This is a genomic window from uncultured Bradyrhizobium sp. (assembly GCF_936943645.1).
Taxonomy (GTDB): domain Bacteria; phylum Pseudomonadota; class Alphaproteobacteria; order Rhizobiales; family Xanthobacteraceae; genus Bradyrhizobium.
Genome location: NZ_CAKZJO010000102.1, coordinates 56,169 through 111,632 on the forward strand (window position 1 = coordinate 56,169; position 55,464 = coordinate 111,632).

Genomic DNA, 55,464 nt, shown 5'->3' on the forward strand with positions numbered 1-55,464 from the left:
TCGTCGGCATCAGGCCGGTGATCTTCTGCTGCACGAGGTCGCGATTCATCTCGGCGCCGGCGTCGAGATTGCGGATGATCTCGGCGAAGCCGAACACACCCATCGCCACGGTCGCAAAGCCGAGACCGTCGGCAAGCTCCGGAATGTTGAACGCCATGCGCGAGGCGCCGGTCTCGATGTCCGAGCCGACCATGGAGAGCAACAGGCCCAACACGATCATTGCGATCGCCTTCAGCACCGAGCCCTTGGCCAGCACGACCGCGAAGATCAGGCCGAGCACCATCAGCGAGAAATACTCGGCCGGGCCGAACGCCAGCGCCAGCTTGGTCAGCGGGGCGCCGAGGATGGCGATCAGGACGGTAGCGACGCAGCCGGCGAAGAACGAGCCGATCGCCGCAATCGCCAGCGCCGGGCCGGCGCGGCCCTGCTTGGCCATCTGGTGACCGTCGATGGCGGTGACGACCGATGTCGCCTCACCTGGAATATTGACCAGGATCGAGGTGGTCGAGCCGCCATACTGGGCGCCGTAATAGATTCCGGCGAGCATGATCAGCGCGCCGACCGGCGGCAGTCCGAAGGTGATCGGAAGCAGCATCGCGACGGTAGCGATGGTGCCGATGCCCGGGAGCACGCCGACCAGCGTGCCGACCAGCGCGCCGATCAGGCACATCAAGAGGTTGATCGGCGAAAGCGCGACGACGAAACCGTGAGCGAGGTTGGCAAAGATATCCATCACACCCTCACTGGACCAGGAAACGCGGGAACATCGGCATCGGCAACCCGAGCACGTAGGGGAACAGGATGGCACAGCCGATCGTCAGGCAGGCCCCGACGATGGCAGCCTCCAGCCAGCGCGTCTCGTGCGACCCTGTCGCCGCGATCATGAAGCTCACAAAGGCTGTGACCACGAGGCCGAGGGAGCGGATCGACAGCGCGAAGAACAGGATCGCAGCCATCACGAACAGCGGCCCGCGCCAGGCATAATGGGACATCCCCGGCCCGTCGGTCAGAAGACCGGTCAGGGCGATGCCGGCGGACAAGGCGACCAGCAGTCCACCGAACATCCGCGGCGCGGTGCCGGCGCCGAACGAGAAGCCGCGCATGCCCTGCAGATCGCTCGAGGCCCACAGCGCGAACAGGGCCAGCGCCATCAGGATCACGCCGCCGACATAGTCCTGGGCCGACCTGATGGTCATGAACAGCGTGACGATCGCCACCGCAAAGAGCGGATAGGAGTAGATCAGCGCGAGCAGGACCTCGGATGACGCCTTCTTGGCGTCACCGCTGGCCGCTCCGATCAGCGCGCCGGGCGCACCGGCGAACAACGCCGTGGCATGGGCAACCACCACCGCGGCCGGCCCGCGGCCCGCGCCCCAGCCGAAAATCGTCCCGATCGACCAGATGAATTCGAAAATCTGCGGCGCTATCGCCAGCAGACAGAAGCCGAGCGCCACCGAGGTGTTTCGGGTGGCAGTCGCCGAGTGGCCCATCGTATCGGCCATGCATGTCTCCTCCGCGACCTGTAAGTCACGAGCACTGTTGTTCTAAATCGGCTGGAAATGGATCCCCCGCCCGATCACTGCCTAGCCATTTTCATCAGACAATGCCAGCAAAACCAAACAGCCCCCCGGCGAGCAGGAGCCAGAGTGGATTGATGCGCGAGACCGACGCGATCACCGCAACCATTGCGGTCAGAAGCAGTGCAGCAATCGTGCGATCGGTCGACTGGGCCAGGATCAGGGCGCTCGCGGCCATCAATCCGATCGAGAGCGGAACCAGTGCAGCCTGAATCAGGCCGGGCCAGCGCGATTGGCTGGGCCTGTTCAGCAATCGGCTGACATAATAGGCAAGCAGCGCCGTCGGCAGGCACATCGCCAGCGTTGCCGCCAGCGCGCCGGGAATGCCGGCGACCGCATAGCCGATTAACGTCACGATAAGCACGTTTGGACCTGGCGAGAGCTGCGCGATCGCATAGGCATCGGTGAACTGCTTGTCGGTCATCCAGTGATGGACCTCGACCGCGATGCGGTGCATCTCGGGCACCGCCGCCGCGGCGCCGCCGACCGCGAACAGCGACATCAGTCCAAAGGTGGAGATCAGCGCCCAGATCGGGCTCTCGGCATTCATGCTGCTACTTTCCGCCGCAGGAAAAAGGTGGCGCCGATACTGACGGGAATCGCGACCAGCAGCACCGCCGGAAGCGGCAGGCGAAGCACGCCGATGGCGAGGAACACGCCGAGCATCAGGATCAGTGCGAGCGGATCCGCCCGCTTCAGCAGCGGCGTCATCATGCGAAAGACCACCGCGATCAACAGCCCCACCGCCGCGCAGGAGATGCCGGCGAGGCTGCGGCGCAGCACGTCGAGATCGCCGAAACGGGCGTAGGCGATCGCGAGCACCGTCATGATCAGCGTCGGCGGCAGCAGCAGGCCGGCAAAGGCGGCAACCCCGCCGGCAATGCCGCGCAGCCTCGACCCGAACACCATCGACAGGTTGACGATGTTGGGCCCGGGCAGGAAATGACAGAGCGCGAAGGTCTCGTTGAACTCGTCCGCCGTCATCCAGCGGTGCTGCTCGACGATGGCCCGCCGGGCAAACACCAAAACTCCGCCGAAACCCGCCAGCGACATCCGGGCAAAGGCCAGGAACAGCGCGGCCAGGCTCGGCGGTGCGGGGACGGGATCCGGCTCTTGGACGGCCGGTGCTGAATCCGGGGACATGTCAGGAGCTTAGAACGAGGGTCGCGCTGCGGCCAAGGTCAGGCTCGTCTCGGTCCGGAACCTATCCAAAGGGAACCGCGCCCAGCCCGTTCGAAACCTCTGTTTTTCGAAACCTTTGCCCCCTATATTGGGGGTGCCGGTTCGCCGGCTATGGAAATAAACGGTCGTCGCAATAAACCATTCGGACCCGGGGGCGGTACCCGGCGCCTCCACCAAAGCCCACCAGCGGGCTCATCCAAAGCGGGCTTTGGCGGGGGCGAAATAGGATCGACGAGGGCGTAAAGGGCGTGCTTTTTCCCGGTATTGTTCCGCCGTTATCGGGCTACTGCAATAGTTGCCAACGACAACTTTGCTCCGGTTGCTCAGGCTGCGTAACGCAGTTTGAAAGACCACTTTAAAGTCCTAACGGGTTAAGCTCCGTTAGGCGGGGTTCGGAGGCACCTGGCAACAGAAGCCTCCACTTACCTTTATTTCTTCCCCGGCGGGGACTCCTGCTCGCCCGTCAGGCGCGATATTATTGCGGTTTGGCGAGTCGAGCCGGCTGGTTCGGCTTCGGGGATGCAACAGGACCACCATGGCGACCGATCATATCCGATACGATGTGCTGGCCCGCGACGCGCTGCGCGGCGTACTGCGGAAGGTGCTGACCGATGCCGCGGCCCATGGCCTGCCGGGCGAGCACCATTTCTTCATCACCTTCGTGTCGAAGGCCGAGGGCGTGAAGCTGTCGTCGCGGCTGCTGGCGCAATATCCGGAAGAGATGACCATCATCCTGCAGCACCAGTTCTGGGACCTGACCGTGCTCGAAGACCGCTTCGAGGTCGGCCTGTCCTTCGGCGGCATTCCGGAACGGCTGGTGGTGCCGTTCAGCGCCATCAAGAGCTTCCTCGATCCGTCCGTGAAGTTCGGCCTCCAGTTCGACACGTCCGATGTCGCCGAGGTCGCGCCGGAGAATTTGCCGGCGGCTCCCGCGCCGTCGGCCGTCGCCGTGCAGACGCCCGGCACGGAATCGGCTGAAAGCACCGAGGAGCCCGAGACCCCGACCAAGGGCGGCGCCGAAGTGGTGCGGCTCGATCGTTTCCGCAAGAAATGATCTAGGTTGGCCGCGAAGCCGTCGCGCCCGGCCCAACTGCCTATATAGAAGAGCACATGAAAAGGCCGCGCGGCACCTCGCGCGGCAGAATGGATGTGCTCATGGCCAAAGCTTCCCGATCGAAGACCGCCCGTCCCGCGACCCGCACCGAGACCGACAGTTTCGGTCCCATCGAGGTCCCCGCCGACCGCTATTGGGGTGCGCAGACCGAACGCTCGCGCCAGAATTTTCGCATCGGCACCGACCGCATGCCGATCTCGCTCGTGCATGCGCTCGGCATCGTCAAGCTCGCCGCCGCACAGTCCAACCTCGAGCTCGGCCTGCTCGACCAGCGCCGTGCGGGTGCCATCATCCGCGCCGCGCGCGAGGTGATCGAGGGCAAGCTCGACGATCATTTCCCGCTCGTGGTGTGGCAGACCGGCTCCGGCACGCAGAGCAACATGAACCTCAACGAGGTGATCGCCAATCGCGCCAACGAACTCCTGGGCGGCGAGCTCGGCACCAAGAAGCCGGTGCATCCCAACGACCACGTCAACATGAGCCAGTCGTCGAACGACTCCTTCCCGACCGCAATGCATATCGCGGCCGCAAGCCGCATCACTGCCGATCTCGTCCCTGCCCTCGGCGAGCTGCTGCGCGCGCTGCGCAAGAAGGAGAAGGCGTTCGCAAAAATCGTCAAGATCGGCCGCACCCATACCCAGGATGCGACGCCGCTGACGCTCGGCCAGGAATTTTCCGGCTATGCGGCGCAGGTCGAGAGCGGCATCGCCCGGCTCAAGATCGCGGTGAAGGACCTCCATCCGCTGGCGCAGGGCGGCACCGCCGTCGGCACCGGCCTCAACTCGAAGCCGCGCTTTGCCAAGCTGTTCGCCAAGCACGTCGCCTCCATCACGAAGCTGCCCTTCACCAGCGCCGCCAACAAATTCGAGGCGCTGGCCTCGAACGATGCCTATGTGCTGGCGCACGGCGCCATCAATTCGGTCGCGACAGGCCTGTTCAAGATCGCCAACGACATCCGCCTCTTGGGATCGGGCCCGCGCTCGGGACTGGGCGAGCTGATCCTCCCCGAGAACGAGCCGGGCTCCTCGATCATGCCGGGGAAGGTCAATCCGACGCAGTGCGAGGCGATGACCATGGTTTGCTGCCAGGTGTTCGGCAATCACACCGCGATCACGGTCGCCGGCAGCCAGGGCCATTTCGAGCTCAACGTCTACAAGCCCGTGCTGGCCTACAACATGCTGCACTCGATCCGCCTGCTGGCGGATGCCGCGCGATCCTTCACCGAGCATTGCGTCAGCGGCATCCGTGCCGACGAAAAGCGCATAAACGAGCTGATGCAGCGCTCGCTGATGCTGGTGACGGCGCTCGCCCCGAAGATCGGCTACGACAACGCCGCCAAGGTGGCCAAGACGGCCCATGCCAACGGCACCACGCTGAAGGAGGAGGCGCTGCGGCTCGGCTTCGTCTCGGCGGACGAGTTCGATCGCTTGGTGCGCCCCGAGAAGATGACCAGCCCGGGATAAAATTCCGAATTCCGATTGCCATCCGTAATGATACGGACGCTCTCTGCCCAGAAATGTGCGGCTTTGGGTGCGGGATTTGATTACCGTCAATGTTCCGGCGGGACGGCGTGCTACGCAGCCATTCCGCCCCTCGACGGGGGCCAAATTCATCGTTTGATGGCCCGAGGGGCCGATTGACGAGGACGAGCGAATGGCGATCAAGTCTTGTGGGGCGCAACGCGGCACCCTGTTTCTGAATGTTTCATCCAACCTGAAGAGGATCGGATGATGGAGACGCGGCATGGGGAACGTCATCAACCTGAATCGTTTCAGGAAGCGCGCCGAGCGGGAAGCCTCGGCGAAACAGGCGGACGTCAACCGAACGAAGTTCGGTCGCACGAAGGCGGAACGGTCGGCGGAGGAGACGCGCGCGGACAAGGCGAAGGCGCACCTGGATCAGCATCAGATCGATCGCGAGGAGCAGCCATGAAGTCGCCCGTCGTGAAACGGTCGATCGTCGTCGCCGGGCACAAGACCAGCGTCAGCCTGGAAGAGGCGTTCTGGAACGGCATGAAGGAGATTTCCGGCCTGCGCAACATGACGTTGTCCGAGCTGGTCGGCGAGATCGACAACAACCGCCAGCAGGGCAATCTGTCGTCGGCGATCCGCCTGTTCGTCCTGGACTACTTCAAGAGCCGGGCCATGGCGGCCCAGCCGGACAAGGTCCCGGCCCAGTAGCCAACCCAACCCGGAGGGGCGCCTTTGACGGGCGCTCCGCCATCCGCACTTTAAAATCACTCTAAGGTGCGGTTTCAGCAAGCGCGCGCGCTTGACCTCACTGCCTTGCGTTGAAAATACAGGGCATGACCGACACCAAAGATACGCGCCCGCACATGCCGCTGGGTCTGGCCCAGCGCGGCTATACCGGCGTCATCCAGCAACTTTCGGCTCGCCAGGCGGGCTCGGCGCTCTCGGACATCGAACTCGAGAGCCGCCTGATCGAGCTCGGCTTCGTCGAGGGCGCGCGGGTCGAGGTCCTGCATGAGGGGCTGGTCGGGCGCGACCCGATCGCCGTGCGGGTCGACAGCATCACGATCGCGGTCCGCCGCCGCGAAGCCATGGCCATCATCGTCGCTTGAGACCGCGACCGGATATCTGCCCCAGGCCCTTGATCCCATGGAATTACCCCTGCTGCATCTCGCCCTGGTCGGCACGCCCAACAGCGGCAAGACCTCGCTGTTCAACGCCCTGACCGGCAGCCGGCAGAAGGTCGCGAACTATCCCGGCGTCACCGTCGAGCGCAAGGAAGGCTTCTTCGTCACACCCCTGGGACGCCAGGTCTCGGTGGTCGACCTGCCCGGCACCTATTCGTTGCGCGGCCGCAGCCCGGACGAGGAGATCACCCGCGACTTCGTGCTCGGCAAGGCCTCCGGCGAGACCGTGCCCGATCTGGTGCTGTGCGTGGCCGATTCCACCAATCTGCGGCTGACCATCCGCCTGCTGCTCGAGCTCAAGCGCACCGGACGGCCGATGGTCCTCGTGCTCAACATGTTCGACATCGCGGCCCGCCGCGGCATCACGGTCGACGTCGAGCGGCTCGCCAAGGAGCTCGGCCTGCCCGTGGTCACCTCGATCGCGGTGCGCAAGGGCGGCACCGCCGACCTCCTGAAGCTGACCGACGAGATCTCGGCCAAGCTCGCCGCCGAGGCCGAGGACAATAGCTGGCGCGCGCTCAGCGTCGCCGAGCTCCGCGCGACCCAGCGCGAGGCCGACCGCATCATCGCCGACTGCGTCAGCCTGCCTGCCAGGCCCGACACCTGGACCGCGCGGATCGACGCGGTGGTGCTGCATCCGGTCGGCGGCCTCGTCGTGCTGGCGCTGATCCTGTTCGTGATGTTTCAGGCCGTGTTCGCCTGGGCGCAGCCGGCGATGGACCTGCTCAAGTCCGGCTTCGACATGCTGGGAGAGTTCGTGCAGGCCACCCTGCCCGACGGCCTGTTGCAGAGCTTCCTGCAGAACGGCGTGATCGCGGGCGTCGGCAGCGTGATCGTGTTCCTGCCGCAGATCATCCTCATCTTCCTGTTCATCCTGCTCTTGGAAGATTTCGGCTACATGGCGCGCGCCGCCTTCCTGATGGACCGCATCATGGGCGGCGCCGGCTTGCACGGCCGTGCCTTCATTCCGCTGCTGTCGAGCTTTGCCTGCGCGATTCCCGGCATCATGGCGACGCGCGTCATCGACAACAAGCGCGACCGGCTGACCACGATCCTGATCGCGCCGCTGATGACCTGCTCGGCGCGCATTCCGGTCTACACGTTGATCATCTCCGCCTTCATTCCGGCCAGGGACGTCTGGGGCTTCATCAACCTGCAGGGCCTCGTGATGTTCGGCCTCTACGCCGCCGGCATCGTCAGCGCGCTCGCCGTCTCGTTCCTGATCAAGTTCTTCATGCTGCGCGACTATGCGCCGGCGCCGTTCATGCTGGAGCTGCCGGACTACAAGATGCCCAGGCTGAAATCGATCGTGATCGGCATCTACACCCGCGCCAAGATGTTTTTGGTACGCGCCGGCACCACGATCTTCTCGATGATGGTGCTGATCTGGTTCCTGGCCTCGTTCCCGCAGCCGCCTGCAGGCGCGACCGAGCCCGCCATCGACTTCAGCCTCGCCGCGATCATCGGCAAGGCGCTCGAACCGCTGCTCGCACCCGTCGGCTTCAACTGGCAGATCGCGGTCGCACTGATCCCGGGCATGGCGGCGCGCGAGGTCGCGGTCGCAGCGCTCGGCACCGTCTATGCGATCGAAGGCGGCAAGGAAGCGGCCGAGCAGATCGGCCAGGTGCTGGCGACGAAATGGTCGCTCGCCACCGCCCTGTCGATGCTGGCCTGGTACATCTTCGCCCCGCAATGCGCATCCACGCTGGCCGTGATCCGGCGCGAGACCGGCAGCTGGGCCTGGATGGCCGTGACCTTCACCTACATGCTGGTGCTGGCCTATGCGGCGAGCCTCGTGACGTACAACGTCGCGGTGGCGCTCGGGGCTGGCTGAGGCCCCTTCAAACCAAAATTGCGAAAACAACCCCATGCACAGTAGACGGGGCTTGTGAAATCAATGGCTTACGCGCAGGCCAAAATCGTCCGCGCAACACATTCCGCCCTGTTGACCCGTCGGACAAAACAGGGGCCGCGGGCAGCGTCAGCAGCGTGAACGGCGACACGCCAGGGAAGCGCCGCCGGCACGCGAGGACACTCAGCGCATGCGAAGCCGAACGATCGTTTGCGGCAATGAGGCGAGCAGAAGCACGACGCAAACACCCAGCAGGACGATATCCTTGAACAGGAACTCGCCGGTGAGATTCCACGCCATCGGATCAGAGGACAGGCTCCATTTCACGACGCCGGGCGTCGTAAAAAAGAACGACCACGTGATCGCGAAGGTGACAACGCCCATCAGGGAACCGAGCGCGGACAAGACCGGGTTGAACGCACCGGCCGCGAGCAGCGCCGCAATCACGAATTCGGCGACCCCGAGAACATACGCCTCTCCTCGCAGGCCGAATACCGACAGCCAGGAGATGAATGGACTATTGCTGATGAACTGAGCGATGCCTTGTGCGGATTGCGGCGTGAATTTCTGCATGCCGAACGACACGAAGATGATGACCATGACCCAGCGGAGGATGGCGAGCAGACGATAAGATCCGTCGCCACTCTCGGCCACGTTGAACCCCTTCATGAGACAATTTCTCCCGGCTTGCGCGTGCGTCCACGTGCGAACGAAACGTTCGCTGCGAGGCATTACGGGGGGAAAGCTCGCCTCGTTACCTGCACCCGCGGCTGCGCCGATCACAGCTGCGTGCACGCCGCCTCACCGCGACAAAAACCGGCCCGTCAGCGCGAGCGGGCTTGCCCGTCGTCCTGATCGCGCTCCGGCTCCTCGATCAGCACGGCAGGCTCGTCATAGCCTTTGCGGCTGCTGTAGAACACCAGCGCCATCAGGCCGACGCCGACCACCAGCGAGAACACGACGCCCAGCACCAGCGCGACATAGCCCGACGCAGGAACGCTGGTGTTGGTGCTGGTCCAGCCGAGATAGCCGAGGACGCTCGCGGCGACGAGCATCGCGCACAACACCGCGATGACCAGCCATCTGGCGAGGTTGCCCCCATACGAGGCGGATGGCGCCGGTTGTTGGTCAGTGGCGTTCATGGAGCTTCTCCTCGATAGGACGTCGTGACCTAAGGTGCAGTAGCCTTGGTCGCGATCGCATGCAGAGCGCCCGTCATCGCCGTGACGGCGGCCTTCGCCGGCTCGCCGACGCCATGACGCCCGGCGAGATAGGCGGGATCGTTGTAGCTCAGCCATGTCGCGCCCTGCTCGTCCTGCCAGACCAGCGCCTTCAGCGGCAGGTCGATGCCGACCGTCTGCACCTGCTGCATCAACGGGGTCCCGCCCTTGGCGTTACCGAAGATGAGGAGATCGGTCGGCCGCAGCGGCAAGCCGACTGCGGTGGCGCCGGCGGCGTGATCGACATGGGCGAACACGGTGAGGCCCTTGGCTTTCACCTCGGCCTCCAGCCGCTTCATGGTGTCGTCGGGTCCGAAACTGCTCTTGATGGTGATGAGTCCGTCTGCGGCCATTGCCTGGGTCTCCCATGAACATGTCGCTGCGATCAGAACGAGGATCCTGAACAGTGCCGAAAGCCTCATCGCCCGCTCACTTCCTGCGGAACAGTTTGGCGGGATCGAACTCCGGCTGTGGAATGAAGCCGTCGCGATTGGGCATCCTGATCCTCGGCAGACTGTCCTTGTCGACCTTGCCGTCGGCGGGAATGATGCCGTTGAGGCTCAGGATGTAGGCGGTGACGGCATAGGTCTCGTCGGTGCTGAGCGAACCCGGCGTCGGATAGGGCATCGCGCGATGGATGTAGTCGTACAAGGTCGTCGCATAGGGCCAGAAGCTGCCGACGGTCTTGACGGGCGTGTTGGATGCGAGTGTGCCCTGCCCTCCGGCGAGACGATCCTTGATGCCGCCCTGGCCGTTGTCGCCATGACAAGCCGCGCAATTGTCAGCGAAGACTTGCTTGCCCAGCACCGCCGTTCCGCTGCCGTCGGGCAGGCCTTTCCCGTCCGGGCCGACGTCGATGTCCCACAGCTTGATCTCGGCCGGCGTCGCTGGCCGGCCGAAGTCGAATGCCAACGCGGGGGCGGCGAGCAGGCCGACCGTGAGGATGCCGGCGAGAAGCAGCTTGTCATGCGAGGACATTGCGGACCCTCCCGGTCTCGTCGATGCTCCAGGTCTGCTGGGCGTTGTAGTGAAACAGTGCATTGGTCCCCATCGCCGCGATGAAGGCCTGCCGGTCCGGCTGGACGTTGCCCTGCTCATCGATGGAGCGGCTCACGATCTTGGTCGGTTTGCCATCCCAGACCCAATCCATCTGGAAGCGCACCTGCGCCCTGGACAGGACCGGCTGAGCCAGTTGCGCCTGCTTCCAGGTCTTCGCGCCGTCGGTCGAGACCTCGACCTTGGCGATCTTGCCATGGCCGCTCCAGGCGAGGCCCGAGATGCGGATATAGCCCGGCTGAATCTGCATCATGCCCGAGGGCTGCGTGATGACGGAGTTGGTTTCCATTCGCAGCTGGAATTGCCGCGCCTTGCCGCTTGCAAGCAATTGCGTATAGCGCGCCGTCTCCCAGCGCGTCATCCAGGGCTCGTTGCCGAACTTGAGGCGACGCAGCCATTTGATGTTGAGGTTGCCTTCGAAGCCCGGCATCACCAGACGGATCGGAAAGCCGTGCGCGGGCCGCAGCGGCTCGCCGTTCTGCCCGTAGGCGACGAAGGCTTCGTTCATGATCTCGTCGGTCAGCGGAATGCTGCGATCGACGCCTGCGCCGTCGCCGCCTTCCGCCAGCATCCAGTTCGCGCTCTTGTCCCTCGCAACGAGGTCGATCAGGAATTTGAGCGGAACGCCGGTCCATTCATTGGTGCTGACGAGGCCATGCGTGTTCTGCACCGTGACGTCGGGGTCGGCTTTCTTCCAGTTCTCCCAGCCGTTCCCGGTGCACTCGATGAACACGACGCGCGTCACCGACGGCATCCGCTTCAGGTCCTCGACGCTGAACACCAGCGGCTTCGATACCAGACCATGGATCAGCAGCCGGTGTTGCGCCGGATCGATGTCGGGCACGCCGGAATGGCTGCGCTCGTAGTGCAGATCGGTCGGCGTGATATTGCCGACGAGCTTCTGGTGCGGGGTCTTGGAATTGATGGCGTCGCCCGGATCGACGTTGCGCTTGCCCGGGGTGGCCTCGGGGATGCGGTCGAGCTTGACAAAACGGGAGCGCTCGCTGTGCGCGCCGAGATCGGCGCCGGGCCCGCGGTCCGGAACGTCCGCAAGCGTTTCGGCGCCTGCCGCTTCGCTCGCAACCGCACCAAGGATGCCTGCCGAGAGGCCACCCACGAAGCCGCGCCGCGACACGTGCGCCGGGCGCGGCAACAAATCGATCGAAGATTCAATCGGCATTTTGGACGTCATGCGATCTCCCGATTCATCATCGTGCCTTTTTGAAAAGGCCCTGCGCTCCCCGTGTCGTGACGTTTACCAGCCACCACGACAATTGCTTGTTAGGTTGTGTTAGAAGCCATTAGCGGCGACGGATGCGAAACCTCGGCGCAGATGCGGTATCAGGGCGGCGCGCGGGAATGCATGAGCGGCAGGCGGCATGGATCACTTCAGCACCAACAGATTGACCGCCGAAAGGCTGAATGAAGATCACCTCGCCGATCTCGTCGCGCTGCATCTGGATTCCGATGTCGCTCGCTACATCGGCGGCGTGCGCTCGGCGGAAACCACCGAGAAATACCGGGCAACCAACATGGCCCATTGGGACCGGCACGGCTTCGGCCTGTGGGCGCTGCGAACCAAGGACGGGGCGTTCGCCGGACGTGCGGGGTTCCGGCACATCGAGGTAGACGACACCGACGAGATCGAGATTGCCTATGCGTTCGTGCGCGGCATCTGGGGCCGGGGCTATGCCAGCGAGATCGCAGCCGCGATCACGGAGATCGGGCTGTCGCAGCTCGCGCTGCCATCCCTCATCGGCATCGTGAAAGTCGGAAACGCTGCATCCCGCCGTGTGCTCGAAAAATCGAACTATTTGCGCGAGCGGAGCACGAACCGTCACGGCGAGGACGTCGTGATCTACCGCATCCGGGGTCGAGCGCCATCACCTGCCGCGATGGCGCAGCGCCTCGACGATGATCTTGAAGGCCGGCGCGTTCTGGCGCCGGCTCGGATAGTAGATGTGGTAGCCGTCGAAGGTCGGCGACCAGTCGTCCAGCGCGATGACGAGATCGCCCGACACGATATGGCCCTTCACGATGTTCTCGGGGACATAGGCGATGCCGTATCCCTTCAAGGCTGCCTCGACCTGGGCGTAGGTGCTGTTGAACGTCAATTGTCCATCGACGCGGACGCGGAGCTCCTGGCCGCGCTTGGCGAACTCCCATGCGTAAAGCCCACCTGCCCGTTCCATTCGCAGGTTGATGCACCTGTGCCCGACGAGTTCGTGAGGATGCTTCGGCGCGCGATGCTCGGCGAAGTAGCCGGGTGAAGCCACGGCCACCAGACGCCAATCCGGTCCGATCCGCACCGCGACCATGTCCTTTTCGACGCTCTCGCCGAGACGGACGCCGGCATCAAATCCCTCCTCGACGATATTGCGAAATCCGCTGTCGAGGCTGACTTCGAGCTTGATGTCCGGATAGTCCTTCAGAACCCGCTCCAGCTTCGGCCACACCACGCTTTCGAAGGCATGGTTCGAGAGCGTCATCCTGATCCGCCCGGACGGCTTGTCACGGAACGCCATGAGGTCGGCGATGTCCGCCTCGATCTCCGCGATGCGCGGCGCCAGGGATTGCCGCAGCCGCTCGCCGGCTTCCGTCAGGCCGACGCTGCGGGTCGTCCGCGTCAGCAGCCGGATACCCATCTGCTCCTCGAGACGCTTGATGGTGTGGCTCAGCGTCGACTGGGCGATGCCGAGCTTGGCCGCCGCCTTGGTGAAGCTGAGCTCCCTGGCGATGGTGAGGAAGGTGAGAAGATCGTTGAAATCCTGCCTGGCCATGATTGTCCGCCTGCGGAGGCTTTCGATTTATGTCTCCGATCGATCAATGCAAGCAGATTATTGCGTCTAATCCGGCAGCTCTGCATCGGCTATCTCCTGACGCTCATGCGAAAGGTTCAGCCATGCTCGCAACACTGATGTACGGCCCCGGCGACATTCGCTGCGAAGCGGTCGACGATCCCAGGATTCTGAAGCCCACCGACGCCATCATCAAGCTGTCGGCGACCTGCATCTGCGGGTCCGACCTCTGGCCCTATCGCGGCCTGCAGCCGATCGCCGGCACTGCACAGCATATGGGCCACGAATATTGCGGCGTGGTCGTCGAGGTCGGAAGCGCAGTGAAGACGGTGCGGCCCGGGCAGTTCGTCGTCGGCTCGTTCTGCATCTCCGACAACACCTGCCCGCATTGCCGCTTCGGCTTCCACTCCTCCTGCGTCCAGCGCGAATTCATGTCCGGCGCGCAAGCTCCTTTCGCGCGCGTTCCGCTGGCCGACGGCACGCTGGTGGCCACCGCGGAGCTTCCCTCACCCGATCTCGTTGCCGACCTGCTCGCCACCTCCGACGTTCTTGGCACCGGCTGGTATGCCGCCGATGCCGCCAACGTGCGCGAGGGATCGACCGCAGTCGTGGTTGGCGACGGCGCCGTCGGGCTGATGGGCGTGCTGGCGGCCAAAGAGATGGGCGCCGAGCGGATCATCGCCATGAGCCGCCACAAGACGCGGCAACAACTCGCGATCGAATTCGGCGCCACGGACATCGTCGCCGAGCGTGGCGACGAAGGCATCGCCCGCATCAAGGATCTCACCGACGGCATCGGCGCCGAGTCCGTCCTGGAGTGCGTCGGCACGCAGGAATCGATGACGCAGGCAATCGCCTGCTCGCGGCCCGGCGGCTCGATCGGCTATGTCGGCGTCCCGCACGGCGTGACCTTCGACGGCCAGGCGATGTTTTTCGCACAGCGGCGGATGCTCGGGGGACCGGCGCCGGTGCGGCGCTTCCTGCCGGACCTGATCGACCGCGTGCTCGCCGGCAAGATCAAGCCGGGAAAGGTGTTCGATCTCAGGCTGCCGCTGTCCGACGTCGCCGAAGGATACCGCGCCATGGACGAGCGGCGCGCGATCAAGACGATGCTGATGCTCTGAGGACGATGACATGATCTCGCGCCGCCGCCTGATGGGAGGCGCAGGCTCCTTCGCCGCTCTCTCCGCATCCGGACCGGCAACAGCAGGCGCAAGCAGTGTGGCCAAGCAAGGGAGACAGTCGATGCAGATCAAACGCGGTGGGGATCAGCCATCCCAAAAAGGGCCGGAAGCGTGGTTCACCGGACAGGTGCGCATCGATCCGCTGCATTCAGCGGTCGAGCCGGCGCGCGCGGCAGCCGCCAGCGTCACCTTCGAACCGGGCGCCCGGACCGCGTGGCACACCCATCCTCTGGGCCAGACGCTGATCGTGACGGCGGGCTCAGGCCGCGCCCAGACATGGGGTGGACCGGTCGAGGAATTGCGGCCGGGCGATGTGGTCTGGTTTGCGCCGGGCGAGAAGCACTGGCACGGGGCGGGTGCCACGACGGCGATGACGCACATCGCCATGCAGGAGCAGCAGAACGGCAAGACCGTCGACTGGCTGGAGCACGTCAGCGACGAACAATATCGCGGCTGACGAAGAAGAAGCCGGTAAGCCTTACCGGAAGTATCCCAGCACGAGATCGACGTCCGCGCTGCCGGCCACCGTGCCGGTCAGCTCGGCGTCGATGACGCGGCGGCAGGCTTCGATCGCGGCGTGGTCGCCGAGATCGTTTGCGGCTTCCAGCACGAGCCAGGCCGCGTCCACCGAGGCCTTGTCCGGCGCGCCGCCGCCGAGATCGGCGGTGGCGGTGCTGTTGAGGTTCTTCTTGCGAACGGCAGTGCCGAATTGAGGCAACATTGCAGATACTCCCCTGTCCTTAGTGTACCTGTCAGTGAACTTGGAGCTCGGGCTGACGGCCCGCATCGGCACCGGTGCCGGTCTTGCGCGACTGGTAGAACTTCAAGATGCTGCGCGAGGTCTCGATCTTGAGCCGGCCATATTCGCGCTCGTTGTCCTGGAGCTCCCGCGCCGTGATCAGGTGATCCTTGGCACCGAGGAACAGCAGCGACATCGTCGTATCCCAGGAGAAGTCGAGTGCCTTGCACAGCACGAGGATCATCTCGCGGTTGCGGTCCATCAGCGCGCGCTCGATCACGTCGACCGGCAGCGACGACAGCAGCGACAGGCCGATCTGCACCTCGTCGAAGCGGTGCTGGCGCGCATAGTTCGAAATCGAGTCCTGATTGAGGTTGCCCTGCCGGTACTGCGTCGTCACCACGCGCTTGGCGACGAAATAGCTGCGCGAGGACGGACCGAACTTGGACTGGAGATCGCCGGTGACTTCGGTCACCGAGCTCTGGATCTGCGCCATCATCTCGGGACGCTCGGTCTCGAGCCGGCGGCGGACATCTTCCGAAGCCTTCGAGATCAACTGCTGGAAGATGTGGCGCGGCACGTCCTTGCGCAGGCCAAGCTGCTCGGCGAGGATCGAATCGCCCTCGGCGCGGCGGACCATGTGCAGCAGACCCGAGCCGGAGAAGCGGGCGCCCTCGTTCTTCGCAACCGAGGTCACGACCTCCTGGTTGCCGCGCTTGACCAGCACGTCGGTCACGGCCTCGCCGATCGACGAACGCTGGGAGATCGCGAGCAGGTGCGACTGGCCCTTGGTCAGGGCGCTTTCGACCAGCATCTTCTCGTCGATGCGGCTGGAGTTGCGCAGCACGGGACCTGCGACCTCGATCTCGTCGTCGAGCGCGAGCTTTTCAATGACGTTGAGCGGGGCATGATCGCAGGCCGACATGACGTCCGAGAGCTGCGCCCGCGCAGCGACCTCGATCTCCTCGGCGAGCCGGCCGATGACCTCGCCGAACATGCTGATCTCGTCGTCGCTGTAGCGGCCGGTGATCAGAATGTCGGTCGCATGCCACAACGCCTTCGCCCGGCTTTCGTCGGTGCCGCGCGCGATCGCGTCGTCCAGGTCCTGCAGAAGCGATTTCGCCCCGTTCATCTCGATCAACCCCAGTTCTTGGCGAGCCATTTTGGCGAGCCGTCCTGCCGCTCGTGGCGGGACAGCGAATTCCTCTGGGAACTGAAGCTAGAGATCAAACGCGAGAATTCGGTAAAATCGGCAAATCAGTTTTGCCGGGCAAAATTCATTCAAATGGGAGAGAACCGGTTAAGGGGTGAGAAAGGTGCTGCGCGAGAGGCGCGCTCCCTCTCCCGCTTGCGGGAGAGGGCTGGGGAGAGGGTGTCTCCGCAATGGGACACTCCCCTAGAGGAGAAAACCCTCACCCGCGCCTTCGGCGCGACCTCTCCCGCAAGCGGGAGAGGTGAGCCAGCCTGCGGCTCGGTCCGAGCAAAACCAAAAAGCCCTCACGGATTCTGCGGGGTCAGCACCAGCGGCGGCTTCGGCTTGGGTTTTGCGGGCGGTGGACCCGGGGCAGGCCTCACGTCGATGGCCGGGGGCAGCGGCGCAACCTGCTGGCTCGCCAGCGGTGGGCTTGGTGCGGCGGGCGCGGCCTGCGGAGCCTTTGGCGTCGGCGGCGCCTTTGGCTTTGACGGCATGCGGCGCGGATCGTGGCCCGGCAGCGGCACGTTGGCAGGCGCCTGCTCGGGCGCGGCCTCCGGAGACACCAGCGTCGGCAGCGCGGCGGTCGCCGGCGGCGGCTCGCCGCGCTCGATCGCGTCCAGCCGGCGCGTCTCGCGGTCGATCGTGCGCACCGCGAGCCACGACGACAGCGGGGCGAGGTCGATGGTGCGATTGAGCTTGTCGGGCGGGCCGGCCGCGAACAGCTGGATCTCCGGCGGCGCGCCGGAGAGGCCGGTCATGATCGGCGTCAGGCTGGCGCGGATGTCGGCCTGGTCGGCGGGAATATCGTAGCCGCCGGAGACGATGGCGCGGGCGTTCTTTGCTTCCAGCGGCGTCGCGCCGACACGCAGGCGACCGTCGCGGATCGTGAACGGAATCTGCGCCGAGGCCACCGCGATCGGCGCGGCGGCAAGCGCGGGCTCGACCAGCTGTCGCAAGCGGTTGTCGTCGCTGACCTGGCCGCCATCGCTGGCGCGGATCGCGATCTCGAAGGCGCGCGGATTGAGGCCGCTGATTTCCGCGGAGTCCAGCGTCACCGTGCCGTTGCCGGCGAGCGCACCGGTGAGCGCCGCGACGCTGCGGCCCTGGCTGGTCAACGCCATCTGCACCGAGACGCGGCCCTTGGGCAGCGCGAGGTCGCGATAACGCAGCGTTGCCGCATCGACGTTGCCAAGCTCGATGCGGGTATTCAACGCCAGTCCGTTGGCGCCGTTGCGCGCATCGAGGCTCGCGGACATCTCGCCGCCGCCGAGGCCGCCCTTCAGCGCATCGAGTGCAAGCGACTGGCCGTCGCCGCGGATCGTGCCGCCGAACTGGCGCAGCTCGAGGCCGCCGGGCAACGTCCCGCGCAAGGCCTGGAACGCGACCCGGCCGCGCCAGCCGGTGACGAGTCCCGCACTCAACGGCTCGCTTGCATCATGTCCGGCTGCGCCGATCGCCATCGCGAGCGCCGGCGCGAGATCGAGCGTGTCGAGACCGATTTCGCCATCGACGCTCCTGTCCTGATCCAGCGTCACCGCCAGATGGCCGCGCAGATGCGAGCCGGCCGCATTGCCGTCGAGATCGTCGAAGCTCAGGCGGTTGCCGGAGAGGCCGACGCGGGAAGACAGGCTGACGTTCTGCACCGCTTTGTCCGCCGGGCTGGTGCCGAGCAGCGGCGCCAGATTGACGTTGCGCACGCGCAGGTTCACGCTGCCTTTCGGCTCCGACAATTCGACGCTGCCCTGCGCATCGGCATCGAGCCCACCGCCGCTGAGCTTTGCGTTCAATTGCAAGGGCCGCCGCCAGGTGCCGGTCAGCTTGCCCTCGAACCGCGAGGCGCCCTCGCCTGCGGCGATGACGCGATCAAGCCCGAGCAGCGCCAGCAGCGCGCCGGCCTGCGGCGTCGAGACTTTCGACTCCAGCGTGAAATCGCTGCTGCGCAGGCGGTCGAGGTCGATGCCGCCGATGGCGGCGGCCGGGGTCTGCGCGGCCAGCGTCGCGCTGGCCTTGAGCTGCGGCGCGTCGAGTTCGAGCACGGCGCGGGCATTGCTGCGATCGGCATGCTCGGCATTCTTGTCGAGGCTGAGATCGAGCTTGAGGCGGGTGGCGCCGGGCTGCGACGGCAAGGCATCGAACCGCGCGCGCACCGCGGGCGCGAACGGCTCGAGCAGCGCGGTGAGCTCGCGCAGCGAATTGGCGGAGGATTTCAGCGCGAGCTTGCCGGTGACCTTGGCGCGATCGAAGCTGCCGCTCGCCTCGGTGGTGACGCCGCCGGCCTGGCCGAAGCGCAGTTGCTCCAGCGACAGCGATGCAGGGCCGTAAGCAAGCCTGGCCGCGAACGGCCGCAATTCCTGTCCGGCAGAGATGGCGCGGCCGATGTCGAGCGAGAATTTCGCCTCTTCCGGCCATTCGCCTTGCGGCCCTGCGAGCGCGCGCACGAAGCTTGCGGCGGCGTCGAGGTCGAGCCGGTCGGCCTTGAGGTCGGCGTCGATCCGCGAGCCTTTGCTGGCGCCCGTTTGCACGAAGGCGATGCGGCCCTCGACAGTGCCGCCTTCGATGTCGGCCTTCAGCCGGTCGACGGCCAGATGATTGGCGGCGATCGTGACGTCGCCGGCGAGGCGCAGCGGCCGCGTGCTGCGGCGGTTGATCTCGTTGCGGCCCTGCAGCCAAGCCACCAGGGCGTCCGGGTCCGACGATTCCACACTGAGACGGCCGCTGAAACTGTCGGCGCCCGGCGTCGCGCCGTTGAGCGAGAGCTGCGTCATGCCGGGCGCGCGCAGCTCGAGCCGCTGGAAGGTCCAGGATCGTCCGTCGGTCTGGAGCTCGGCCGTGATGTTCTGCAGCGGACGGCCGCCGAGCATGATCTGGTCGGAGTTGAACTCGATCTGTGCCGGGATCGGCGCCTGCGGAATGGCGGCAAGCCCCGCCCGCAGCGCCGGCAGGATGCGGAGCGGCTCGGCATCGTCCTTGGCCGTCAGCCTGTCGGCATCGACCTGGCGCGCCGAGAGCACGGCGCGCAGCAGCGGCGATGCGCCGAACCTGAGGTCGCCGACTCCGCCGAGCTTCAGCGCGGTGTCCTCGGCACCGAAGCTCGCATCGATCTGCTCGAACTTGGCGCCGGCCGGGTCCGCCCTGAGCTTGGCCGTGAGCTTCCAGGGCATCGGCCCCGCCTCGCCGGCCTTCTTCACCGCCGGAACGGCCAGCGTCAGCGCGCCGTCGAATTTCGGCAGGCGGTTGTCGAAGGCGAGCACGCCTTCGAGATCGGCGAGGATGGCGCGCTCGCCGGGATCGACGTTGAGGTGAAGGCGGGTGGCATTGCCGTCGGCGCTCGGACCGGACGAGACGCGGAACGGATAGCGCACCCCGTTGGCGGTGAAACCGCCGTCGCCGCGCACCGAGCCCGCGAGCGAGCGGACGTCGCCGGAGAAGGCGATGTCGTTCAGCTCCAGCGTCGAGCGGCTGGCGGCATCGTGCAGCGCGATGCGGCCGGTGAGATTGAGCCGCTCGATGGCAAGGGATGCCAGGTTGAAGGTGCCGCTCGCGGTGGAGGGCAGATCGACCCGCCCGCGCGCGTCGAGGCCGAGATCGACCGCCATGCCGCCCACAGAAAGCTCGGTGGCGCGCCATTCCCCGCGCATCAGGGAGGAGAGGCTGAACTCGACGTCGAGCTTGTCGGCGCGCAGGCGGCCGAGATCGTTGTTGCCTCCGAAGGTGACCTGCCGCAGCCTTAAGGTCGGCGCCGGCAGCAGCCGCGCGTCGAGCTCGCCCGCGACCCGCACCGGTACGCCGATGATCTTGCCAGCCTCTGCCTCGAACTGGGGCCTGAACTGGTTCCAGTCGACATAGTAAGGCCCGATCAGCGCGGCCAGCAGCGCAATGATGAAGGCAATCGCCAATCCGAGCAGCGTCGTCTGCACGGGTCTCCCCTCGGCCAAACCGGCACCGGTCCAAACCCTGGCCTTCGTGGACTTCAGGCGTGCCGGAACAGCCCCTTATATAGGGGGAAGTGTGGCGAAGTCACAGCGACTGTTGCGCGCGGAGGTTAACGCTGGGGCCGCCTCACCAGCTCGCCGGCAGCCGCTTGAGGCCGCGCAGCACGAAGGTCGGCCGCCATTCCGGGTTTTCGACGTCGTCGATGCGCAAATCGGGCAACCGCCGCAGCAGCGTGGCGATGGCGATCTCGGCCTCGATGCGCGCCAATTGGGCACCCAGGCAGAAATGGATGCCGCCGCCGAACGACAGCGGCTTTACATTCTGGCGGGTGACGTCGAGGCGGTCCGGCCTGTCGGGATAAACCGCCGGATCGCGGTTGGCCGAGCCGAGCAGGCACAGCACGGTCTCGCCCTTGGGGATCCGCTTGCCGCCGAGATCGTCGATATCGTCCAGCGCGACGCGGCCGGTCATCTGCACCGAGGAATCGTAGCGCAGGAATTCCTCGATGGCCCCTTCCATCAGCTCGGGGCGCGCCTTGAGCAGCGCCAGCTGGTCCGGGTTGCGGTGGAGTGCCAGGAGACCGTTGCCGATCAGATTGACGGTGGTCTCGTGGCCGGCGCCGAACAACAGGATGATGTTGGCGGTCAGCTCCTCGTTGGTGAGCTTGTTGCCGTCCTCCTCGGCCTGCACCAGCTGGGTGGTGAGATCATCGCCGGGGTTCTTGCGACGCAGCTCGAACAGCTGCTGGAAATACATCTGCGCCATGAGGTTGCCCTCGTTGCCCTTCTTGATCTCCTCGGGCGTGAGGGGCACTGGGTCGAGCAGCCGGCCGCCGTCGCGCGAGCTCTTGTAGAAGACCTCGCGATGATCCTCGGGGATACCGAGCATCTCGCAGATGATGGTGACGGGCAGACGGAAGGCGAAATCCTCGATCAGGTCCATATGGCCGCGTTCGATCACGGCATCGATGGCCTGGTCGACGATCTCCTGGATGCGCGGCCGCATATCCTCGACCCGGCGCGCGGTGAAGGCTTTCACGACGAGGCCGCGCAGGCGGGTGTGGTCGGGCGGATCGGCCTGCAGCATCCAGTGGCTCATGCTGCGGAACACCGGCTCGTCCATGATCTTTTCGCTGTAGCGGCGCTTGGAGCGGTCGACGAAATCCTTGCCGAAGCGCTTGTCGCGCATCACCAGGCTGACATCGGCATGGCGGCTGGCGACGAACTGGCCGAACGGCGTCACGTGGATCGGGTCGATCGTGCGCAGCCGGTCGTAATGCGGATAGGGATCGCGGATGAAATCCGGCGAGAGCGGATTGAACAGCGGTGCGCCGCCGGCGCCCTGCACGTGCTCGTTCATGGTGACCTCAATCGGTTGCCGCAAATCTATTGGCACATGACACGAATACGCCGAGCGCAGCCCCACTGCCCGGCGTAACCATCCCCTAAATTCTTAAACTCGATACATTATTGTATCGAGTTGCATTCTGCCCTACCCTGATCCGATGTCAAGGGTGAGAACCAGGCCGACCAGGGACGATACGCGCGACAAATTGTTCGAGGCGGCGGCGCGGGTGTTCGAGGAAGACGGCATCGGCGGCGCCAGCATCGAGGCGATCGCGGCGGCGGCGGGCTTCACCCGCGGCGCGTTCTACTCGAACTTCAAGAGCAAGGACGAATTGATCATCGCCATGCTCGAGGACCATGTCGAGCAATCGATCCGGCGCAACATGGACATCCTCGCCGAGCACGACAATCTCGACGATTTCATCGCGGCGCTGAAGTCGATGGACCGTACGCGGCAGGACCCGCTCGGCCGCTCGCCGCTGCTGCACATGGAGATGATCCTGTTCGTCGCGCGCGCCGAGAAGCGCCGGCCCGAGCTCGCAAAGCGCCTGCGCGCGCGGCGCAAGCTGGTCGCCGACATCGTCGAGGCGACGCTGAAGAGCAACGGACGCAACACCAATCTGAACCCGCCCTGGATGGCCTCCGTGGTGCTCGCACTGGAGGACGGCTTTCGCCTGCACCGGCTGATCGATCCCGAGACGACGCCGGCCGACAGCTTTCTGCGCGCGATCACGGATTTGCGGCGGAGGACGGGGTTGGCGTCGGAGTGACCGTGATCGGGGTCCAGCGCTAGCGACCGCGTTTGCCTTTCGTCGTGGGCAACGGGCAATTCGTGCAGACGCTATCGTCGCACATCCGGCAGATCGTGAAACGGTCCATCTCCGACGTGTCCTGCCGGGCCAGGAGCTCGTGGATCAACGTTTCGAGCCGCTTTGTTTCTGCCGGCGACAACACGTCGAGAAGCGACGCAACGGCCGAGATCCGGGATGTCATCAGATCGTTCCGCATCGCGGCGCCGGCAGTCGTCAGATACAACGCAATCTCCCGTCCGTCCTTTCCCGGCCGGCGCTCGACCAGCCGATCCGAAACCAGACGATCCACCAGTCGCACTGTTCCGGAATGCGAGAGGCCGAGGATTCGGCGGAGCTTGTCGTTGGTCATGCCCTGACTGTATCCGATGACGACGAGTGCGGCCGGCGTCTCGCCGCCACGGCCGATGACCTCGCGCGCGCCCTGCTCGATCCGATCCATCACGGCGAGCGAGAGCGCCCCCAGCAAATTCGCGATTCCAGTCTCCATGCCCCCGACAATATGTGCGTTGCGCACAAAAAACAACTTGCCCAAATATGTGCACTGCGCACATATTTGGAAACGGTGAATGAGAGGAGGAACAGCGATGACAATCCGGAGCACGGCACAACGGGCCGCGAACGACGAACCCGTCCTGAAATACGTGCAGGCCAACGGCGTGCGGTTTGCCTATCTCGAACAGGGCAGCGGGCCCCTGGTCATGTTCATGCACGGCTTTCCCGACAACGCCTGGTCCTATCGAAAGCAGATGCAGGTCTTCGCGGAAGCCGGATATCGCGCGGTCTCGCCGTTCCTGCGCGGCTATGCGCCGACGGAGATTCCGGCCGACGGGATCTTCGATCCCATCGCGCTCGGCAAGGATCTCGAAGCCCTCATTGCAGCCCTCAGCGACGACGGACAGGCCCGTGTCGTCGGCATGGATTGGGGCGGCACCTCGACCTTTCAGGCGCTGGCCACGGCGCCGTCGGCGATCAAGGCCGCCGTCGTGATGAACACCGCCCACCCGATCACGTTTTCAAGCATCAGGAGAGATCCCGACGCCGTACGATCGATCTTCCATTTCTATTTCTTCCAGCTTCCCAGTGCCGACACCGCGGTCAATATCGCGGGCCTCCCCTTCATCGACTATCTCTGGAAGCTGTGGTCGCCGACATATCGGAACGACGAGCATCTGCGTTCGATCAAGGAAACGCTCAGCTCTCCCGGCACGATGACGGCGGCCCTGAAATATTACGGTGGCCTGTTCGATGCGGGCTTCGCCCGGCGGCTGCCCATGAACGAGATGCACACCCCGACGCTGACGATCTATGGCGGCAACGATCCGACCGCGAGATATTCGGTGAAGGAGGAGCCCTTCTTCAAGGGGCCGCACAAGCGCATCGTCCTGCCCGACGTCGGGCACTTCCCGCACCTCGAGCGCGAGGCCGAGGTCACCGGTCTGATGGACTGGTTCAAGACGCACGCGCCCAACTGACGGCGTGGCCAAGACACCCTAGAAAGTTCTCTGACCGGAGTACGCGCGATGGACGCCAAGACCCAGCAGCGGCACGCGGATACGTTTCGCGCTCTTCACAGAAAGGCGGACCCACTCGTCCTGTTCAATGCCTGGGACGCCGCCACCGCCAAAGCCATCGCGAAATCCTCACCAGCCATCGCGACCAGCAGCGGCGCGGTGGCGGCCGCGCTCGGATACGCCGATGGGGAAAATGTCCCGCTCGATATGGTGACGGGTCTGGTGTCGCGGATCACCGCGTCTGTTGCGGTGCCGGTGTCGATCGATCTGGAGGCAGGATATGGCGACACGCCGGATGCGGTGGCGAAGGCGGCGATCGGGATTTTGCAAGCCGGCGCCGTCGGCATCAATATCGAGGACGGGCTATCCGGAGGAAAGCGGCAGCTTGTCAGTCCCGAACAACATGCTGCGAAGATCAAAGCCGTGCGGGAGGCGGCGCAGGCCCGCGGAATTCATCTGTTCATCAACGCGAGAACCGATCCGTTCCTGCTGAAATTCGGATCGCCGGATCAATGCCTGAACGAAGCGGCCCGGCGCGCGAAGATCTACGCTGAGGCCGGCGCCGATGGAATCTTCGTCCCGGGCCTCACCGACCTCGCGCTCATCGAGGGGTTCGTCCAGCTCACGCCTCTGCCGGTCAACATCATGGTGACGCAAGGCCTTCCCTCAATCACGGATCTCGCCCGCGTCGGCGTTCGGCGGGTGAGCCTCGGGCCATGGCCGATGATCGCGGCGATGCGCGTCATCGCGGAGGCCGCGGCCGGCGTCGTCACGAGCAAGCGATACGGCACGTTCCTGCAGCCGAATTCTTGAGGAAGGACCTCACCACCCAGCATTCCAACTCGATCGCAGAACGGCAGAGCTCACCGACTATAGACCGAGAACCGACTTGACCGATCCGGCTTCGCTGAACGACCAGTCGATGGGCTTGTTCTCGGTCAAGAAGACAATTGAATTTGCCGGATCAAAGCCGATCTCGGCCAACCGGCTGCGAACATCCTTGTACAAGGCTTCCTTTTGCGCGTCGGAGCGGCCCGCAAGCAAGGTGATTTCGATGATGACGGTCGAGCCCGGATCGCGGCGTCCCAAGAACGTCGGATGGCAGATCATCTCGCCCGGGGGATGCCGCGAGATCAGGCAAAAGTCGTCGTCCGGGTTGACGCCGCAGGTCGCCACGAGGCTTGCATGGAGGCACGCGTTGATTGCGTGGCACGTCTCAATTGCCAAAGCCTGCGGAACGTGAAGTCGGTTGAATGGCATTTGCCTCACTCAGTCGAATACCCTCGCCCATTAGCAGGAAATATCCGATCTGAGAACGTGCCCGGCGAAGCCGGCTTTCGAAGCGGCAGGTGCCGGGCCTATGCCGACCGCTTCACCGTGGCGCGTCCCGCCGCCACGTCCAGCCGTCCCAGCATCGCCCTCGCCTGCTCGGCGCAATGCTCGATCAGCCAGCGCTCGAAGGCGACGGGGGCGAGCGCGGGGGCGTAGAGGAAGCCTTGCACGACGTCGCAGCCAAGCTCGGCCAGCGTCCTGCGCTGGCCCTCGGTCTCGACGCCTTCGGCGACGACGGTCATGCCGAGGCCCTGGCCGACGCGCACCACGGCGGTGGCGATGGCGAGCGCGCCAGCGTCACGCTCGATGTCGCGCATGAAGCTGCGGTCGATCTTGAGCTCCCGGATCGGCAGGTGCGCGAGCCGGCTGAGGCTTGAATAGCCGGTGCCGAAATCGTCGACCGCAAGCCCGACGCCGAGCTCGCGGATCGCGTTCATCGTCTCGAGCGCGGCGACGCTGTCCTGCATGAACGCGCCTTCGGTGATCTCGAGCATGAGGACGTCCGCCGGCAGATCGTGTTCGGCAAGGATGTCCTTGAGCCGCGCGGCCAGCGTGACGTTGCGGAAATTGATCGGCGACAGGTTCACCGACACGGATGGAATATTGAGCCCGGCGCTGCGCCAGCTCGCCATCTGGCGGCAGGCCTCGCGCACCGACCACAGGCCGATCTGCTCGATCAGGCCGCACTCCTCGGCGAGCGGGATGAACTTTGCCGGCGAGACGTCGCCGAGCACGGCATCATGCCAGCGGGCCAGTGCCTCGACGCCGTGGATCGCGCCGTCGCAGCTGCGGATCTGCGGCTGGTAGCTGAGGGTCAGCGCGCCTTCCGCGATGGCGCGGCGAAGCGCGGCGATCAGCGCCAGACGCTGCTCGGTGAGGCCGTTCATCTCGGCGCTGTACATGCGATGGGTCGAGCGTCCCGCCTGCTTGGCCATGTACATGGCGGCGTCGGCCTGCTGCATCAGAGTGTCGATGTCGGTGGCATGATCGGGATAGAGGCTGATGCCGATGCTGGCCGACATCGGCATCAGCTTCGAGCCGAGCCGCAAGGGCGCAGCCAGCGCCTCGGTGATCCCGGCCGCGACGCGCTCGGCGCTCTCGGCGTTGCGTTGCGGCAGCAGGATGACGAACTCGTCGCCGCCGAGCCGCCCCAGCATGTCCTCGGGGCCGATCTGCTCGCGCAGGCGCTGGGCGAGCTGGATCAGGAGCTCGTCGCCGGCGGCATGACCCAGCGTGTCGTTGACATCCTTGAAATGATCGACGTCGAGGAAGGCCAGCGCCACGTGGCTGCCGGTCGGGCAGGCATCGATCGCCGTGGTGATCAGGTGCCGCAGCTGGGCACGGTTCGGAAGGCCGGTGAGGATGTCGTGATAGGCAAGCCGCGCGATCTCGGCGCGCGCTTCCTTGCGCTCGATCGCGAAGGCGCCGAGGTTGACGCAGGCATCGACGATGCGCCGGTGCCATTTGCTCGGCGCGCGGGACTCCCGATAGTAGAAGGCGAAGGTCGCGATGACCCGGCCGTCCTTGGCCTTGATCGGCGTCGACCAGCAGGCGCGCAGGCCGACTTCCAGCGGCATTGCCTTGTAGGGCTGCCAGCGCGGATCGGTCTCGAGGTCCGTCGCCAGCACCGGCTCGCCGTAGAAAGCCGCAGTCCCGCAGGAGCCGACATTGGGGCCGATCGCGATGCCATCCAGCGCGCGCGAATAGTCCTCGGGCAGGCTGGGACCGCCGAGCGGATGCACCAGGCCCGCGGCATCGACATGCAGCAGAGAGCAGACGACATCGGGAGCGATCTGCTCGACGCGGCGGCAGAGCCTGTCGGCGATGTCGGTGATCGGGACTTCGTCCGCGAGCGAGCTCATGATGAGCTGCTGCAACGAGCGCAGCTGCTTGGTCTCGGTGATGTCCTCGAGCAGCGCGAAGATGTGCTTGACCCGGCCCTTCTTGTCGCGGAAGGCGTCGATCCGGGCGCAGACCCAGATCTCCTCGCCGTCCTTGTCGTAGGCGAGCACTTCAGTTTCGCCGCGGCGACCGCCATGCAACAGGCGCTGGACCAGCTTGGCGACCGCCTTGCGGTCGGTGTGGCAGCCGGCAATCAGCTCACCTGCACGGCGGCCCTCGGCCTCGGTGCTGGTGTAGCCGAACAGCGTCGTGAAGGCCGAGTTGACGTAGACGATGTTCTGGTCGGTGTCCGTGATGATCACCGCCCGGTTGGTCTGATCGGAGACGGCATGAAGAAGCCCGATTCTGACGCGGCGCTCGGCTTCGCCGGTGACGTCGCGCGCGAATACGAGGCGGTAGGTGGCGCCCTCACGCACGATGGACGACAGCGATATGGCCGCGCGGACCCGACTTCCGTCGTGCCGCACGAGGCTGATCTCATCGCGGAACTCCGAGGCCCGATCGGCCTGAAGGCATTTGAGCGTGAGAATGCCGACATCGGCGCCGAGCACGTCGGCGCGGGCAAGCTTCCAGATCCGCTCGGCCGCGGCATTGAAGTGGACGATGCGACCGTCCTCACCGACGATGACGACGCCGTCGTCCGCCCGATCGAGCGCAGCCAACAGAACTTCCGGCATTTCGATCGCAGGGCAATCGCGAGCGGACATCATTCGACCCAGGAACATCTCAACGATATGACAATGTCACGAGCCTAACGCTGCGGTGGTGTCCAAGAGGTTGGCGCCCTCCGGTAGCCGCCTACCAAGATGCGGGATGCTTAAGATTGCGCGAAGAAGTGCTACGGCATTTGGCAGGACGTTCTACGGCGTTGTTCCGCCGGTTCCCGACTGGAGCTTGGGCAGCCGGCCCGCGACGGCCCGCACCTTCCCCGGCGATGCCTGCCAGATCGCGAGCGCCGACAATCCGCTCACGACCATCGCGATGCCGAACGCGAGCGTGTAGTCGCCGGCGCGATCATAGAGCAGGCCGGTCACCCACGGTCCGGCCGCACCGCCCGCCAGCGCCGCCAGCATGATCGTGCCGAAGATGCTGCCCTGGTGCTTGCCCTGGAAAATCTCGAACACCACCGCGCCCATGATCGAGGTGAGGCCGTAGCCGAGCGCTCCTTGCGCGAACACCATGACGTAGACGAGCCAGAGCGACGGTTGATACTTCAAGGCGATCAGCGCGGCGAAGCAGATGACGAAGCCCGCGCAACTGATCGCCCAGACCCATTCGCGTCCGATGCGGTCGGAGATATGGCCCAGCACGATCTGGCCGGGAATGCCAAGCAGGCTGACGACGCCGAGCGCCCACACCGCGACGGAAGAGCTGAAGCCGATGTCGAGCAGGAATTTGGTCTGATGCACCTGCACCGCGTACCAGATGTACAGGCCGGAGAAATAGCCGACCGCGATCCACCAGAAGCGCGCGGTCCCGACGGCGCGTTTCAGCGTCCATTCGGTATTGACCCAATCGGGATCGACGATGTTGGAGACCGGCTGGGCCCCGCCCGCAGCCGGCGCGGCATCGCCGTCCGGTTCGAGGCCGATGTCCTGCGGGCGCTTGTGCAGCAGCAAATTGACCGGCGCCAGCACCACCAGGATGAGCAGGCCCATCGCGGTGCAGGCGGTGCGCCAGCCGGTCTGCTCGATCATGTGCTGCACCCATGGCAGCAGCGTCACCGAGCCGATGCCGACGCCGGCAAAGGCGATGCCGATGGCGAAGCCGCGCTTGCGGATGAACCAGTTCGGCAGGAACAGCGACTGGCCGGAATAGCCGAGACACACCGAGCCGGCACCGACCATGACGCCGATGGTGACGTAGAGATGCCAGGGCGCGCTGGTGAGCGGCGCCAGCAGCAGCCCGCCGCCCATCAGCAGCACACCGAGTTCCATCACCGCGCGCGGACCGGCGCGGTCCATCAGGCGGCCGATCAACGGGCTGACCACGCCCGACACGACGAAGCCGAAGGAGAAGGCGCCCGCGGTGACGCCGCGCTCCCAGCCAAATTCGGAGATGATGGGCGGAAAGAACAGCGAGAAGGCGGTGCGCGCGTTTACGCCGATCGCCATGGTGACGAAGGTCACGGCGACCACGACCCAGCCGTAAAAAAACGGAAGCCGCATGATGTGATTGTTTCACCCCTAGATGGTTCTACCGACCATCTTGGGATGATCGGGTCAAGCGCTTTCGCACGTGACCGATGACCTGGATGCAGACGCTTCCACAACGTCATTGCCACTTGGCACCAAGAACGTGGATGCCCGGGACAAGCCCGGGCATGACGATCTTTTGTTCAAGCACCAAGAATTCAAGGATCAGGAAGGCGACGCGCTCAGGCCGCGTCGCGCCGCGACCGTTTGACGGGAGCGTCGAACAATATCCGCTCGATCGGGTGCGGGCGGCCGAACAGATAGCCTTGCGCGTAGTTGACACCGAGCGCCTTCAGCCGCTCGTACTCCTCGCGGGTCTCGACGCCCTCGGCGGTGACCGACATATCGAGCCCGCGCGCCAGGGTCACGATCGAGGAGATGATGGCGGAAGAGCGCGGCTGATGCGTGAGGTTGCGGATGAAGGATTTGTCGATCTTGATCTTGTCGAACGGGAACGTCGTCAGATAGCTCAGCGACGAATAACCGGTGCCGAAATCGTCGAGCGCGAGCTCGATGCCGAGCTGCTTCAGGCGCTGCATGAAGGCGAGGTTTTCGACGCCGCGCTCCAGCAGCACGGATTCCGTGATCTCGATCTCCAGCCGTTGCGGCGACAATCCGGAATCGGTGAGCGCCGCGCAGATCACGTCGAACAGTTCGGCTTCCTTGAACTGGATCGGCGACAGGTTGACCGCGACGGCGAGGTCCGATGGCCAGCCGGCCGCATCCTCGCAGGCGCGCCGCAGCACGAATTCGCCGAGCGGCACGATCAGCCCGGTTTCCTCCGCCAGCGAAATGAACTGGTCCGGCGGGATCAGGCCGCGTACCGGATGCCGCCAGCGCACCAAGGCTTCGAAGCCGCGTCGCGCGCCACTGAGGGCGTCGATGAACGGCTGGTAGTGCACCTCCAGCTGGCACTGTGCGATGGCGTCGCGCAGATCCCCTTCCAGCGTGTTGCGGGCTTCCAGCTCGGCCGACATCGCCTCGTCGTAGATGGTGAAGCAGTTGCGGCCCGCCGATTTCGAGCGATAGAGCGCAAGGTCCGCCTTCTTCAGGAGCTGCTCCTGATCGCTGCCGTGATCCGGCGCGATGGCGATGCCGATGCTGGTGCCGATCTCGACGCGGTGACCGGGCAGCAGGAACGGCTCGGTCAGGAGCTTTGCGATCCGTGCCGCAAGCTCGGTCGAGCAGGCGCGCTGATCGTCGCCGGCTTCCTGGATGATGGCGAACTCGTCGCCGCCGAGCCGCGCCAGCACGTCGCGCGCGCGCACTGCGGATCGCAGCCGCTGCGCCACCTGGCGCAGCAGCGCATCACCGGCGCCGTGACCCAGGGAGTCGTTGACGTTCTTGAAGCGATCGAGGTCGAGCATCAGGATCGCGAACGGCAGGCCGCGCACGCCGAGCTGGCTGTTCATCTCGTCGAGCCGGCTGAGAAAGAAGGCGCGGTTGGGCAATCCGGTCAGGATGTCGGTCTGGGCAAGCTCGAGCACGCGCCGATTGGCCAGCGACAGGCGCCGCGAATTGCGGCTGGCGAGCATGAGATAGGTCGCGAGCGACAGCGTCAGCAGCATGCCGACGATCAGCACCGCGACGGCGCGATCGTACGTCGTCTCCAGCGGACCACCGGCGGTCGGCACCGCACGCACCTGCCAATCGGTATCGCCGATCTTGAGGCTGCCCGACCAATGCAGCGCCCGCGCGACATCCCGCATCGACTGCGGCGCCGTGGCCGACGACGCGTAATCCGGCAACATCTGCTCCAGGCTGACGATCTGCGCCGTGAACGGCGGGTAGATGTTCATGCTGACCGCGGGGCTTGCACCGGTGGTCACGCGAATGCCCTGAATTAGCAACGGCAGATCGAAGATGCCGACCACGAAGCCGGCGAGATTGCGGCGCCGATCCGCAACCGTTTCACGCGACGTCCCCTTGGCGTAGATGGGAACGGCAACGAGGACATCGGGCAGCCGGCCGCCCTCCCTCGGCTCGAACAGGCGCGTGCGAATGGCTGCGACCCGGTCGTTGTCGCGCGCGCGCTCGAGCACGGCGCGGCGCTCCGGAACGGTGGCATAGTCCATGCCGTAGACCGGCGAAGTCTTCGGCTGGGTCGAGTAGAACACCGGGAAATATTCATCGCCCTGCGGCGCGGTCACGAAGCGCTCGCCCTGCAGCGATTTGATGCGATAGCCGGAGACGCCGTCGGTGATCGCCGCGGCCTCGTATTCGGCGCGCTCCTTGCGGTTGACGCGCGGCAGCCAGGCAATGCGCAGCATGCCGGGATGGCGCTCGAACAGGCGGGCACTGAAGGTCTCGAATTCGTTGCGGCTGACTTCGTCGTTGGTCGATTCGAACAGCGTGCGCAGCGCGACCAGCCTGGAAATGTATTCGCCCATGCCGTTCTGCATGACGATCGCTTCGGTCTCGGCCGCGTTCTCGAACTCGATCCTGTTGACGCGATCCTCCCACCGCGCCACGGCGGCCGCACCCGCAACCGAGAACAGAAGACCGACGGCGACCGCGACGAGCGCAGGCCGATAGAGTCCGAGCAGCGGCGCGACACGCCACCATCCGGTCATACGCCTCCGATCCTGATCGTTCTGATCGCGATCGCCCATCTTGAAGCCGCCGTCCCCTATCCGCGACGAACCGAACCTCTGGTTGAGGTACCGGCGCGGCTATCGGAACAAGACCGCGGTTAAGAACTGCACAATTTCGAAACCCGGCGGCTCCGCATTGCTCGGCTTAGTTAACGATTGCCCTGCGAATTACCGGAGTCTGGAGATAAGTTGCCGGTTTTCCCCGAAGTCTTACGGGGCGTGTTTGCAGCAGGGAATTAGCGTCCTGTTCAGCCTCGCAGACCTATCGTTCCTGCAACCGCATCCAGCATCCGGCAACCATTTCCATGACTCGCTCGCGATCAGCGACTTATGTCGCCTTGACCATCGCATTGCTGTCCGCAGCGCTGCTGCCGGCCAAGAGCGACGAGGCCGGCGTCAGCGAGGATGCGATCCTGTTCGGCCAGGCTGCCGCGCTGGAAGGCCCCTCCTCCGCGCTCGGACAGCGCATGCGGCAAGGCATCGTCGCGGCATTCACCGAGATCAATGCCAGGGGCGGCGTTCACGGCCGCAAGCTTCAGCTCATCAGCCGTGACGACGGCTACGATCCCGACCGCTCGGTGGCGCAGACGCTGCACCTCATCGAGAACGACAAGGTGTTTGCGCTGATCGGCGCGGTGGGCACGCCGACCGCGATGGCGACCATTCCGATCACCAGTGCCAGGAACGTTCCCTTCATCGGTCCGTTCAGCGGCGCCGAATTTCTGCGCGACCTCGAGCTCGCGAACGTCATCAACATCCGCGCGAGCTATGGCGCGGAGGCCGAAGCGTGGATCAAGCACCTCACCGAGGACCGCCACTTCACCCGCATCGCCATCTTCTACCAGGACGATTCCTTCGGCCGCGACGGTCTGGTCGGCGTCAAGCGCGCGCTCGCCAAGCGCGGCCTGGAGCTTGCTGCCGAAGGCACGTTCGAGCGCAACACCCGCGCGGTCAAGGCCGCCTGGCGGATGATCAAGCGCGCCGAACCCGAGGCCGTCGTGATGGTCGGGACTTACGGGCCCAGCGCCGAGTTCATCAAGCTGGCGCATCGCAGCGGCTTCTATCCGACCTTCGTCAACGTCTCCTTCGTCGGCGCCAATGCGCTCGCCAAGGAGCTCGGTCCCGAGGGTGAAGGCGTCATCGTCTCCCAGGTCGTGCCGTTTCCATGGGATCGCTCGCTCAGGCTCGTCGCCGACTACCAGGCGGCGCAGAAGGCGTTCGACCCGACGCTGACGCCGGACTTCGTGTCGCTGGAAGGCTATCTCTCCGGCCGGCTCGCGGCCGCGGCGCTGGAGATGGCCGGACCGAAACCGACCCGCGCGAGCCTGCTCCGCGCCATCAACGACGTCGGGCGCTTCGACATCAGCGGCAGCACCGTCACCGTCGGCATGCGCACGTTCGACACGCCGCCAAAAGTGTTTTTGACGGTGATTCAGAAGGACGGAACTTTCAAGGCGGTGGACCGGCTGTAGGGCCGCTTTACGGCCGCCGCGTCCAGCGGTCGGCGTTGACGGCGCCCGGCGGAACCTCGCCTTTGACGATCGCCTCGACCTGACGCACGGTTTCCAGCGACTGATATTCGATCGCCTGCGGCGTCAGGCCGCCGACATGCGGCGTGGCGATCACGTTCGGCAATTTCGCCAGTTCTGGCGTCGGCATCTGGTCCGGCGCGCGGCCGACGTCCATTGCCGCCCCGGCAATGCGGTTCTCGCGCAGCGCGCGCGCCAATGCGGCCTCGTCGACGAGATTGCCGCGCGAGAGATTGACGAAGACGGCATGCCTCTGCATGCGCGCCAATGCGGCCTCGCCGATCAGGTTCTCGGTCTGCTCGTTGGCGATGGCGAGGCAGACGACGTAGTCCGATGCGGCAAGGAGCTCGTCGAGGCTGACCTGGCGGATCGCGGCATCGCCGACAGCTGCGAAGGGATCGGCGACCAGCACCTCCATGCGCAGCACCTTCGCGATCTCGGCGAGATAACGCCCGATGCTGCCATAGCCGATGATGCCGATCCTGCTGCCCGCGAGCTGGCGGCCCATCCGCGCCTCCGGCTTGCGGCCGGCGTGGTAGTCCGCCGTGTTCCGCGAGACGCCGCGGGAGAGGTCGACCATGAAGCCGAGCGCGAGCTCGGCGACCGCCTGAACGAAGCCGGGCCCGGCGCGGGTCACGAGCACGCCGGCCTTCGAGGCCTCCTCCACATTGACGTTGCGGATGTCGACGGCGCAGCGGACGAAGGCGCGCAGACGCGGCAGCTGCGCGAAGATCTCGCCCCGCCCTTCCGTCATGCGATCGGCGACGATGATATCGGCGTCCTTGGCGGCGCGCACGAGTCCGGCGGCATCGAGCGGATCGTCGCCCTCGTGCAGGATCACCTCGGCAGTCGCGCGCAGGCCGTTGAGGCTGCGATCGCCGTAATAGTTGCGCCGCATCTCCGGGGTGTGCGCGAGCAGGACCTTCACGACATCTCTCCTTCAGTAGCCGAATGCCCGCGGCAGCGCAGTCGACAGCCATGGCACGAAGGCGATGACGAGCAGGCAGAGGAACAAGAGGCCCAGATAGCCGATGATCGGCTTCACCGTCTGCTCGATCGGCACGTTGCCGATCAGGCAGGCGCCGTAGAGCCCGAGCCCGAGCGGCGGCGCGAACAGGCCGATGCCCATGGCGATGACCAGCACGACGCCGAAATGCAGGGGATCGACGCCGAGCTGTACCGCAACCGGCAGCAGCAATGGCCCGAAGATGATCAGCGCAGCGGCACCTTCCAGCACCGAGCCCATCACGATCAGCACGGCGATTGCCAGCAGGATGAAGAGCCAGACGCCTGAGGTCTTCGACAATCCGAGCATGAAATCGCCGACCGCATGCGGCACCTGCTGCAAGGTCAGCGTGAACGCGAGCGATTGCGCGGCGGCGACGATGAACAGCACGAGCCCCGCACGCGTCGCCGCCTGCACGAAACTGTGCGCTGCCGATCTGAAGCTGAGCTCGCGAAACACCACGCTGCCGACGACGAGGGCATAGGCCACGGCGAAGGCCGAGATCTCCGTCGCGGTGGCAAAGCCGCTCTTGAAGCCGAAGAAGATCATGAAGATCAGGCCGAAGGATGCGATCGCGCCGCTCCACAGGCCCGACACCGGCATCTGCGGCTCGACCTCCTCGACCCTATCAGGACGCTTGCCGAAGATGATGGAGACCGCGATCAGCACCGCCGCCATCAGCGCCGAGGGCAACAGCCCGGCAACGAACAGGCCGCCGATCGACAGATTGGCGACGAAGCCGAGAATGATCAGGTTGATGCAGGGCGGAATGGTCTCCGCCATCACCGCGGAGGCCGCGAGCAGCGCCACCGCGCCGCCCGGATTCTGCCTGGAGCGGCGTGCGGCCGGGATCAGCACCGAGCCGACCGCGGCGACGTCCGCCATCTTGGAGCCGGAGATGCCGGAGAACAGCACCATGGAAGCGACCATCACGACGTTCAGCCCGCCACGCATGCGCCCGACCGCACGCTGCAACAGCTCGATCAGCCGCACCGACATGCCGTTGGCTTCCATGAGGTAGCCGACCAGGATGAAGAAGGGGATCGCCAGCAGCACGAAATTGTCGATGCCGCGGGCCATCTGCTGGGCGAAGATGACGCCGGGCAGCGCGCCCTCGACCCAGATGAAGATGAGCGCGGCGAGCGCCAGTGCAAAGCCGATCGGCAAGCCGCCGAACAGCGTCGCAAAGAAGCCGATCAGCATCAGCATGCCCGCCGATGGCACCGAGGACGGCGACAGGTAGTCCCAGGCGAGATAAAGGCCGGTGACGACGATGACCGCAACGAGGCCTCTGACGATATCGGGAAACGGGCGCGCGCAGAGATGGTCGATCGCGAACACCGTCATGAACAGCGCGCCGACGCCCATCGGGTAGAAGGTCAATTCCAGCGGCAGCCCGGAGCCGGTGGTCTGGCCTGACGTGAGCGAGCCCAGCTTGATGGCGTTATAGGCGACGTAGCCGGAGATCAGCACGATCAGCAACGCGCTGGCGGAATCGACCAGCGCGCGCAGCCGCACGGGCAACAGATCGCGGAAGAAGGAGACGCCGACATTCTCGCCCCGCGCGAGCGCGCTCGCGGCGCCGAAGAAGGCCGAGCCGACCATCAGCCCGCGCGCGACGTCGTCCGACCATTCGACCGGCGCGTTGAAGAAGAAACGCAGCAGCACGGAAACGCAGACCACCACGAGATCGGCGGCAAGCAGAAGCGCCGCGATCGCGTCGCTGAGGCGAAGCAGCAGGGCGACGCTGCCATGGCGGCCGCCCGAGACGGGCACGGCGGCTGTGATCGTCATCTCAGGCTTGCGTCGCGCGGATGATGTCGATGACGGCCTTGGATTCCGGCCGCGCCTTGATGAAGTTCTCGATCTGCGGCGCCACGCGCTTCTTGAAGGCCTCGCGGTCGCACTCGGCCACCGTCACGCCCTTCTCGGTCAGAGCGGCCAGCGCTTCCTTCTCGACCGCAAGGCCGTGGGCGCGGGTGTCGACTGCGGCCTTCTTGGCGGCATCGAGGAAGCCCTCGCGCAGCTTCGGGTCCATGCGGTTGTAGGTCATGTCGCTGAAATAGATCGCGAGCGGCGAGAAATTGTGCTGCGTCAGCGCATAGAATTTGGCGGTTTCGAAGAACTTGCTGGCCAGGATCGTCGGCGGATCGTGCTCGAGGCCGTCGAGCACGCCGGCCTGCAGGGCCGTGTAGATCTCGCCGAACGCCAGCGGCGTTGCTGCGGCGCCCATCAGACGCAGGCATTCGGTGATGACGGGATTGGGCAGGGTGCGGATCTTGAGGCCAGCGAGTTCATCCGGCGTCTTCACCGGCTTCTTCGCCAGCACGCTCCGCGAACCGAAATTGTAGGCCCAGGCGATGATGCGGATGTTGCCGCCCTTGAGCAGCGCGTCCTCGATCGGCTTGGCGGCGCCGGCATCGAACGCCTTGGTCTGCTGCGGGAAGCTCGAGAACAGGAAGCCGAGATCATAGGTGCCGACGAGCGGCACGAGATTCGCCGAGATCGAGGAACCCGACACCATGAGGTCGATGACGCCGAGCTTCACCGAGTTGATGACGTCGATCTCCTGGCCGAGCTGATTGTCGGGGAAGAAGGCGACCTCGACCTGCTCGCCGAGCCCGTTGCCCTTCAGGTTCTTGACGAGGTTGTCGTAGTAGACACGGCCGTTGGCGAATTTGGGATCGTTCGGCAGCGAGGAGGAGCATTTCAGCTTCAGCGTCGCTGCCTCGGCACGGCCGATGATGGCGGGAGAGAGCACGAGGCCGGCGCCGACCGCCGCCGATGACTTGATGAACGCGCGACGGTTCACGGGCACGATGGTCATGGTGCGGCTTCTCCCACTTTATTTTTTGTACGGCGCGGTCGTTGCCGCAGCCTGTTGCCTGAACTCTATGGCCAAAGCGACGACACAGGCAAGCGCGGCAGCCGGCAGCCACCGAGCGGCACCCCGCGCGCAAGGTCCAGTCCGCGAGCACGGCTGAACGACGATGAATCCCTGGGGATTTACGATGAAGATCGACCTGCGGCGACATCCGTCGGAGCGCGCGCAGTCGCGCAAAAGGCGACATCAATCCAATTGGCGCATGGATCAATGCGCAATTCACATGGATGAGCGCAGAGCGACGTCATCCAGCTCCGGCAGACAGCCTGCCCCATTTTGCCGCAGCCGAACCGTGATTTAGGGCACAGACAGACTCATGGCGGCCCCCTAGAAAAAGTGGCATCATCGCACGCATTGCCGATGGAGGTGACACCATGCGCCGTCCAGTCTTTTCCAGTTTGTTTCTTGCCTCCGGCCTACTTGCCCTTACGCAGCTGATGACACCGACGGAGGCCGCGGCCGAAGCGCGGCTCGCGCTGGTGATCGGCCAGTCCGCCTATCGCACCGTGCCGGAGCTACCCAACGCCGCCAACGACGCCAAGGGCATGACGGAGTTGCTCGGCAATGCCGGCTTCAACGTCACCACGGCCGCCAATCTGGCGCAGAACGAGATGCGCGCGGCGATCTCGGATTTCGCCGGCAAGGTCAGCGCCAGCGGCGCCGACACCGTCGCGCTGGTGTTCTATGCCGGCCATGGCCTGCAGATCGACGGCGAGAACTATCTCGTTCCGGTCGATCTCGATCCCAAGCGCGAGGCCGACATCCCGCTCCAGGGCGTGCGGCTGAACGATCTGCTCAACACGCTCGGCGCACTGCCGACGCGGGCACGCATCTTCATGCTCGATGCCTGCCGCAACAATCCCTTCCCGGCGCTGAGCGGCGCCGGCCACGGGCTTGCGATCGTCGACACCAAGGCCGGCGCCCCCGGCTCCTTCATCTCCTATTCGACCTCGCCCGGCGCCGAGGCCGAGGACGGTTCCGGCATCGACAGCCCCTACACCACGGCGGCGCTGACCATCGCCAAGCAGCCCAATCTGCCGATCGAGGAGGTGTTCAAGCGCATCCGCGTCGCCGTCGCGCAATCGACCGACGGCCGGCAGATCCCCTGGGAAAGCTCCTCGCTGACCACCGACTTCAAGTTCTTCGGCGAGAGCAGCGGCAGCACGCCCGCCCTTCCCGGCGCAGCCGCGATGGCGCTCGCCGGCGGAACTCGAAGCGTCGAGGACTGGCGCAAGACCTTGCAGGGCAAGCCCGCGACGGCGGCTTATGAGCTCGTGATCACCGACGACACCGTCGAGGCGTATCAGGCCTATATCGAGCTGTACGCGCAGGACACCCGCACGCCGCGCGTGCGCACCGTGCTGGAACGGCGGCGCCAGATGCTGGCCTGGGAGCGCGCCACCGCGATCAACACCCGCGCCTCGTTCGAGGCCTATCTCGCCAATTGGGACAACAGCGACCTCGCTGCGACCGCGCGCCGGCTGCTATTGCGCGTGCAGAACCGCAATTATGGCGTGCCTGTTGCCGCTGTAGCGACCCCGGTTGCGGTCGCGATGGCCCCGACCTGCCCGTGCTCGACACCAGCGGCACCGGCAACGCCGATCAATCCAAGCGTCGCGCCCATCATCAAGAAGCGCGTCGACGACACGCCACCCAAGCGCAAAGTGGTCGAGACGCCGCCGAAGCGCCGCCCGCCACCCGAGGAAGTGACCTACGAGCGCGCGCCGCCCCCCGGCCCGCCACCCGGCGCCGTCATGCAAGGCGTCGGCATTGGTATCGGCATCGGCCTGGGAATGGGGGGCCGCGGCGGCGGCGATCATTATCGCGGCGACTACAACCGCAGGTACTGAGCCGCTTTCTGAGCATCATCACACGAGGTCGTCATGCCCGGGCTTGTCCCGGGCATCCACGTTCTCTGCGCCGCGCGACAAGGCGTGGATGGCCGGGCCTTCGCCGCGCCGAAGCGGCTCCGGCCGCGCAGGCGGGACAAGCCCGGCCATGACGCTGTGGAGACTATCGGTGCCTTTGGCACACAGGCGGCAGACCTGAGTCTTATTGCGGCAGCGCCGGATGGTCGCGCTGGACGGCCTCGCGGACCCAGGCGGCCTGGATCGCGCGAAACAGGATCTGCGCCGTCTTGAGATCATTGGCCTTCATGCAGAGATCGACGATGCGGCGCACCGCATCGTCGCGCATCAACTCGTCGGAGATCTTCATCGCGATTTCCATTGCGACGCGGGCCGCACGGTCATAGCGCTCGCGCTCGCCGGTCTGCGCCGGGCCCGTCGCGCTCGCGGCGGCGGCATCGCAGATCGCGCGAATGCGCTCAGCCGCTTCGATGTCGCCGAGCGGTGCTTCGATCGCTTCGTCCCAGATGTCCTGTCGCGTCTTTTGCGCGAACCAGCGCATTGCCCGCTCCGTAGCTGACGGAGCGAGCATAGACGGCGCCCGGCCTGCGCGCTACGCCTCCGGCACGATCTTGCCGGGGTTGAGGATGTTGAGCGGATCGAGCGCCGTCTTCAGCGCGCGCATGGCCTCGATCGCCTCGGGGCCGAGTTCCGCCTTGAGATATTTCTGCTTGCCCTGGCCGATGCCGTGCTCGCCGGTGCAGGTGCCGTCCATCGACTGCGCGCGCTCGACCAGGCGATGCATGAACTCCTCGCCGCGCGCCATCTCGGCGGCGTCGTTGGTGTCACAGACCAGCGAGCAGTGGAAATTGCCGTCGCCGACATGGCCGACGATCGGCGACAGCAGATTAAGGCGCTTGAGATCTTCCTCGGTCTCGCTGACGCAATCGGCGAGCCGCGAGATCGGCACGCAGACGTCGGTTGCGACCACGCCGATGCTGTCGCCGGGCCGCAGCGCCTTCACGGACCAATAGGCGTCGTGCCGGGCCTGCCACAGCTTGGTGCGGTCTTCCGGCTTGGTGGTCCAGGAGAAATCGCCGCCGCCGCAGTCCTTCGCGATCTCGCCGAAGGCCTTGGACTGCTCGGCGACCTCGATCTCGCTGCCGTGGAATTCCATCAGCAGCAGCGGCGTCTCCGGCAGCGTCAGCTTCGAATAGGCGTTGCAGGCCTTGACCTGCGCGGCATTGAGCAGCTCGATGCGCGCCACGGGAATGCCGGTCTGGATCGCCAGGATGACGGCCTGGCAGGCGCCGTGCACGGTCTCGAACGACACCGCGCCGGCCGCGATCGTCTCGGGGATGCCGCGCAGGCGGATGGTCAATTCCGAGATGATGCCCAGCGTGCCTTCGGCGCCGACGAACAGATGCGTCAGGTCATAGCCGGCGGACGACTTCTTGGCGCGCGTGCCTGTGGTGATGATCTCGCCATCGCCGCGCACCACCTTCAACGCCAGCACGCTGTCGCGCATGGTGCCGTAACGCACGGCATTGGTGCCGGAGGCGCGGGTCGAGGCCATCCCGCCGAGCGAGGCGTCGGCGCCGGGATCGATCGGGAAGAACAGGCCCTGGTCGCGCAAATGCTCGTTCAGCGCCTTGCGGGTGACGCCGGGCTGGATCACGCAGTCGAGGTCCTCGGCATGCACCGCCAGCACCTTGTTCATGTCGCGCAGGTCGATCGAGATGCCGCCGGCGGGCGCGTTGACCTGGCCCTCGAGCGAGGTGCCGGTTCCGAACGGAATGACGGGGACGCGATGTTTGGCGCAGATCCGCACCACGTCCTGGATGTCGGCGGTCTCCTGCGCCATCACCACGCCATCAGGCGGCTGGTTGGGAATCCAGGTGGTGGTATGGCCGTGCTGCTCACGCACGGCCTGCGAGGTGATGAGGCGGTTGCCGAAGCGTGCGGCAAGCTGCTCCAGCGCGCTTGCGAGGGCTTTCGGCTCCGGCCGCGGCGGATTATTGGTGATGGTCGTACCCACGGAATTCCTCCCGACAGAAGAACCGTGGCAAAGGACATAAAGCCGGTCAAGTCAAGCGACCGGACGCATAGCTAGGGAATGAAGCATGCCGGAGAGTGCCGCCACCGCCCCGAACGCCGCTCCGTTCCGCGCCTCGATCATGCAGATCGAGCCGCAATGGATCGACTATAACGGCCACCTCAACATGGCCTATTACAACGTGATGTTCGACCGCGCGATCGATCAGATGTGGCTGCAGCTCGGGATGGGGCCGGCCTACATGGAGGAGCGAGGCGGTTCGAGCTTCACCGCCGAGTGCCATGTGCGGTACTTGCGCGAGATCCATCTCGGCGATCCCGTTCAGATCCTGGTCTGGCTGCTGGAGGCCGACGACAAGCGGCTGCATACGTTCGAGGAGATGCGGCACGCCGAGGAAGGCTGGCTGTCGGCGACGTCGGAGAACATGTCGCTGCACATGGACATGAAGGCCCGGCGCGTCGCGCCGTTTCCGCCCGATATTCGCGAGCGTATCGCTGCGGTCACCAAGGCCCACAGCGCCGTGGCACGCCCCGAGGGCATCGGCCGGAATGTGGCGATGCCCCCGAAGCGGTAAGCGCTAGACCCGGTTGCGGCCGCGGGCCAAGCCGACCACGGCCGAGACCAGGAACAGAACCACGGCGATAAAGAAGATGATCTTGGCGATCTCGATCGAGGCGCCGGCGATGCCGCCGAAGCCCAGGATGCCGGCGATCAGTGCGATAACCAGAAACGTCACAACCCAGCCTAGCATGGTCAAACCCTCGTCTTGATGTCTGTCTGCCTCTGGCGCGGCTCCCCGCGCCACCTGCGCTGACAATCTCGACGTGGGAACGATGGTTCCCGCACGCATGGCGGCGAAATTCGCCCAGGCGACAGGAACAAATTCGGGCCGCCGCGCACGTGGAAAACCTGCTTTCGCCGCCCCATATAGGCACCAATCCCTGTTAGAAGGCTCCCTTCCAGCTCCCTGCGGTGCCATCGTGGGGCCAATGATTCGCATGACTGAGCCGAGCAAGATCACAGCCGTCCCCGACCACCAGCCCGCAGCCGGCGGCATTGCCGCGCGTGCGCGCGCCTCGGTGGGTCCGAAATATCTGTCCGGGCTCAATCCGGAGCAGCGCGAGGCGGTAGAGACGCTGGACGGCCCGGTCCTGGTGCTGGCCGGGGCCGGCACCGGCAAGACGCGCGTGCTGACCACGCGTATTGCCCACATCCTCAGCCAGGGCCGCGCCCGCCCCGCCGAGATCCTGTCGGTGACCTTCACCAACAAGGCCGCGCGGGAGATGAAGCACCGGCTCGGCCAGATGCTCGGCCACGCCGTCGAGGGCATGCCGTGGCTCGGCACCTTCCACTCCATCGGCGGCCGCATCCTGCGCTTCCATGCCGAGTTGGCGCAGCTGAAGTCGAATTTCACCGTGCTCGACGTCGACGACCAGGTGCGGCTGCTCAAGCAGTTGCTGCAGGCCGAGAGCATCGACGACAAGCGCTGGCCGGCGCGCATGCTGGCCGGTCTGATCGACGGCTGGAAGAACCGCGGCCTGATGCCGTCGCAGGTGCCGTCAGGCGAAGCCGCGATGTTCGCCAACGGCAAGGGCGGCAAGCTCTATGCGAGCTATCAGGAGCGGCTGAAGATCCTGAACGCCGCCGATTTCGGCGATCTGCTGCTGGAGAACATCCGCATCTTCCGCGAGCACCCTGACATCCTCAGGCAGTATCAGCAGCGCTTCAAATTCATCCTGGTCGACGAATACCAGGACACCAACGTCGCGCAGTATCTGTGGCTGCGGCTGCTGTCGCAGGCGCCGTCTTCCAACTCGTCATTGCCGGGCTCGACCCGGCAATCCATCGCTTCTTCAGAAGATGGATCGCCGGATCTCGACGCTTCGCGTCGGCCCGGTGATGACGAGAATGATGATGTTGCGCTGACTCCTGCGAATGAAAAACCCCACGTCAAAAACATCTGCTGCGTCGGCGACGACGACCAGTCGATCTATGGCTGGCGCGGCGCCGAGGTCGACAACATCCTGCGCTTCGAGCACGATTTCCCCGGCGCCAAGGTCATTCGCCTCGAGCGCAACTACCGCTCGACCGGCCACATCCTTGCGGCCGCCTCGCATCTGATCGCGCACAATGAAGGCCGGCTCGGCAAGACGCTGCGCACCGAGGACCACGACGGCGAGAAGGTCACGGTCACCGGCTCCTGGGATTCGGAAGAAGAAGCCCGCGGCATCGGCGAGGAGATCGAGCAGATCCAGCGCAAGGGCGAGAAGCTCAACGAGATCGCCATTCTCGTGCGCGCCTCCTACCAGATGCGCGAGTTCGAAGATCGTTTCGTCACGCTTGGCCTGCCCTATCGCGTGATCGGCGGCCCCCGCTTCTACGAGCGTGCCGAAATCCGCGACGCGCTGGCCTATCTGCGCGTCATCAATTCGCCGGCCGACGACCTCGCTTTCGAGCGCATCGTCAACACGCCCAAGCGCGGCCTCGGCGATGCCACCGTGCAGATGCTGCACGACCATGCCCGCAAGCGCCGCATTCCGCTGTTCGAGGCGGCGCGGGCCGTGGTCGAGACCGACGAGCTGAAGCCGAAGGCGCGCGGCAGCTTGCGCGATCTCGTCGCGCAGTTCGACCGCTGGCGCGCCCAGCGCGAAGTCACCGCGCACACCGATCTCGCCCAGATCGTGCTCGACGAGAGCGGCTATACCGAGATGTGGCAGAAGGACCGTTCGGCGGATGCCGCCGGCCGGCTGGAGAACCTGAAAGAGCTGGTGCGCTCGATGGAGGAATTCGAGAACCTGCAGGGGTTCCTGGAGCACATCTCTCTCGTGATGGACCGCGAGGGCGGCGCCGAGGAGGACGCGGTGTCGCTGATGACACTGCATTCGGCCAAGGGCCTCGAATTCGACAACGTGTTCCTGCCCGGCTGGGAGGAAGGCCTGTTCCCGAGCCAGCGGACGCTGGATGAGCAGGGCCGCGCCGGCCTCGAAGAGGAGCGCCGGCTCGGCCATGTCGGCCTGACCCGTGCCCGCCGCCGCGCCATGATCTATTTCGCGACCAACCGGCGCATCCATGGCACCTGGTCGACCACGATCCCGTCGCGCTTCCTCGATGAACTGCCGGCGGCCAATGTGGAGATCACCGAATCCAAGGGCGGCTCGGCCTGGGGCGGCACCGGCGGCTACGGTGCCTCGCGCTTCGACGACATGGAGGCGTTCGGGTCCACCTATTCGACACCGGGCTGGCAGCGTGCTCAGGCCAACCGCAACCGCGGCGGGGGCCGCAATGGCGGCGGCCGAAGCGGCGGCTTCGAGGAAGAGGCCGCGACGTTCTCGTCCTCCGCGTCTTCAGGCCCGGATTTCGGCAGCTTCTCCTCGCGCCGGCGCGGGCCGTTGACCATCGAGGGCGAGCTGGTGGCCAAATCCACAGGCACGACGTCCGAATTTTCGCTGTCCGACCGCGTCTTCCACCAGAAATTCGGCTACGGACGCGTCACCAAGATCGACGGCAACAAGCTCACCATCGCCTTCGACAAGGCCGGCGAGAAGAAGGTCGTGGACAGTTTCGTGCAGCGGGCGTGAGCCTGACATGCCTCAGTACGTCGCCATCATCGAAGACACAGATCCGGACGCTGTCAGCCTGTGGTTTCCCGATCTGCCCGGTTGCATCTCCGGCGGCGACGATGTCGACGAGGCCCTGGAGAATGCGCCCGAGGCGCTGGCGTTCTATGCGCAGGAGCTGGCCGCGGACGGCCGCCAGCTTCCCCCGCCGCGGACGTTGGACGAGCTCAAGGCCGCCCCCGACGTGGCCGACGACCTCGAGAACCACACCGTCGCCCTGATCGAATGGCCGCCTCTCGACACCACGGAGTGAGGACTGTTCGCCGCACTCCCCGGGCGTTCGACGGTTCTCCTTCGAACAGCCCTTGACCAGCCCAAACTTCCCCGTATCAGATGCAATCATGGTCCGGGGATCCATCACACTGATCGTGCTTGCATTGGGGATGCCGTCGCTTGCGGCGGCGGAAACCATGAGCTTTGGCGATTCGATCGGGTTGCTGGCCAAGAGCTGCGGCGCGGAAATCGTTGCCAATTGCCGCGGCGTCAACCCGGACTCGACCCGCCTGAAGGAATGCCTGTCGCGCAATCGCGACGTGCTGTCGCCGCAATGCGCGAGCGACTATCTCGGCGCCTTCGACGCCATCCAGAAGCGCGTCGCCGCGCGCGTGACGGTGGCGAACGCCTGCCAGCGCGAGATCGTCAAGGTCTGCGGCGGCTCGACCAAGGAGACCAGCAAGTCGATCCCCTGCCTGGTCTCGACGCCGAAGGGCATCAGCAACAACTGCCTGAAGGCCGTCGACGATGCGGGGTATCGCTGATGCGCGCCAACAGGCTCTTCATGGCCGGAACGGTCCTCGCGCTCGGCCTCGCTCTGCTCGCGGGCAGAGCCGGCGCCCAGACGGCGGCGCCGACCCGCGACGACATTGTCGGCAAGCTCAACCATCTCGAAGAGCCCGCCGAGGTCGATCTTCCCGCGCTGAAGCAGCAGGTGATGGAGCGCGCCAAGGCCAGGATCAAGAACGATCCGGGCCCGGTGAACCGGCCGCCGATCGCCCCTGACCTCGCCAAGCTGCCGGCCTTCAATGCGCAGATCCAGTTCGACGCCGACACGCCGATCATCCAGCCGGCCTCCTACCAGACCGTTGGCCGCATCGCGGATGCGCTGGTTCATTCCTCGCTGCTGCCCTACACGTTCCTGATCGTCGGCCACGTCGAATCCAATTCGAAGACGCGCGAAGCAAACGCGATTCTGAGCCAGCGCCGCGCGGACGCGATCCGCGACGTGCTGGTGAACACGTTCAAGATCTCGACCAAGCGGCTGCATCCGATCGGCCTCGGCGAGGAGCAGTTTCTCGACCGGGCCAAGCCGACGTCGGCCGTCAACGGCCAGTTGCAAATCCTGACCTATGCCAAGGTGCCTGAGGAGGCGCCTGCGCATCCGGCTGCGGCGCCTGCGCCTGCGGCGAAAAAGCCCGCCAGGAAGCGCTGAGCGAAGGCGGCGTCGCAGCCAACGGAACCCTTTGAAGTCCTGATCGTTTTGTAACCTGTCCGGGACGCACAAATACGGTTTTGCGCGACAAATGCGCCGGTTTGTGCACCGCCCGGTCCAGTGCTATAGCCACTGTTCGCCCTTCCCGACCCCGTGCTGCATGAGACCAAAATGGGTGGCTTTTTCCAGCGCCAACTCGCCGTTTACGTCGAGTACCATCGCGATCCCCGGAACACGGCGATGCACGTGGTCGGTATTCTCCTGCTGTTCACCGGTGCGGTGCTGCCGCTGACGCTGGTCAAGCTTCCGCTGTTCGGTTTCGACGTCAGCCTGGCGGTGATCCTGGCCCTGCCGGTTTTGATCTATTGGCTGCTGCTCGACGTGCCGCTCGGGATCGGTATCCTGGCGGTTTCCATCGTGCTGTTTTCGGTTGCGACGAGCATTGCGGCGCAGGTCAGCGTCGCGACCATGTGGGCGATCTTTGCCGCCTTGGTGGTGCTCGGCCTCGCCGCGCAGACCATCGGACACAAGGTTTTCGAGGGCCGCGAAGCCTCGTTATTCACTTTTCCGTCGCACCTTTTGCTTGGACCGATGTTCGTGATGGCAAAATTATTCATTGCACTGGGCTTCCGTCGCGACCTTGCCGCGATTCTGGCGCCTCTTCCGGCCAATTCCCTTTCAACCCGATAGTTCTAGAAGCGAAACAGCAACCTTCTGCATGACTCTCGTACTGGTTACCGGTGGCAGCGGCTTCATCGGACATCATCTCGTCGAAGCGCTCCGCGCCCGTGGGCAGCGGGTGCGCGTGCTCGATGTCCAGCCGCCGGCCGCAGCAAACGCCGAGGTTGATCACGTCCAGGGTTCGGTGCTGGACGCTGCCGCGGTCGATGCTGCGATCGCCGGGGTCGATCAGGTCTATCACCTCGCCGGCCTGCCCGGCATGTGGGTGGCCAACAAGCAGGATTTTCACGACGTCAATTGCCGCGGTACCGAGGTGGTACTTGCGGCCGCAATGAAGCGCGGCGTCTCGCGCTTCCTGCATTGTTCGACGGAATCGATCCTGTTCCCCTATTCCGACCTCAACGGCGTTGCCGCCGAAGAGGCGCTGCAGCCGGCCGAGGTGATGCCGGGCGCCTATACGCGCTCGAAGTCGCTCGCCGAGCATCATGCCGCGAAGGCGGCAGCGAGCGGCTTTCCGCTCGTGATCGGCACGCCGACCATGCCGATCGGCGCGGCCGACCACAATCTGACGCCGCCGACCGCGATGCTCTGGTACTTCCTGCAGAAGAAAGTGCAGCCACATCTCAACTTCCTGGTCAATCTCGTCGACGTCCGCGACGTTGCCATGGGCCTCGTGCTGACCATGGAGCGCGGCCGCCTTGGCCAGCGCTACATCCTCGGCGGCGACTGCGTTCCGCTCGGCAACATCCTGCGCATGATGTCGGCGATGAGCGGCCGCCGGCAGTACCCGATCGTCGTGCCCGGCAAGATCGCCGAGGCCTCCGCGATCATGCTGGAATACATCTCCGATCAGTTCACGCGCCGGCCGCCCAACGGCACCGCCGAGGGCGTGCGCATTGCGCTCGCCGCGAGCGACCTTTCGATCGGCAAGGCGCGCACCGAGCTCGGCTATTCGCCGCGTCCGATCGAGCCGGTCTTGCGCGAAACCATCACCCATCTTCTCGCCCGCAACGGCCAGCAGCCCTCCGGCGCCATCGAGCATCGCGCGCTCTCCTCGCGCGCCAGCTGACGCCGCCGCCCAACGCAAAGAACCTTCATGTCCTTCGATTTCAGCAAGCTTCTCTCCGTCGCCTGGGGCGGCTGGACCACCGCCTGGCCGACCGAGCTCCTGGCCCTGATCTGGCTCGCCTTCCTCCTCAGCTGGGTTGGCGCCTCGTTCTGGCAGGGCCGGACCAAGAAGCAGGTCATGACGCTGGAGTCGCAGCGCTATAGCCTGCCGATCCTGGTCGGCGGCATCCTGTACACGCCGTTTGTTGCGGAGCTTCTGGGCTGGAAGCCGCTCTGGGTGCCCGGCAACACCGACGTCGCCATCGCCGCGATTCTTTCGATCGCCGGCATCGCCTTCGCCTGGTGGGGCCGGCTGCATCTCGGAAAATTCTGGTCCAACACCATCACCCACAAGGAAGACCATCGGGTCATCGACACCGGCCCCTACGGCATCGTGCGTCACCCGATCTACACCGGCCTGATCTTCGGCATGCTGGTGACCGGCGTCGCGATCGGCCTGGTGACGACGATCCTCGGCGCGATCCTGATCTCGCTCGGCATGTGGCAGAAGGGCCGGATGGAAGAGGTGTTCCTCTCCAAGGAGCTCGGCGAGGACGCCTACGGCGCCTATTGCCGCCGCGTGCCGATGATCATCCCGTTCACGTCGCCGCGGTAAGGACTTCCGCTTTTTCAGCGTAGAACGCTTGTTGGTCCCGTCATCCTGAGGTGCGAGGTTCGCGATGCTCATGCATTGCGAACCGAGCCTCGAAGGATGTACGGCCGAGATGCAGCCGGGCCCTCCATCCTTCGAGGCTTCCCATGCGGCGCGTTGCGCCCCATGGCTCGCACCTCAGGATGACGGGAACGGAATGGCGCACCCGGAACATTCGCCCAGGAACCGCCACTCGGCCAGCTTGTTACCCATTCGACGCATGCAATTAGCCGCAGAGCATCGAGCCATGTCGGACGCCTACGATTATTTTCGCGAGCACGCGATCGCCGCCGTCCGCAAGGCGCGGGCGCTGCCGCCCGGGCGGACGAAGCAGAAGCAGCGCACGGTGGCGCGGGTCTATCATCTGATGTCCCGAGAGGCCGCGCTCGCGCCGAACGTTCATCACCTCGACGATTTTCGCGCGGCGCGGCAGCTGGAACGGCAGATCGGCCGTTGATCACTTGGCCCCCTTGGGCCCATCGGCGTACGTCCCATGCAAATTCGATCGGCTGCCATTCCGCGGGAATAGCCCCCGCCGGGGCGCCGCACCGGTTGACGCGAGCCCCGTCAGCCAGTTGGATGCGCGCGCAAACAGGGGCCCTTCATGACTTTTTCCAGCATCTTCGCGCAGTTCGTCGCATTCGTCGGCGGCATCGCGCTGCAATGGCGCAAGATGACGGGCACCGAGCCCGCGCCGGCCTGGGGCCAGACCCCCGCCATCCCCGACGCGAAGCCGCAAGGCGCGATCCCGACGTTGAAGATGCCGACCGCGCGCGGCTGGCGCGAGGGCGAGAAGCCGACCGTTGCGCCCGGCCTCAAGGTGAACGCGTTCGCGAGCGGGCTCGACCATCCGCGCTGGATCGAGGTGCTGCCCAATGGCGACGTGCTGATCGCGGAGGCAACGCAGATCGCAGGCGCACCGCGCAGCGTGTTTCACTATGCGATGCAGGCGACGATGCGTCGTGCCGCGGCGCTCGGCGTTTCTGCGAACCGCATCACGCTGCTGCGCGACAAGGACGGTGACGGCGTCGCGGAGGTGCGCGGCGCCTTCATGGAGAACCTCAACCAGCCGTTCGGCATGGCGCTGGTCGGCGACACCTTCTATGTCGGCAACACCGACGGCGTGATCGCCTTCCCCTACGTCGCCAATGCCGACCGCATCACCGCGCCGGGCAAGCGGCTGACCACGTTCAAGCCGGCCGGGCACTGGACGCGCAGCCTGCTCGCCAGCCCCGACGGCAAGAAGCTTTATGCCGGCGTCGGGTCGCTCAGCAACATCGCGGAGATGGGCATGGAGGTCGAGGAGGGCCGCGCCGCGGTCTACGAGCTCGACCTCGCCGCCGGCACGCATCGCATCTTCGGCGCCGGCCTGCGCAATCCCGTGGGCCTTGCCTGGGAGCCGACGACGAACGTGCTCTGGACCGTCGTCAACGAACGCGACGGGCTCGGCGACGAGACGCCGCCGGATTATCTCACCTCGGTGCGCGACGGCGGCTTCTACGGCTGGCCTTATTGCTACTGGGGCAAGACGGTGGACGACCGCGTGCCGCAGGATCCCGCGATGGTCGCCAAGGCGCTGCAACCGGACTACGCGCTCGGCGGTCATACCGCTTCGCTCGGTCTGTGCTGGATGCCGGCGGGCACCCTGCCCGGCTTCGGCGACGGCATGGTGATCGGCCAGCACGGCTCGTGGAATCGCAGCAAGCTGTCCGGCTACAAGCTGGTGTTCATCCCGTTCGAGAACGGCAAGCCGTCGGGCCCCGGTCGCGACATCCTGTCGGGCTTCCTGTCGCCGGACGAGAAGGAATCCTACGGCCGCCCGGTCGGCGTCGTGATCGGCCCCGACAGAAAGTCGCTGCTGATGGCCGACGACGTCGGCAACGTGATCTGGCGCGTCACGGGAGCTTAAGAGCTACGTCCCCACGCACAGCGTGGCGCGCTGCTTGCGCAGCAGGGCGATCACGGACAGCGCGGTGATCAATCCGGTCTTGGGATTTTCGGACGGGATGTTCTCGATGCTCATCGAGAAGCGCGCCGAATCTGCTTCGACCTCGATGCGGTGAACGTTGCGCGTCACGGTCGGATCGGCCCAGACCTGGATCTGGGTGCGATCGGGCCCGATGCCCGCCAGCGACAGCGCGACGGCGACATTGACGTTGGCCGGGAAACCCTTCGCCGCCTCGCGCGCGCTGCCCTCGAACAGCTTCAGCGGCTCGCGCAGATTGTCGATGTCGATCTTGTTCTGAACGATGAACGGCGCGCCCTTCAGCCCGTCGATCGGCTTGCGCGTCACCATCTTCACCGAATGAATGGTGCCGATCGCGGCGGCGTTGACGGCGTCGAGACCGATCAGCGCGCCGGTCGGCACGATGATGCGGCCGCCATTGGCGCGGGCGAGATCGACCAGGTCGAAATTATCGAGCAGGCCGCCGACGCTGACCACGACCGCTGCCTTGCCGCGCCTCACTGTGGGCTCGACGATCGTGCGCAGATGATGACTGGGCGCGCACTCGACGACGATATCGGCGGCATCGCCGAGCTGGTCGATCGGCAGGATTTCCGGCTGATGACGCAGGCCGCTGAGGAAAGCCCGATGCTTGGCGGGATCGCGCACCGCGACGGCCGACAGCGTCAATCCCTCGATGCCCTGATCGAGCGCGGTCGCGATCTTGGTGCCGATCGAGCCCAAGCCTGCGATGGCGACCCGCAATTCACTCGACGCGCTCGGTTCAGTCATGGCAACACCCTCTCCGGTCCTTCGTCATAGCTGCTCACGCCTCCCGCGCATAGCTGCGCAGGCGCGCTTCCAGCACGGCCAGCATGGCATCGCGGGCAGGATCGCGCGAGCCGCGCAGCCAGGCGGCGGCGAGCGGTAGCCGGCCGACGGGACCATTCTGTTTCGGCCGAAGCGGCACGAAGCGCACGCCTGTCACCGCCATGCGCGTCGTCCAGCGCGGCACGATCGCGACGCCAAGCTTCGTGGCGACGAGGTTGATGATGGTCTGCTTCTCGTCGGCGACCTGCACGATGCGCGGCGTGAGGCCCGCCTGCTCGAACAGCTTGATGGTGAGGTCGTGGCTGTGCGGCCGCGAGCGGCGGTCCGGCACCAGCATCGACTCGTCGGCGATATCAGCCAACGTGATCGACTTCCTTGTTGCGAGCGCGTGCCGCTGCGGAAAGGCCACGATCGCCGTCTCTTGCAGGAGGTCGCGGAATTCGAGCCGCTTGTCGGCGCGATCGGGCGGACGGACGAAGGCGAGATCGAGCGCGCCGGTCAGGATCTTCGGCAGCAGCCGAACCGTCTTGTCCTCGAGGAGCTGCACCGCGATCTCGGGATGCTTGCTGCGGAAATCGCGCAGCAGTGGCGGCAGCAGCCCGGCCGCCGCACTGTCGATGGCACCGATCCGCAGCCGCCGCGCGGCTCTCGCGCGGGAGCGGTTGCGCAGATTGCTCTCGACGGCCTCGACCTTGGCGAGGATGGCGCGGGCATCGCCCAACAGACTAGTGCCATCCTCGGTGAGCGACACCGCGCGCGTCGTCCGCGCGAACAGGCGCGTGCCGAGATCCTCTTCTAGCAGCCGGATCTGCCGGCCGAGCGCCGAAGGCAGCATCTGGAGCTGCTGCGCTGCGCGGCCGAAATGCAGCTGCTCGGCCGCCGCCACGAAGCATCGGAGCTGATGCAATTCCATCGAGGGTCCTCTCGTCTCGCCCAGGCAATCCTGTTGCGGAAGATCGCCATGGCCGGGCTTATCCGGCTATCCGCGCCTGTCCTCACGGCACGGAGAACGTGGATGCCCGGGACAAGCCCCGGCATGACGCTGCGGCTTCAGGGCGTCCAGCGCTCACCTGCCACGCGATCGCTCCGCAAGGATTATATCATTTTTTTGTATAAACCAGCGCCAATTGAATGTGCCTCCTGCCGGCGCCTAGGCTTGCCACCTCACAACAACGGGAACCTGAGGGAGGCGAGGATGACGAGCGAGGTTCAGACGCGCGTGCTGCGCAAGATCACCTGGCGCATCGTTCCCTTCATCATGCTGCTGTACTTCGTGGCCTTCATCGACCGCGTCAATATCGGTTTTGCGTCGCTGACCATGAACAAGGACATCGGCCTGTCCCCGGCCGTCTACGGCTTCGGCGCCGGCATCTTCTTCTGGGGCTACTTCCTGTTCGAGGTGCCCTCCAACATCATCCTGCACAAGATCGGTGCGCGGATCTGGATCGCGCGGGTGATGATCACCTGGGGCCTCGTCTCGGCCGCCATGGCGTTCGTGCAGGGGCCGACCAGTTTTTACGTGCTGCGCTTCCTGCTCGGTGTCGCCGAGGCCGGCTTCTTCCCCGGCATCATCCTTTATCTCTCCTACTGGTTCCCGGCGCGCCAGCGCGCCGCCGTCACCGCCTTGTTCATGGCGGCTGCCCCGCTTTCCACCGTGCTGGGCTCGCCGATCTCCGGCGCGCTGCTGGAGATGGACGGCCTCTTCGGCTTCAAGGGCTGGCAATGGCTGTTCGTGCTCGAAGCGCTGCCGGCCGTGGTGCTCGGCTTCGTCGTGCTGGGTTTCCTGACCGACCGCCCGGAGAAGGCCAAGTGGCTTGCCGAGGACGAGCGGCGCTGGCTGGTCGAAACCATGAACGTGGAGACCACTCGCAAGGCCGCGACCGCGAGCCACAGCATCTGGCGTGGGCTTGCCGATCCGCGCGTGCTGGCGCTGTCGCTGATCTATTTCGGCACCTCTGCCGGCCTTTACACGCTCGGCGTCTGGGCGCCGCAGATCATCAAGCAGTTCGGCTTGTCCTCGCTCCAGGTCGGCTTCCTCAACGCGCTGCCGGCGACCGCGGCTGTCGTCGCCATGATCCTGTGGGCGCGGCATTCGGACCGCACCGGCGAGCGCACCTGGCACGTGGTGTGGGCCTGCCTGATCGCTGCCGCAGGCCTTGCCTATGCGGGCCTTGCGACCGGCGTCGTCGCCGTGCTGGCCGCGCTGACGCTGGTGAACATCGGCATCTCCTCGGCAAAGCCGCCGCTGTGGAGCATGCCCACATTGTTCCTGTCCGGCCCCGCCGCCGCGGCCGGCATTGCCACCATCAACTCGATCGGCAATCTCGGTGGTTTCGTCGGTCCTGCCATGATCGGCTGGATCAAGGACCAGACCGGCAGCTTCGTCGGCGGTCTCTATTTCGTCAGCGGCCTGCTGGTTCTCTCCGCTGCCCTGACCCTGCTATTGTCGCGCGCGAAAACCGCGCCGGTCGAACCTGTCCCGCAATCCCACTGATCTCTCACACGGAGCCCATCCATGCGCACCCATTCGATCGCAGCCATTCCCGCCGACGGCATCGGCCCCGAGGTGATCTCGGCCGGTGTCCGCGTGCTGGAGGCGCTGGCCAAGCGCAGCGGCGATATCGCCTTCAACGTCAAGACGTTCGACTGGGGCTCGGACTATTACAAGAAGCACGGCGTGATGATGCCGGCCGACGGTCTCGCGGAGCTCAAGAAGTTCGACGCGATCTATTTCGGCGCGGTCGGCGCCCCCGACGTGCCCGACCACATCACGCTGTGGGGCCTGCGCCTGCCGATCTGCCAGGGTTTCGACCAATACGCCAATGTGCGGCCCACGAAAATCCTGCCGGGCGTGGCTTCGCCGCTGCGCAATGTCGGCGTCGGCGATCTCGACTGGGTGATCGTGCGCGAGAATTCGGAGGGCGAATATGCCGGCATGGGCGGCCGGGCCCACAAGGGCCTGCCGGAAGAGGTCGGCACCGAAGTCGCCGTCTTCACCCGCGTCGGCGTCACCCGCATCATGCGCTATGCGTTCCAGCTCGCGCAGTCGCGTCCACGCAAATTCCTGACCGTGGTGACCAAGTCGAACGCACAGCGCCACGGCATGGTGATGTGGGACGAGATCGCCGCGGAAGTCGCGACCGAATTTCCCGACGTTACCTGGGACAGGATGCTGGTCGACGCGATGACGGTGCGCATGACGCTGCATCCCAAGAGCCTCGACACCATCGTCGCGACCAATTTGCACGCCGATATCCTCTCGGACCTCGCCGGCGCGCTGGCGGGCAGCCTCGGCGTCGCGCCGACCGGCAACATCGATCCGCAGCGCCGCTTTCCCTCGATGTTCGAGCCGATCCACGGCTCGGCCTTCGACATCACCGGCAAGGGCATCGCCAACCCCGTTGCAACCTTCTGGACGGGCGCGCAGATGCTCGAGCATCTCGGCGAGAAGGACGCAGCGTCGCGACTGATGATTGCGGTCGAGAAAGTCTGCGCGGCCGGCATTCTCACGCCCGACGTCGGCGGCAAGGCGACGACGAAGGACGTGACGGATGCCGTGATCGACGCGATCCACGGGTCCAATGTGTAAGAGAGCCGCCACCAATTGAGGTTGGTCTCACCGCGGGCTCGCTGCACCTCTCCCGCTTGCGGGGGAGGTCGGCGCGAAGCGCCGGGTGGGGGC

At 65.6% G+C, this 55,464-nt stretch carries 52 protein-coding genes, 1 other RNA gene and 1 pseudogene (1 of these 54 cut by a window edge); 27 read left to right on the plus strand and 27 right to left on the minus strand.

Going from position 1 to position 55,464, the window contains the following annotated elements; translation table 11 throughout:
- The 4 genes from Q0743_RS29620 to Q0743_RS29635 form a co-directional block, all read right to left on the minus strand.
- A protein-coding gene (locus Q0743_RS29620; RefSeq protein ID WP_298244988.1) for a tripartite tricarboxylate transporter permease crosses the window boundary here: on the minus strand, nt 1-733 show its 5' portion. Its footprint begins 782 nt before the window's first position; 733 of the gene's 1,515 nt are visible here — the first part of the coding sequence; its start codon is at nt 731-733; its stop codon lies beyond the left edge, outside the window.
- Nucleotides 734-740: 7 nt separating this feature from the next.
- Nucleotides 741-1,502 carry a tripartite tricarboxylate transporter TctB family protein gene (locus tag Q0743_RS29625; protein WP_298244989.1) on the minus strand — a complete coding sequence of 254 codons (762 nt, stop codon included), beginning with the start codon at nt 1,500-1,502 and terminating at the stop codon, nt 741-743.
- A gap of 94 nt (nt 1,503-1,596) precedes the next feature.
- Complete coding sequence (locus tag Q0743_RS29630; RefSeq protein WP_298244990.1) at nt 1,597-2,127, minus strand: chromate transporter; 531 nt, start codon at nt 2,125-2,127, stop codon at nt 1,597-1,599.
- Nucleotides 2,124-2,720: a chromate transporter gene (locus Q0743_RS29635; protein WP_298244991.1), complete on the minus strand. Its 597-nt coding sequence runs from the start codon at nt 2,718-2,720 to the stop codon at nt 2,124-2,126. Before Q0743_RS29635 ends, Q0743_RS29630 begins: the two co-directional genes overlap by 4 nt.
- Before the next feature lie 96 nt (nt 2,721-2,816).
- Here Q0743_RS29635 and ssrA point away from each other — a divergent pair.
- The 7 genes from ssrA (at nt 2,817) to Q0743_RS29670 (ending at nt 8,363) form a co-directional block, all read left to right on the plus strand.
- Nucleotides 2,817-3,182, plus strand: a transfer-messenger RNA (tmRNA) gene (gene ssrA / locus Q0743_RS29640).
- Between the two features lie 112 nt (nt 3,183-3,294).
- Entirely contained in the window at nt 3,295-3,813 is a 519-nt protein-coding gene (locus tag Q0743_RS29645) for an SspB family protein (protein ID WP_298244992.1), read from the plus strand.
- An 89-nt stretch (nt 3,814-3,902) separates the two neighbouring features.
- The gene (fumC, locus tag Q0743_RS29650; RefSeq protein ID WP_298245035.1) at nt 3,903-5,336 is read left to right on the plus strand and encodes a class II fumarate hydratase; all 1,434 of its coding nucleotides are present in this window, start codon (nt 3,903-3,905) and stop codon (nt 5,334-5,336) included.
- A 280-nt stretch (nt 5,337-5,616) separates the two neighbouring features.
- On the plus strand, nt 5,617-5,805 hold the full coding sequence (locus Q0743_RS29655; protein WP_097663042.1) for a DUF4169 family protein: 189 nt from the start codon (nt 5,617-5,619) through the stop codon (nt 5,803-5,805).
- Nucleotides 5,802-6,053, plus strand: coding sequence for a ribbon-helix-helix domain-containing protein (locus tag Q0743_RS29660; RefSeq protein ID WP_025038043.1), 252 nt, complete (start codon nt 5,802-5,804; stop codon nt 6,051-6,053). The genes Q0743_RS29655 and Q0743_RS29660 overlap by 4 nt, the downstream gene beginning before the upstream one ends.
- Before the next feature lie 125 nt (nt 6,054-6,178).
- Nucleotides 6,179-6,454, plus strand: a complete 276-nt coding sequence (locus Q0743_RS29665) for a FeoA family protein (RefSeq protein WP_298244993.1) — start codon at nt 6,179-6,181, stop codon at nt 6,452-6,454.
- A gap of 37 nt (nt 6,455-6,491) precedes the next feature.
- Nucleotides 6,492-8,363 (plus strand): ferrous iron transporter B, encoded by a 1,872-nt coding sequence (locus Q0743_RS29670; RefSeq protein WP_298244994.1) that lies wholly within the window; start codon nt 6,492-6,494, stop codon nt 8,361-8,363.
- 201 nt (nt 8,364-8,564) lie between these two features.
- On the opposite strand, the gene Q0743_RS29675 is transcribed toward Q0743_RS29670, so the two are convergent.
- The 5 genes from Q0743_RS29675 to soxC all read right to left on the minus strand — a co-directional run bounded on the left by Q0743_RS29675 (nt 8,565) and on the right by soxC (nt 11,849).
- On the minus strand, nt 8,565-9,050 hold the full coding sequence (locus Q0743_RS29675; RefSeq protein WP_367184952.1) for a YkgB family protein: 486 nt from the start codon (nt 9,048-9,050) through the stop codon (nt 8,565-8,567).
- Nucleotides 9,051-9,205: 155 nt separating this feature from the next.
- Entirely contained in the window at nt 9,206-9,523 is a 318-nt protein-coding gene (locus Q0743_RS29680) for a hypothetical protein (RefSeq protein ID WP_298244996.1), read from the minus strand.
- A gap of 29 nt (nt 9,524-9,552) precedes the next feature.
- On the minus strand, nt 9,553-10,023 hold the full coding sequence (locus Q0743_RS29685; protein WP_298244997.1) for a DUF302 domain-containing protein: 471 nt from the start codon (nt 10,021-10,023) through the stop codon (nt 9,553-9,555).
- A 7-nt stretch (nt 10,024-10,030) separates the two neighbouring features.
- Entirely contained in the window at nt 10,031-10,579 is a 549-nt protein-coding gene (locus Q0743_RS29690) for a c-type cytochrome (protein WP_298244998.1), read from the minus strand.
- Nucleotides 10,566-11,849 (minus strand): sulfite dehydrogenase, encoded by a 1,284-nt coding sequence (gene soxC, locus Q0743_RS29695; protein ID WP_298244999.1) that lies wholly within the window; start codon nt 11,847-11,849, stop codon nt 10,566-10,568. The genes Q0743_RS29690 and soxC overlap by 14 nt, the downstream gene beginning before the upstream one ends.
- 187 nt (nt 11,850-12,036) lie before the next feature.
- Between soxC and Q0743_RS29700 the strand changes: the two are divergent.
- Nucleotides 12,037-12,528: pseudogene (locus tag Q0743_RS29700) on the plus strand (GNAT family N-acetyltransferase); the annotation flags it as partial.
- A gap of 12 nt (nt 12,529-12,540) precedes the next feature.
- Here Q0743_RS29700 and Q0743_RS29705 read toward each other — a convergent pair.
- Nucleotides 12,541-13,437 (minus strand): LysR family transcriptional regulator, encoded by an 897-nt coding sequence (locus Q0743_RS29705; protein WP_298245000.1) that lies wholly within the window; start codon nt 13,435-13,437, stop codon nt 12,541-12,543.
- A gap of 122 nt (nt 13,438-13,559) precedes the next feature.
- Here Q0743_RS29705 and Q0743_RS29710 point away from each other — a divergent pair, with 122 nt between their 5' ends.
- The gene (locus Q0743_RS29710) at nt 13,560-14,579 is read left to right on the plus strand and encodes a zinc-dependent alcohol dehydrogenase family protein (RefSeq protein WP_298245001.1); all 1,020 of its coding nucleotides are present in this window, start codon (nt 13,560-13,562) and stop codon (nt 14,577-14,579) included.
- A gap of 121 nt (nt 14,580-14,700) precedes the next feature.
- Nucleotides 14,701-15,096 carry a cupin domain-containing protein gene (locus tag Q0743_RS29715; protein WP_298245002.1) on the plus strand — a complete coding sequence of 132 codons (396 nt, stop codon included), beginning with the start codon at nt 14,701-14,703 and terminating at the stop codon, nt 15,094-15,096.
- Between the two features lie 21 nt (nt 15,097-15,117).
- Here the strand turns inward: Q0743_RS29715 and Q0743_RS29720 are convergent, their stop codons facing one another.
- The 4 genes from Q0743_RS29720 to Q0743_RS29735 form a co-directional block, all read right to left on the minus strand.
- Complete coding sequence (locus tag Q0743_RS29720) at nt 15,118-15,360, minus strand: hypothetical protein (protein ID WP_298245003.1); 243 nt, start codon at nt 15,358-15,360, stop codon at nt 15,118-15,120.
- 31 nt (nt 15,361-15,391) lie between these two features.
- Nucleotides 15,392-16,510, minus strand: coding sequence for a DUF2336 domain-containing protein (locus tag Q0743_RS29725; RefSeq protein ID WP_298245036.1), 1,119 nt, complete (start codon nt 16,508-16,510; stop codon nt 15,392-15,394).
- A 365-nt stretch (nt 16,511-16,875) separates the two neighbouring features.
- On the minus strand, nt 16,876-20,490 hold the full coding sequence (locus Q0743_RS29730; RefSeq protein WP_298245004.1) for an AsmA-like C-terminal region-containing protein: 3,615 nt from the start codon (nt 20,488-20,490) through the stop codon (nt 16,876-16,878).
- A 142-nt stretch (nt 20,491-20,632) separates the two neighbouring features.
- On the minus strand, nt 20,633-21,865 hold the full coding sequence (locus Q0743_RS29735) for a cytochrome P450 (RefSeq protein WP_298245005.1): 1,233 nt from the start codon (nt 21,863-21,865) through the stop codon (nt 20,633-20,635).
- Between the two features lie 145 nt (nt 21,866-22,010).
- Between Q0743_RS29735 and Q0743_RS29740 the strand changes: the two genes are divergently transcribed.
- Complete coding sequence (locus Q0743_RS29740) at nt 22,011-22,622, plus strand: TetR/AcrR family transcriptional regulator (protein ID WP_298245006.1); 612 nt, start codon at nt 22,011-22,013, stop codon at nt 22,620-22,622.
- 19 nt (nt 22,623-22,641) lie between these two features.
- Here Q0743_RS29740 and Q0743_RS29745 read toward each other — a convergent pair whose 3' ends face one another.
- Nucleotides 22,642-23,196, minus strand: a complete 555-nt coding sequence (locus tag Q0743_RS29745) for a MarR family winged helix-turn-helix transcriptional regulator (protein ID WP_298245007.1) — start codon at nt 23,194-23,196, stop codon at nt 22,642-22,644.
- A gap of 52 nt (nt 23,197-23,248) precedes the next feature.
- Between Q0743_RS29745 and Q0743_RS29750 the strand changes: the two genes are divergently transcribed.
- Together Q0743_RS29750 and Q0743_RS29755 are read left to right on the plus strand one after the other, a co-directional pair.
- The gene (locus tag Q0743_RS29750) at nt 23,249-24,136 is read left to right on the plus strand and encodes an alpha/beta hydrolase (protein ID WP_298245008.1); all 888 of its coding nucleotides are present in this window, start codon (nt 23,249-23,251) and stop codon (nt 24,134-24,136) included.
- Nucleotides 24,137-24,184: 48 nt separating this feature from the next.
- Nucleotides 24,185-24,988 (plus strand): isocitrate lyase/phosphoenolpyruvate mutase family protein, encoded by an 804-nt coding sequence (locus tag Q0743_RS29755; RefSeq protein WP_298245009.1) that lies wholly within the window; start codon nt 24,185-24,187, stop codon nt 24,986-24,988.
- A gap of 57 nt (nt 24,989-25,045) precedes the next feature.
- Here the strand turns inward: Q0743_RS29755 and Q0743_RS29760 are convergent, their stop codons facing one another.
- The 4 genes from Q0743_RS29760 to Q0743_RS29775 all read right to left on the minus strand — a co-directional run bounded on the left by Q0743_RS29760 (nt 25,046) and on the right by Q0743_RS29775 (nt 32,177).
- The gene (locus Q0743_RS29760) at nt 25,046-25,435 is read right to left on the minus strand and encodes a tautomerase family protein (RefSeq protein ID WP_298245010.1); all 390 of its coding nucleotides are present in this window, start codon (nt 25,433-25,435) and stop codon (nt 25,046-25,048) included.
- A 98-nt stretch (nt 25,436-25,533) separates the two neighbouring features.
- The gene (locus Q0743_RS29765) at nt 25,534-28,116 is read right to left on the minus strand and encodes an EAL domain-containing protein (RefSeq protein ID WP_298245011.1); all 2,583 of its coding nucleotides are present in this window, start codon (nt 28,114-28,116) and stop codon (nt 25,534-25,536) included.
- A gap of 153 nt (nt 28,117-28,269) precedes the next feature.
- On the minus strand, nt 28,270-29,577 hold the full coding sequence (locus Q0743_RS29770) for an MFS transporter (protein WP_298245012.1): 1,308 nt from the start codon (nt 29,575-29,577) through the stop codon (nt 28,270-28,272).
- Between the two features lie 209 nt (nt 29,578-29,786).
- Nucleotides 29,787-32,177 carry an EAL domain-containing protein gene (locus Q0743_RS29775; protein ID WP_298245013.1) on the minus strand — a complete coding sequence of 797 codons (2,391 nt, stop codon included), beginning with the start codon at nt 32,175-32,177 and terminating at the stop codon, nt 29,787-29,789.
- A 326-nt stretch (nt 32,178-32,503) separates the two neighbouring features.
- Between Q0743_RS29775 and Q0743_RS29780 the strand changes: the two genes are divergently transcribed.
- Nucleotides 32,504-33,670: an ABC transporter substrate-binding protein gene (locus Q0743_RS29780; protein WP_298245014.1), complete on the plus strand. Its 1,167-nt coding sequence runs from the start codon at nt 32,504-32,506 to the stop codon at nt 33,668-33,670.
- A gap of 7 nt (nt 33,671-33,677) precedes the next feature.
- Here Q0743_RS29780 and Q0743_RS29785 read toward each other — a convergent pair whose 3' ends face one another.
- The 3 genes from Q0743_RS29785 to Q0743_RS29795 are packed head-to-tail and all read right to left on the minus strand — an operon-like array spanning nt 33,678 to nt 37,560.
- The gene (locus tag Q0743_RS29785) at nt 33,678-34,655 is read right to left on the minus strand and encodes a hydroxyacid dehydrogenase (RefSeq protein WP_298245015.1); all 978 of its coding nucleotides are present in this window, start codon (nt 34,653-34,655) and stop codon (nt 33,678-33,680) included.
- Between the two features lie 12 nt (nt 34,656-34,667).
- The gene (locus tag Q0743_RS29790) at nt 34,668-36,527 is read right to left on the minus strand and encodes a TRAP transporter large permease subunit (RefSeq protein WP_298245016.1); all 1,860 of its coding nucleotides are present in this window, start codon (nt 36,525-36,527) and stop codon (nt 34,668-34,670) included.
- Between the two features lies 1 nt (nt 36,528).
- Complete coding sequence (locus tag Q0743_RS29795; protein WP_298245017.1) at nt 36,529-37,560, minus strand: TRAP transporter substrate-binding protein; 1,032 nt, start codon at nt 37,558-37,560, stop codon at nt 36,529-36,531.
- 431 nt (nt 37,561-37,991) lie between these two features.
- Between Q0743_RS29795 and Q0743_RS29800 the strand changes: the two genes are divergently transcribed.
- The gene (locus tag Q0743_RS29800) at nt 37,992-39,467 is read left to right on the plus strand and encodes a caspase family protein (protein WP_298245018.1); all 1,476 of its coding nucleotides are present in this window, start codon (nt 37,992-37,994) and stop codon (nt 39,465-39,467) included.
- 202 nt (nt 39,468-39,669) lie between these two features.
- Here Q0743_RS29800 and Q0743_RS29805 read toward each other — a convergent pair whose 3' ends face one another.
- Complete coding sequence (locus tag Q0743_RS29805) at nt 39,670-40,026, minus strand: hypothetical protein (protein ID WP_298245019.1); 357 nt, start codon at nt 40,024-40,026, stop codon at nt 39,670-39,672.
- A gap of 51 nt (nt 40,027-40,077) precedes the next feature.
- A complete protein-coding gene (locus Q0743_RS29810) occupies nt 40,078-41,502 on the minus strand; it encodes an FAD-linked oxidase C-terminal domain-containing protein (RefSeq protein WP_298245020.1) in 1,425 nt (474 codons plus the stop codon).
- 85 nt (nt 41,503-41,587) lie between these two features.
- On the opposite strand from Q0743_RS29810, the gene Q0743_RS29815 reads away from it, so the two are divergent.
- The gene (locus Q0743_RS29815) at nt 41,588-42,094 is read left to right on the plus strand and encodes a thioesterase family protein (protein ID WP_298245021.1); all 507 of its coding nucleotides are present in this window, start codon (nt 41,588-41,590) and stop codon (nt 42,092-42,094) included.
- A gap of 3 nt (nt 42,095-42,097) precedes the next feature.
- On the opposite strand, the gene Q0743_RS29820 is transcribed toward Q0743_RS29815, so the two are convergent.
- The gene (locus Q0743_RS29820) at nt 42,098-42,271 is read right to left on the minus strand and encodes a DUF1328 domain-containing protein (protein WP_018319670.1); all 174 of its coding nucleotides are present in this window, start codon (nt 42,269-42,271) and stop codon (nt 42,098-42,100) included.
- Between the two features lie 238 nt (nt 42,272-42,509).
- Between Q0743_RS29820 and Q0743_RS29825 the strand changes: the two genes are divergently transcribed.
- The 9 genes from Q0743_RS29825 to Q0743_RS29865 all read left to right on the plus strand — a co-directional run bounded on the left by Q0743_RS29825 (nt 42,510) and on the right by Q0743_RS29865 (nt 50,915).
- The gene (locus tag Q0743_RS29825; RefSeq protein WP_298245022.1) at nt 42,510-45,098 is read left to right on the plus strand and encodes an ATP-dependent helicase; all 2,589 of its coding nucleotides are present in this window, start codon (nt 42,510-42,512) and stop codon (nt 45,096-45,098) included.
- Between the two features lie 7 nt (nt 45,099-45,105).
- Entirely contained in the window at nt 45,106-45,390 is a 285-nt protein-coding gene (locus tag Q0743_RS29830) for a type II toxin-antitoxin system HicB family antitoxin (RefSeq protein WP_298245023.1), read from the plus strand.
- Nucleotides 45,391-45,478: 88 nt separating this feature from the next.
- Nucleotides 45,479-45,895: a hypothetical protein gene (locus Q0743_RS29835; RefSeq protein ID WP_298245024.1), complete on the plus strand. Its 417-nt coding sequence runs from the start codon at nt 45,479-45,481 to the stop codon at nt 45,893-45,895.
- On the plus strand, nt 45,895-46,566 hold the full coding sequence (locus Q0743_RS29840; protein ID WP_298245025.1) for an OmpA family protein: 672 nt from the start codon (nt 45,895-45,897) through the stop codon (nt 46,564-46,566). Before Q0743_RS29835 ends, Q0743_RS29840 begins: the two co-directional genes overlap by 1 nt.
- A 171-nt stretch (nt 46,567-46,737) precedes the next feature.
- Nucleotides 46,738-47,256 (plus strand): DUF962 domain-containing protein, encoded by a 519-nt coding sequence (locus tag Q0743_RS29845; protein ID WP_298245026.1) that lies wholly within the window; start codon nt 46,738-46,740, stop codon nt 47,254-47,256.
- 28 nt (nt 47,257-47,284) lie between these two features.
- Entirely contained in the window at nt 47,285-48,316 is a 1,032-nt protein-coding gene (locus tag Q0743_RS29850; protein ID WP_298245027.1) for an NAD-dependent epimerase/dehydratase family protein, read from the plus strand.
- Nucleotides 48,317-48,343: 27 nt separating this feature from the next.
- Complete coding sequence (locus Q0743_RS29855; protein WP_298245028.1) at nt 48,344-48,970, plus strand: isoprenylcysteine carboxylmethyltransferase family protein; 627 nt, start codon at nt 48,344-48,346, stop codon at nt 48,968-48,970.
- Nucleotides 48,971-49,253: 283 nt separating this feature from the next.
- Nucleotides 49,254-49,463: a hypothetical protein gene (locus Q0743_RS29860; RefSeq protein ID WP_298245029.1), complete on the plus strand. Its 210-nt coding sequence runs from the start codon at nt 49,254-49,256 to the stop codon at nt 49,461-49,463.
- 147 nt (nt 49,464-49,610) lie between these two features.
- Nucleotides 49,611-50,915 (plus strand): sorbosone dehydrogenase family protein, encoded by a 1,305-nt coding sequence (locus tag Q0743_RS29865; protein WP_298245030.1) that lies wholly within the window; start codon nt 49,611-49,613, stop codon nt 50,913-50,915.
- Nucleotides 50,916-50,918: 3 nt separating this feature from the next.
- Here Q0743_RS29865 and Q0743_RS29870 read toward each other — a convergent pair whose 3' ends face one another.
- Nucleotides 50,919-51,743: an aspartate dehydrogenase gene (locus Q0743_RS29870; protein WP_298245031.1), complete on the minus strand. Its 825-nt coding sequence runs from the start codon at nt 51,741-51,743 to the stop codon at nt 50,919-50,921.
- A gap of 34 nt (nt 51,744-51,777) precedes the next feature.
- On the minus strand, nt 51,778-52,695 hold the full coding sequence (locus Q0743_RS29875; RefSeq protein ID WP_298245032.1) for a LysR family transcriptional regulator: 918 nt from the start codon (nt 52,693-52,695) through the stop codon (nt 51,778-51,780).
- Between the two features lie 282 nt (nt 52,696-52,977).
- Between Q0743_RS29875 and Q0743_RS29880 the strand changes: the two genes are divergently transcribed.
- Together Q0743_RS29880 and Q0743_RS29885 are read left to right on the plus strand one after the other, a co-directional pair.
- Nucleotides 52,978-54,276, plus strand: a complete 1,299-nt coding sequence (locus Q0743_RS29880; protein WP_298245033.1) for an MFS transporter — start codon at nt 52,978-52,980, stop codon at nt 54,274-54,276.
- 21 nt (nt 54,277-54,297) lie between these two features.
- Nucleotides 54,298-55,371, plus strand: coding sequence for a tartrate dehydrogenase (locus tag Q0743_RS29885; RefSeq protein ID WP_298245034.1), 1,074 nt, complete (start codon nt 54,298-54,300; stop codon nt 55,369-55,371).
- The last annotated feature ends 93 nt before the right edge of the window (nt 55,372-55,464 follow it).

Excerpts from the sequence above, each read along its gene's own strand:
- Q0743_RS29825 (WP_298245022.1), top strand. The coding sequence starts at position 42,510 with ATGATTCGCATGACTGAGCCGAGCAAGATCACAGCCGTCCCCGACCAC.
- Q0743_RS29665 (WP_298244993.1), top strand. The coding sequence starts at position 6,179 with ATGACCGACACCAAAGATACGCGCCCGCACATGCCGCTGGGTCTGGCC.
- Q0743_RS29860 (WP_298245029.1), top strand. The coding sequence starts at position 49,254 with ATGTCGGACGCCTACGATTATTTTCGCGAGCACGCGATCGCCGCCGTC.
- Q0743_RS29865 (WP_298245030.1), top strand. The coding sequence starts at position 49,611 with ATGACTTTTTCCAGCATCTTCGCGCAGTTCGTCGCATTCGTCGGCGGC.
- Q0743_RS29740 (WP_298245006.1), top strand. The coding sequence starts at position 22,011 with ATGTCAAGGGTGAGAACCAGGCCGACCAGGGACGATACGCGCGACAAA.
- Q0743_RS29725 (WP_298245036.1), bottom strand. The coding sequence starts at position 16,510 with ATGAACGGGGCGAAATCGCTTCTGCAGGACCTGGACGACGCGATCGCG.
- Q0743_RS29795 (WP_298245017.1), bottom strand. The coding sequence starts at position 37,560 with ATGACCATCGTGCCCGTGAACCGTCGCGCGTTCATCAAGTCATCGGCG.
- Q0743_RS29850 (WP_298245027.1), top strand. The coding sequence starts at position 47,285 with ATGACTCTCGTACTGGTTACCGGTGGCAGCGGCTTCATCGGACATCAT.
- Q0743_RS29675 (WP_367184952.1), bottom strand. The coding sequence starts at position 9,050 with ATGAAGGGGTTCAACGTGGCCGAGAGTGGCGACGGATCTTATCGTCTG.
- Q0743_RS29775 (WP_298245013.1), bottom strand. The coding sequence starts at position 32,177 with ATGACCGGATGGTGGCGTGTCGCGCCGCTGCTCGGACTCTATCGGCCT.
- fumC (WP_298245035.1), top strand. The coding sequence starts at position 3,903 with ATGGATGTGCTCATGGCCAAAGCTTCCCGATCGAAGACCGCCCGTCCC.
- Q0743_RS29855 (WP_298245028.1), top strand. The coding sequence starts at position 48,344 with ATGTCCTTCGATTTCAGCAAGCTTCTCTCCGTCGCCTGGGGCGGCTGG.
- Q0743_RS29660 (WP_025038043.1), top strand. The coding sequence starts at position 5,802 with ATGAAGTCGCCCGTCGTGAAACGGTCGATCGTCGTCGCCGGGCACAAG.
- Q0743_RS29750 (WP_298245008.1), top strand. The coding sequence starts at position 23,249 with ATGACAATCCGGAGCACGGCACAACGGGCCGCGAACGACGAACCCGTC.
- Q0743_RS29870 (WP_298245031.1), bottom strand. The coding sequence starts at position 51,743 with ATGACTGAACCGAGCGCGTCGAGTGAATTGCGGGTCGCCATCGCAGGC.
- Q0743_RS29835 (WP_298245024.1), top strand. The coding sequence starts at position 45,479 with ATGGTCCGGGGATCCATCACACTGATCGTGCTTGCATTGGGGATGCCG.
- Q0743_RS29830 (WP_298245023.1), top strand. The coding sequence starts at position 45,106 with ATGCCTCAGTACGTCGCCATCATCGAAGACACAGATCCGGACGCTGTC.
- Q0743_RS29765 (WP_298245011.1), bottom strand. The coding sequence starts at position 28,116 with ATGTCCGCTCGCGATTGCCCTGCGATCGAAATGCCGGAAGTTCTGTTG.
- Q0743_RS29755 (WP_298245009.1), top strand. The coding sequence starts at position 24,185 with ATGGACGCCAAGACCCAGCAGCGGCACGCGGATACGTTTCGCGCTCTT.
- Q0743_RS29885 (WP_298245034.1), top strand. The coding sequence starts at position 54,298 with ATGCGCACCCATTCGATCGCAGCCATTCCCGCCGACGGCATCGGCCCC.
- Q0743_RS29820 (WP_018319670.1), bottom strand. The coding sequence starts at position 42,271 with ATGCTAGGCTGGGTTGTGACGTTTCTGGTTATCGCACTGATCGCCGGC.
- Q0743_RS29690 (WP_298244998.1), bottom strand. The coding sequence starts at position 10,579 with ATGTCCTCGCATGACAAGCTGCTTCTCGCCGGCATCCTCACGGTCGGC.
- Q0743_RS29845 (WP_298245026.1), top strand. The coding sequence starts at position 46,738 with ATGGGTGGCTTTTTCCAGCGCCAACTCGCCGTTTACGTCGAGTACCAT.
- Q0743_RS29735 (WP_298245005.1), bottom strand. The coding sequence starts at position 21,865 with ATGAACGAGCACGTGCAGGGCGCCGGCGGCGCACCGCTGTTCAATCCG.
- Q0743_RS29805 (WP_298245019.1), bottom strand. The coding sequence starts at position 40,026 with ATGCGCTGGTTCGCGCAAAAGACGCGACAGGACATCTGGGACGAAGCG.
- Q0743_RS29760 (WP_298245010.1), bottom strand. The coding sequence starts at position 25,435 with ATGCCATTCAACCGACTTCACGTTCCGCAGGCTTTGGCAATTGAGACG.
- Q0743_RS29720 (WP_298245003.1), bottom strand. The coding sequence starts at position 15,360 with ATGTTGCCTCAATTCGGCACTGCCGTTCGCAAGAAGAACCTCAACAGC.
- Q0743_RS29635 (WP_298244991.1), bottom strand. The coding sequence starts at position 2,720 with ATGTCCCCGGATTCAGCACCGGCCGTCCAAGAGCCGGATCCCGTCCCC.
- Q0743_RS29685 (WP_298244997.1), bottom strand. The coding sequence starts at position 10,023 with ATGAGGCTTTCGGCACTGTTCAGGATCCTCGTTCTGATCGCAGCGACA.
- Q0743_RS29655 (WP_097663042.1), top strand. The coding sequence starts at position 5,617 with ATGGGGAACGTCATCAACCTGAATCGTTTCAGGAAGCGCGCCGAGCGG.
- soxC (WP_298244999.1), bottom strand. The coding sequence starts at position 11,849 with ATGACGTCCAAAATGCCGATTGAATCTTCGATCGATTTGTTGCCGCGC.
- Q0743_RS29800 (WP_298245018.1), top strand. The coding sequence starts at position 37,992 with ATGCGCCGTCCAGTCTTTTCCAGTTTGTTTCTTGCCTCCGGCCTACTT.
- Q0743_RS29710 (WP_298245001.1), top strand. The coding sequence starts at position 13,560 with ATGCTCGCAACACTGATGTACGGCCCCGGCGACATTCGCTGCGAAGCG.
- Q0743_RS29780 (WP_298245014.1), top strand. The coding sequence starts at position 32,504 with ATGACTCGCTCGCGATCAGCGACTTATGTCGCCTTGACCATCGCATTG.
- Q0743_RS29680 (WP_298244996.1), bottom strand. The coding sequence starts at position 9,523 with ATGAACGCCACTGACCAACAACCGGCGCCATCCGCCTCGTATGGGGGC.
- Q0743_RS29770 (WP_298245012.1), bottom strand. The coding sequence starts at position 29,577 with ATGCGGCTTCCGTTTTTTTACGGCTGGGTCGTGGTCGCCGTGACCTTC.
- Q0743_RS29670 (WP_298244994.1), top strand. The coding sequence starts at position 6,492 with ATGGAATTACCCCTGCTGCATCTCGCCCTGGTCGGCACGCCCAACAGC.
- Q0743_RS29645 (WP_298244992.1), top strand. The coding sequence starts at position 3,295 with ATGGCGACCGATCATATCCGATACGATGTGCTGGCCCGCGACGCGCTG.
- Q0743_RS29790 (WP_298245016.1), bottom strand. The coding sequence starts at position 36,527 with ATGACGATCACAGCCGCCGTGCCCGTCTCGGGCGGCCGCCATGGCAGC.
- Q0743_RS29625 (WP_298244989.1), bottom strand. The coding sequence starts at position 1,502 with ATGGCCGATACGATGGGCCACTCGGCGACTGCCACCCGAAACACCTCG.
- Q0743_RS29875 (WP_298245032.1), bottom strand. The coding sequence starts at position 52,695 with ATGGAATTGCATCAGCTCCGATGCTTCGTGGCGGCGGCCGAGCAGCTG.
- Q0743_RS29880 (WP_298245033.1), top strand. The coding sequence starts at position 52,978 with ATGACGAGCGAGGTTCAGACGCGCGTGCTGCGCAAGATCACCTGGCGC.
- Q0743_RS29840 (WP_298245025.1), top strand. The coding sequence starts at position 45,895 with ATGCGCGCCAACAGGCTCTTCATGGCCGGAACGGTCCTCGCGCTCGGC.
- Q0743_RS29815 (WP_298245021.1), top strand. The coding sequence starts at position 41,588 with ATGCCGGAGAGTGCCGCCACCGCCCCGAACGCCGCTCCGTTCCGCGCC.
- Q0743_RS29715 (WP_298245002.1), top strand. The coding sequence starts at position 14,701 with ATGCAGATCAAACGCGGTGGGGATCAGCCATCCCAAAAAGGGCCGGAA.
- Q0743_RS29630 (WP_298244990.1), bottom strand. The coding sequence starts at position 2,127 with ATGAATGCCGAGAGCCCGATCTGGGCGCTGATCTCCACCTTTGGACTG.
- Q0743_RS29705 (WP_298245000.1), bottom strand. The coding sequence starts at position 13,437 with ATGGCCAGGCAGGATTTCAACGATCTTCTCACCTTCCTCACCATCGCC.